The 55,850-nt window shown below is 66.8% G+C and carries 54 protein-coding genes, 4 tRNA genes and 2 pseudogenes (1 of these 60 running past the window's edge); 41 read left to right on the top strand and 19 right to left on the bottom strand.

Going from position 1 to position 55,850, the window contains the following annotated elements:
• The 3 genes in view from E3O46_RS12200 to pip are tightly spaced (at most 18 nt apart) and all read left to right on the top strand, a layout consistent with a single transcriptional unit that may run on beyond the window.
• A protein-coding gene (locus E3O46_RS12200) for a sensor histidine kinase (RefSeq protein ID WP_134559212.1) crosses the window boundary here: on the top strand, positions 1–970 show its 3' portion. It extends 380 nt beyond the left edge of the window; the window shows 970 of its 1,350 coding nt (coding positions 381–1,350); the start codon falls outside the window, past its left edge; the stop codon is at positions 968–970.
• Entirely contained in the window at positions 967–1,695 is a 729-nt protein-coding gene (locus tag E3O46_RS12195) for a response regulator (RefSeq protein WP_134446274.1), read from the top strand. The genes E3O46_RS12200 and E3O46_RS12195 overlap by 4 nt, the downstream gene beginning before the upstream one ends.
• 18 nt (positions 1,696–1,713) lie before the next feature.
• A complete protein-coding gene (pip, locus tag E3O46_RS12190) occupies positions 1,714–2,670 on the top strand; it encodes a prolyl aminopeptidase (RefSeq protein ID WP_134561778.1) in 957 nt (318 codons plus the stop codon).
• Positions 2,671–2,685: 15 nt separating this feature from the next.
• Here pip and E3O46_RS12185 read toward each other — a convergent pair whose 3' ends face one another.
• Both E3O46_RS12185 and E3O46_RS12180 read right to left on the bottom strand, forming a co-directional pair.
• A complete protein-coding gene (locus E3O46_RS12185) occupies positions 2,686–3,270 on the bottom strand; it encodes an acyltransferase (RefSeq protein ID WP_134559218.1) in 585 nt (194 codons plus the stop codon).
• Between the two features lie 299 nt (positions 3,271–3,569).
• Entirely contained in the window at positions 3,570–4,556 is a 987-nt protein-coding gene (locus E3O46_RS12180) for a DUF389 domain-containing protein (RefSeq protein ID WP_134561777.1), read from the bottom strand.
• A gap of 143 nt (positions 4,557–4,699) precedes the next feature.
• Between E3O46_RS12180 and E3O46_RS12175 the strand changes: the two genes are divergently transcribed.
• The gene (locus tag E3O46_RS12175; RefSeq protein ID WP_134446277.1) at positions 4,700–5,380 is read left to right on the top strand and encodes an NUDIX domain-containing protein; all 681 of its coding nucleotides are present in this window, start codon (positions 4,700–4,702) and stop codon (positions 5,378–5,380) included.
• A gap of 139 nt (positions 5,381–5,519) precedes the next feature.
• Here the strand turns inward: E3O46_RS12175 and E3O46_RS12170 are convergent, their stop codons facing one another.
• The 3 genes from E3O46_RS12170 to E3O46_RS12160 all read right to left on the bottom strand — a co-directional run bounded on the left by E3O46_RS12170 (position 5,520) and on the right by E3O46_RS12160 (position 7,672).
• Entirely contained in the window at positions 5,520–5,756 is a 237-nt protein-coding gene (locus tag E3O46_RS12170; protein WP_134559224.1) for a hypothetical protein, read from the bottom strand.
• A 105-nt stretch (positions 5,757–5,861) separates the two neighbouring features.
• Positions 5,862–6,704, bottom strand: coding sequence for a sigma-70 family RNA polymerase sigma factor (locus tag E3O46_RS12165; protein WP_134561788.1), 843 nt, complete (start codon positions 6,702–6,704; stop codon positions 5,862–5,864).
• 65 nt (positions 6,705–6,769) lie between these two features.
• Positions 6,770–7,672, bottom strand: coding sequence for a LysR family transcriptional regulator (locus E3O46_RS12160; protein ID WP_134561776.1), 903 nt, complete (start codon positions 7,670–7,672; stop codon positions 6,770–6,772).
• Positions 7,673–7,684: 12 nt separating this feature from the next.
• On the opposite strand from E3O46_RS12160, the pseudogene E3O46_RS12155 reads away from it, so the two are divergent.
• Positions 7,685–8,590 (top strand): annotated as a pseudogene (locus E3O46_RS12155) (DMT family transporter); the annotation flags it as partial.
• 70 nt (positions 8,591–8,660) lie between these two features.
• Here E3O46_RS12155 and E3O46_RS19025 read toward each other — a convergent pair.
• Entirely contained in the window at positions 8,661–9,191 is a 531-nt protein-coding gene (locus tag E3O46_RS19025; RefSeq protein ID WP_134446281.1) for a GNAT family N-acetyltransferase, read from the bottom strand.
• Between the two features lie 63 nt (positions 9,192–9,254).
• Entirely contained in the window at positions 9,255–9,683 is a 429-nt protein-coding gene (locus E3O46_RS12145; protein WP_134561774.1) for a GNAT family N-acetyltransferase, read from the bottom strand.
• Between the two features lie 513 nt (positions 9,684–10,196).
• Here E3O46_RS12145 and E3O46_RS12140 point away from each other — a divergent pair.
• The 4 genes from E3O46_RS12140 to E3O46_RS12125 all read left to right on the top strand — a co-directional run bounded on the left by E3O46_RS12140 (position 10,197) and on the right by E3O46_RS12125 (position 15,165).
• Positions 10,197–10,772 (top strand): helix-turn-helix domain-containing protein, encoded by a 576-nt coding sequence (locus tag E3O46_RS12140; protein ID WP_134561773.1) that lies wholly within the window; start codon positions 10,197–10,199, stop codon positions 10,770–10,772.
• A gap of 1,422 nt (positions 10,773–12,194) precedes the next feature.
• Positions 12,195–13,103 carry a nuclease-related domain-containing protein gene (locus tag E3O46_RS12135; protein ID WP_241987407.1) on the top strand — a complete coding sequence of 303 codons (909 nt, stop codon included), beginning with the start codon at positions 12,195–12,197 and terminating at the stop codon, positions 13,101–13,103.
• Between the two features lie 89 nt (positions 13,104–13,192).
• Positions 13,193–14,326 carry a site-specific integrase gene (locus E3O46_RS12130; protein ID WP_134561772.1) on the top strand — a complete coding sequence of 378 codons (1,134 nt, stop codon included), beginning with the start codon at positions 13,193–13,195 and terminating at the stop codon, positions 14,324–14,326.
• 98 nt (positions 14,327–14,424) lie between these two features.
• Positions 14,425–15,165: a hypothetical protein gene (locus E3O46_RS12125; RefSeq protein ID WP_134561771.1), complete on the top strand. Its 741-nt coding sequence runs from the start codon at positions 14,425–14,427 to the stop codon at positions 15,163–15,165.
• 209 nt (positions 15,166–15,374) lie between these two features.
• Here the strand turns inward: E3O46_RS12125 and E3O46_RS12120 are convergent.
• The 3 genes from E3O46_RS12120 to E3O46_RS12110 form a co-directional block, all read right to left on the bottom strand.
• Positions 15,375–15,447, bottom strand: a tRNA-Phe gene (locus tag E3O46_RS12120).
• 68 nt (positions 15,448–15,515) lie between these two features.
• Positions 15,516–15,589, bottom strand: a tRNA-Asp gene (locus E3O46_RS12115).
• A gap of 97 nt (positions 15,590–15,686) precedes the next feature.
• Positions 15,687–15,759, bottom strand: a tRNA-Glu gene (locus E3O46_RS12110).
• 365 nt (positions 15,760–16,124) lie between these two features.
• Here E3O46_RS12110 and E3O46_RS12105 point away from each other — a divergent pair.
• Positions 16,125–17,408: a M23 family metallopeptidase gene (locus E3O46_RS12105; RefSeq protein WP_134561770.1), complete on the top strand. Its 1,284-nt coding sequence runs from the start codon at positions 16,125–16,127 to the stop codon at positions 17,406–17,408.
• On the top strand, positions 17,401–18,816 hold the full coding sequence (locus tag E3O46_RS12100; RefSeq protein ID WP_134561769.1) for a C40 family peptidase: 1,416 nt from the start codon (positions 17,401–17,403) through the stop codon (positions 18,814–18,816). Before E3O46_RS12105 ends, E3O46_RS12100 begins: the two co-directional genes overlap by 8 nt.
• Positions 18,817–19,038: 222 nt before the next feature.
• Here the strand turns inward: E3O46_RS12100 and E3O46_RS12095 are convergent, their stop codons facing one another.
• Positions 19,039–19,530 carry an inorganic diphosphatase gene (locus E3O46_RS12095; RefSeq protein ID WP_134446288.1) on the bottom strand — a complete coding sequence of 164 codons (492 nt, stop codon included), beginning with the start codon at positions 19,528–19,530 and terminating at the stop codon, positions 19,039–19,041.
• A 45-nt stretch (positions 19,531–19,575) separates the two neighbouring features.
• On the opposite strand from E3O46_RS12095, the gene tilS reads away from it, so the two are divergent.
• From tilS to cls, 16 genes are all read left to right on the top strand, one after another.
• Positions 19,576–20,814, top strand: coding sequence for a tRNA lysidine(34) synthetase TilS (tilS, locus tag E3O46_RS12090; RefSeq protein ID WP_134560050.1), 1,239 nt, complete (start codon positions 19,576–19,578; stop codon positions 20,812–20,814).
• The gene (gene hpt, locus E3O46_RS12085; RefSeq protein ID WP_134446290.1) at positions 20,795–21,346 is read left to right on the top strand and encodes a hypoxanthine phosphoribosyltransferase; all 552 of its coding nucleotides are present in this window, start codon (positions 20,795–20,797) and stop codon (positions 21,344–21,346) included. Before tilS ends, hpt begins: the two co-directional genes overlap by 20 nt.
• Before the next feature lie 87 nt (positions 21,347–21,433).
• Positions 21,434–23,446, top strand: coding sequence for an ATP-dependent zinc metalloprotease FtsH (gene ftsH, locus E3O46_RS12080; RefSeq protein WP_134446291.1), 2,013 nt, complete (start codon positions 21,434–21,436; stop codon positions 23,444–23,446).
• Between the two features lie 7 nt (positions 23,447–23,453).
• A complete protein-coding gene (folE, locus tag E3O46_RS12075; protein ID WP_134561768.1) occupies positions 23,454–24,023 on the top strand; it encodes a GTP cyclohydrolase I FolE in 570 nt (189 codons plus the stop codon).
• On the top strand, positions 24,020–24,826 hold the full coding sequence (gene folP, locus E3O46_RS12070) for a dihydropteroate synthase (protein ID WP_134446293.1): 807 nt from the start codon (positions 24,020–24,022) through the stop codon (positions 24,824–24,826). Before folE ends, folP begins: the two co-directional genes overlap by 4 nt.
• Entirely contained in the window at positions 24,823–25,188 is a 366-nt protein-coding gene (gene folB / locus E3O46_RS12065) for a dihydroneopterin aldolase (protein ID WP_134446294.1), read from the top strand. Before folP ends, folB begins: the two co-directional genes overlap by 4 nt.
• Positions 25,185–25,787 carry a 2-amino-4-hydroxy-6-hydroxymethyldihydropteridine diphosphokinase gene (folK, locus tag E3O46_RS12060; protein WP_241975450.1) on the top strand — a complete coding sequence of 201 codons (603 nt, stop codon included), beginning with the start codon at positions 25,185–25,187 and terminating at the stop codon, positions 25,785–25,787. Before folB ends, folK begins: the two co-directional genes overlap by 4 nt.
• The gene (locus tag E3O46_RS12055) at positions 25,784–26,269 is read left to right on the top strand and encodes a DUF3180 domain-containing protein (RefSeq protein WP_134446295.1); all 486 of its coding nucleotides are present in this window, start codon (positions 25,784–25,786) and stop codon (positions 26,267–26,269) included. Before folK ends, E3O46_RS12055 begins: the two co-directional genes overlap by 4 nt.
• A gap of 115 nt (positions 26,270–26,384) precedes the next feature.
• Positions 26,385–26,855 (top strand): PH domain-containing protein, encoded by a 471-nt coding sequence (locus E3O46_RS12050; RefSeq protein WP_174774641.1) that lies wholly within the window; start codon positions 26,385–26,387, stop codon positions 26,853–26,855.
• Positions 26,852–28,555 (top strand): PH domain-containing protein, encoded by a 1,704-nt coding sequence (locus tag E3O46_RS12045; protein ID WP_134446296.1) that lies wholly within the window; start codon positions 26,852–26,854, stop codon positions 28,553–28,555. Before E3O46_RS12050 ends, E3O46_RS12045 begins: the two co-directional genes overlap by 4 nt.
• Positions 28,552–29,355 (top strand): Rossmann-like and DUF2520 domain-containing protein, encoded by an 804-nt coding sequence (locus E3O46_RS12040; protein ID WP_134560058.1) that lies wholly within the window; start codon positions 28,552–28,554, stop codon positions 29,353–29,355. Before E3O46_RS12045 ends, E3O46_RS12040 begins: the two co-directional genes overlap by 4 nt.
• Positions 29,352–30,242, top strand: a complete 891-nt coding sequence (panC, locus tag E3O46_RS12035) for a pantoate--beta-alanine ligase (protein WP_241987406.1) — start codon at positions 29,352–29,354, stop codon at positions 30,240–30,242. The genes E3O46_RS12040 and panC overlap by 4 nt, the downstream gene beginning before the upstream one ends.
• 107 nt (positions 30,243–30,349) lie before the next feature.
• A complete protein-coding gene (gene lysS, locus E3O46_RS12030) occupies positions 30,350–31,915 on the top strand; it encodes a lysine--tRNA ligase (protein ID WP_134446298.1) in 1,566 nt (521 codons plus the stop codon).
• Positions 31,916–31,920: 5 nt separating this feature from the next.
• Complete coding sequence (locus tag E3O46_RS12025; protein WP_134446299.1) at positions 31,921–32,133, top strand: hypothetical protein; 213 nt, start codon at positions 31,921–31,923, stop codon at positions 32,131–32,133.
• A gap of 12 nt (positions 32,134–32,145) precedes the next feature.
• Entirely contained in the window at positions 32,146–32,319 is a 174-nt protein-coding gene (locus E3O46_RS18295; RefSeq protein WP_166791070.1) for a hypothetical protein, read from the top strand.
• Positions 32,320–32,325: 6 nt separating this feature from the next.
• Complete coding sequence (gene cls, locus E3O46_RS12020; RefSeq protein ID WP_134446300.1) at positions 32,326–33,789, top strand: cardiolipin synthase; 1,464 nt, start codon at positions 32,326–32,328, stop codon at positions 33,787–33,789.
• Positions 33,790–33,830: 41 nt separating this feature from the next.
• On the opposite strand, the gene E3O46_RS12015 is transcribed toward cls, so the two are convergent.
• A complete protein-coding gene (locus tag E3O46_RS12015; RefSeq protein WP_338145026.1) occupies positions 33,831–34,985 on the bottom strand; it encodes a pirin family protein in 1,155 nt (384 codons plus the stop codon).
• Positions 34,986–35,055: 70 nt separating this feature from the next.
• Here E3O46_RS12015 and E3O46_RS12010 point away from each other — a divergent pair, with 70 nt between their 5' ends.
• Positions 35,056–36,435, top strand: a complete 1,380-nt coding sequence (locus E3O46_RS12010; RefSeq protein WP_134561767.1) for an amidohydrolase — start codon at positions 35,056–35,058, stop codon at positions 36,433–36,435.
• Positions 36,436–36,457: 22 nt separating this feature from the next.
• Here E3O46_RS12010 and E3O46_RS12005 read toward each other — a convergent pair whose 3' ends face one another.
• Positions 36,458–37,669: an AI-2E family transporter gene (locus E3O46_RS12005; protein WP_166791069.1), complete on the bottom strand. Its 1,212-nt coding sequence runs from the start codon at positions 37,667–37,669 to the stop codon at positions 36,458–36,460.
• A gap of 216 nt (positions 37,670–37,885) precedes the next feature.
• Between E3O46_RS12005 and E3O46_RS12000 the strand changes: the two genes are divergently transcribed.
• The 5 genes from E3O46_RS12000 to E3O46_RS11980 all read left to right on the top strand — a co-directional run bounded on the left by E3O46_RS12000 (position 37,886) and on the right by E3O46_RS11980 (position 44,058).
• Positions 37,886–40,411 (top strand): ATP-dependent Clp protease ATP-binding subunit, encoded by a 2,526-nt coding sequence (locus E3O46_RS12000; protein ID WP_134446303.1) that lies wholly within the window; start codon positions 37,886–37,888, stop codon positions 40,409–40,411.
• Positions 40,412–40,528: 117 nt separating this feature from the next.
• Positions 40,529–41,041, top strand: coding sequence for an amino-acid N-acetyltransferase (locus tag E3O46_RS11995; protein ID WP_134446389.1), 513 nt, complete (start codon positions 40,529–40,531; stop codon positions 41,039–41,041).
• Positions 41,042–41,110: 69 nt separating this feature from the next.
• On the top strand, positions 41,111–41,740 hold the full coding sequence (locus E3O46_RS11990) for a hypothetical protein (protein ID WP_134561765.1): 630 nt from the start codon (positions 41,111–41,113) through the stop codon (positions 41,738–41,740).
• Between the two features lie 87 nt (positions 41,741–41,827).
• A complete protein-coding gene (locus tag E3O46_RS11985) occupies positions 41,828–42,268 on the top strand; it encodes a dehydrogenase (protein ID WP_241987405.1) in 441 nt (146 codons plus the stop codon).
• Positions 42,269–42,426: 158 nt separating this feature from the next.
• Positions 42,427–44,058, top strand: a complete 1,632-nt coding sequence (locus tag E3O46_RS11980) for a GGDEF domain-containing protein (RefSeq protein ID WP_134561764.1) — start codon at positions 42,427–42,429, stop codon at positions 44,056–44,058.
• Positions 44,059–44,076: 18 nt separating this feature from the next.
• Here the strand turns inward: E3O46_RS11980 and radA are convergent, their stop codons facing one another.
• Both radA and E3O46_RS11970 read right to left on the bottom strand, forming a co-directional pair.
• Positions 44,077–45,444: a DNA repair protein RadA gene (gene radA / locus E3O46_RS11975; protein ID WP_134446306.1), complete on the bottom strand. Its 1,368-nt coding sequence runs from the start codon at positions 45,442–45,444 to the stop codon at positions 44,077–44,079.
• A 120-nt stretch (positions 45,445–45,564) separates the two neighbouring features.
• The gene (locus tag E3O46_RS11970) at positions 45,565–46,365 is read right to left on the bottom strand and encodes an SGNH/GDSL hydrolase family protein (protein ID WP_241984969.1); all 801 of its coding nucleotides are present in this window, start codon (positions 46,363–46,365) and stop codon (positions 45,565–45,567) included.
• A gap of 148 nt (positions 46,366–46,513) precedes the next feature.
• Between E3O46_RS11970 and E3O46_RS11965 the strand changes: the two genes are divergently transcribed.
• Positions 46,514–46,603: transfer RNA gene (locus E3O46_RS11965), tRNA-Ser, on the top strand.
• A 155-nt stretch (positions 46,604–46,758) separates the two neighbouring features.
• Here the strand turns inward: E3O46_RS11965 and E3O46_RS11960 are convergent.
• Together E3O46_RS11960 and E3O46_RS11955 are read right to left on the bottom strand one after the other, a co-directional pair.
• Entirely contained in the window at positions 46,759–47,298 is a 540-nt protein-coding gene (locus E3O46_RS11960) for a GNAT family N-acetyltransferase (protein ID WP_134561763.1), read from the bottom strand.
• A gap of 41 nt (positions 47,299–47,339) precedes the next feature.
• Positions 47,340–47,543, bottom strand: a pseudogene (locus E3O46_RS11955) (tyrosine-type recombinase/integrase); the annotation flags it as partial.
• Between the two features lie 258 nt (positions 47,544–47,801).
• Between E3O46_RS11955 and E3O46_RS11950 the strand changes: the two are divergent.
• Positions 47,802–48,782, top strand: a complete 981-nt coding sequence (locus E3O46_RS11950; protein ID WP_134561762.1) for a hypothetical protein — start codon at positions 47,802–47,804, stop codon at positions 48,780–48,782.
• Positions 48,783–49,127: 345 nt separating this feature from the next.
• Here the strand turns inward: E3O46_RS11950 and E3O46_RS11945 are convergent, their stop codons facing one another.
• Positions 49,128–50,231, bottom strand: a complete 1,104-nt coding sequence (locus E3O46_RS11945) for a site-specific integrase (protein WP_134561761.1) — start codon at positions 50,229–50,231, stop codon at positions 49,128–49,130.
• A 306-nt stretch (positions 50,232–50,537) separates the two neighbouring features.
• Here E3O46_RS11945 and E3O46_RS11940 point away from each other — a divergent pair, with 306 nt between their 5' ends.
• The 5 genes from E3O46_RS11940 to E3O46_RS11920 all read left to right on the top strand — a co-directional run bounded on the left by E3O46_RS11940 (position 50,538) and on the right by E3O46_RS11920 (position 53,046).
• A complete protein-coding gene (locus tag E3O46_RS11940; RefSeq protein ID WP_134561760.1) occupies positions 50,538–50,783 on the top strand; it encodes a hypothetical protein in 246 nt (81 codons plus the stop codon).
• Positions 50,784–50,936: 153 nt separating this feature from the next.
• Positions 50,937–51,185, top strand: coding sequence for a hypothetical protein (locus E3O46_RS11935; RefSeq protein ID WP_134561759.1), 249 nt, complete (start codon positions 50,937–50,939; stop codon positions 51,183–51,185).
• Positions 51,186–51,423: 238 nt separating this feature from the next.
• Entirely contained in the window at positions 51,424–52,074 is a 651-nt protein-coding gene (locus tag E3O46_RS11930; RefSeq protein ID WP_134561758.1) for a hypothetical protein, read from the top strand.
• Between the two features lie 149 nt (positions 52,075–52,223).
• Positions 52,224–52,538: a type II toxin-antitoxin system TacA family antitoxin gene (locus tag E3O46_RS11925; protein ID WP_338145025.1), complete on the top strand. Its 315-nt coding sequence runs from the start codon at positions 52,224–52,226 to the stop codon at positions 52,536–52,538.
• Between the two features lie 31 nt (positions 52,539–52,569).
• Entirely contained in the window at positions 52,570–53,046 is a 477-nt protein-coding gene (locus E3O46_RS11920) for a GNAT family protein (protein ID WP_198413717.1), read from the top strand.
• On the opposite strand, the gene E3O46_RS11915 is transcribed toward E3O46_RS11920, so the two are convergent.
• Entirely contained in the window at positions 53,043–54,284 is a 1,242-nt protein-coding gene (locus E3O46_RS11915; RefSeq protein ID WP_134561756.1) for a hypothetical protein, read from the bottom strand. The genes E3O46_RS11920 and E3O46_RS11915 overlap by 4 nt on opposite strands.
• Before the next feature lie 520 nt (positions 54,285–54,804).
• Here E3O46_RS11915 and E3O46_RS11910 point away from each other — a divergent pair.
• Positions 54,805–55,566: an integrase core domain-containing protein gene (locus E3O46_RS11910; RefSeq protein WP_420897736.1), complete on the top strand. Its 762-nt coding sequence runs from the start codon at positions 54,805–54,807 to the stop codon at positions 55,564–55,566.
• The last annotated feature ends 284 nt before the right edge of the window (positions 55,567–55,850 follow it).

Genomic DNA, 55,850 nt, shown 5'->3' with positions numbered 1-55,850 from the left:
GTACCGCAACGTGCGCAGCGCCTGGATCGGCCTCGCGGCCGCGGTCGGCATCTCCACCCTCGGTGCCTATTTCGGCTCGGGCAACCCCTTCATCTCCTGGGTGAGCGTCGCCTCGCAGGACGCGGTCCTGCTCATCGTGGCGACCGTGATCGGCGTGAGCGTGGGCGACCGGATGCGCTACGTCGCCTCCCTCGTCAGCCTCGCCGCCCAGCTCGCCCACGACCGCGACCGGCAGGCCCAGCTCGCCCGCAGCTCCGAACGCGCCCGGATCGCCCGCGAACTGCACGACATCGTCGCCCACAGCCTCTCGGTCATGGTCGCGCTCGCCGACGGCGCGGACGCCCTCGCGGTCCGCGACCCCGAACGCTCCCGCGCCGCGATGCGTGAGGTCGCCTCCACCGGCCGCGGCTCGATGGCCGAGATGCGCAGGCTCCTCGGCGTGCTCGGCGACGACGACGAGACGGCGGATGCCGCGGCATCCGCCCCCGGGCAGGCCGCACCAGGGCCAGGGGCCGGCACCACGACGGCCACGGCAACGACCACCGCGACCACCGCCCCGCTCGCCCCGCAGCCCGGCGCCGACCAGCTCGTCGACCTCGTGGACTCCTTCCGTTCCGCGGGGCTCCCGGCCCGGCTCGAGCTGAGCGGGCGCGTGCCCGGCAGCCCCGGCGTGCAGCTCACGATCTACCGGGTCGTGCAGGAATCCCTGACCAATGCCCTGCGCTACGCGTCGCAACCGAGCATCGTCTCGGTGCGGCTCTCCTCGTCGCCCGACCGGGTCGAGGTCGTCATCGACGACGACGGCCACGCGCGGGCCCCCCAGCCGAGCGTGGGCGGCCGGCGCGGCATCATCGGCCTCGGCGAGCGGGTCGCGCTCTACGGCGGCACCCTCGAGGCCGGCCCGATCCGCGGCGGCGGCTGGCGGGTGCGCGCGACGATGAGTCTCGACGAGGGGCAGGCCTCCGCATGACCGGTCTCCACGACCCGGCTCCCCACGACCACACGCCGGCTCCGACCCGGATCATGCTCGTCGACGACCAGGCCCTGCTCCGGATGGGGTTCCGGATGGTGCTCGAGGCCGAGGATGACTTCACCGTCGTCGCCGAGGCCGGCGACGGCGCCGCGGCAGTGCGGCTCGCCGCGAGCATGCTGCCCGACGTCATCCTTATGGACGTGCGGATGCCCGGCGTCGACGGGATCGAGGCTACCCGGCTGATCACCGCGGCGCACCCCGGGATCCGGATCATCATCCTCACGACGTTCGACCTCGACGAGTATGCGTTCGGCGGTCTCAAGGCCGGCGCCCGCGGCTTCCTGCTCAAAGACGCCCAACCGAGCGAACTGACCGCCGCGATCCGGGCGGTCGCGTCGGGGGAGGCATCCGTGTCGCCCCGGGTCACGCGCCGGATGCTCGAGTTGTTCGGGTCCAGGCTCCCCGCCGAGGGGACGGGCGGCTCCGAGACCGGCGAGGACCCCGAAGCGGATGCCGCGCGCATCGACGTGCTGACCGACCGGGAACGAGAGGTCTTCTTCGCCATCGCCGAGGGCCTCTCCAACACCGAGCTCGCCGAGCGGTTCTTCCTCTCCGAGTCCACGGTGAAGACCCACGTCGGCCGGATTCTGCAGAAACTCGGCCTCCGCGACCGGGTGCACATCGTCATCCTCGCCTACGAGCAGGGCCTGACCCGTCCCTGAACGCCGTAGGCTCGGGAGATGCGCACCTTCTACCCCGACCTGGAACCCTACGAAACCGGGATGCTCGAGGTCGGTGACGGCCAGTCCATCTACTGGGAGGCATCCGGCAACCCGGACGGCAAGCCAGCGGTCTACCTGCACGGCGGTCCCGGCGGCGGGTCGAGCCCCCAGCAGCGCCGCGTGTTCGACCCGGAGAAGTACCGCATCATCCTCTTCGACCAGCGCGGCTGCGGCAAGAGCACCCCGCACGCGAGCGCAGCGGATGCCGACCTCAGCACGAACACGACGTGGCACCTGGTCGCCGACATCGAACGACTGCGCGAGCACCTCGGCATCGACCGCTGGCAGGTCTGCGGTGGATCCTGGGGCAGTTCCCTCGGCCTCGCCTACGCCGAAACCCACCCGGAGCGGGTGACCGAGCTCATCCTGCGCGGCATCTTCACCCTGCGGCCCGTCGAGCTCGACTGGTTCTACGAGGGCGGTGCCGCGGCGATCTACCCCGACCTGTGGGAGGGTTTCCTCGCGCCGGTCCCCGTCGACGAGCGCGGCAAGCTCATCGAGGCCTACGGCCGCCTGCTGCACGACCCCGACCGCTACGTGCGGGAGCGCGCCGGCGTTGCCTGGTCGACGTGGGAATCGTCGACGATCACGCTGCTGCAGCAGCCCGCGACGATCGCCCGGTTCACCGAGCCCGACTTCGCGGTCGCGTTCGCGCGCATCGAGAACCACTACTTCCGCAACCTCGGCTGGTTCGAGCCCGGGCAGCTGATCCGTGACGCCGGCCGGCTGAGCGAGATCCCCGGCGTCATCGTGCAGGGCCGCTACGACATGTGCACTCCGGCGTTCACCGCCTGGGAACTGCACAAGAACTGGCCGGAGGCCGACTTCCGCATGATCCCCGACGCCGGGCACTCCTTCGAGGAACCCGGCAACCTCGACGCGATCATCGAGGCGACCGACCGCTTCGCCGCCTGAACCGCGCGGGGCGGCTCACTCGAGCGTGAGCTGCCCGTCGTGCTGCCGGTAGCGCTCACCGGTGACGGGGCAAACCCATACGCCGTCGCCGACATGCTCGAGGGTAGCGCCGCTGCGGCCGACCCAGCCCACCCTCTCGGCGGGGACCCCGACCATGAGCGCGAAGTCAGGCACATTCGCGGTCACGATCGCGCCGGCGGCCACCATCGCCCAGCGCCCGATCGTCAGCGGGGCGAGGCACACAGCGTGTGCCCCGACAGAGGCCCCTGTTCGCACGGTGACGCCCAGCGTCGACCGCTCACTGACCGGCCTGGCCGAGCCGTCGGCATTGATCGCACGGGGGTGCGGGTCGTTCGTGAACACGGCCGCCGCCCCGACGAAGACCCCGTCCTCGAGTAGCGCGGGTTCGTAGACGACCGCGTATTCCTGCACGATGCAGTTGCGGCCCACCACAACGCCGGGTCCGACGTACGCGCCGCGGCCGAGAATGCTGCCCGGCCCGATCCGGGCGTACTCGCGCACCCGCACCAGGTCGGCGATAAGTGCGCCCGCGCCGATGACCGCGCTCGGGTCGACTTCAGCGGGATCGGTGACGTTCATCGCGGGCCCGTCGTCACTGCGGTGGCGCCCGGAGCGGTGGCGCCCGGTGTGCCGCGACGCGAATCGCGTGCGCTGGTCGTGCCGCGCGGGCGCATGGCCGCGTGTGAGGCGGTGGATCGGGGTCGACGGGGTAGTCGATGCGATGAGGTCGTATTCACGGCAGTCCCTGTGCTCGGGTGTACAGGAGGAAGCGGACGGTACGAGGAACGGATGCGTCGTGGCCGCCGTTCCCGGCGGTCACGAACGGAACGTACCCCGCAACTGCCGCGACACGCTAGTACCCCTCGGGGGGACATCCGTTAATTTGCGAGCTTCACCGAGTAAATGGGGACGAGGTTGACCGTGACCTTCCTCGTGTCCACGCCCGCGGCATCCAGCAGCGCCTTGAGGGTCGCCGTGTCGGGCACCGGGAGCGGGCCTTCGAGGCGGATGTAGACGTCGGCGTCCCGTGTGCTCACGGTGTCGACCTCCCAGCCGACCGACTGCGCCCAGGACTCCGCGACCCGATGGACGCCCTGCTCGACGATGGCGCGCGCACTGATGCCGATGCTGGTGATCGCGAGCGGCACGCCGATCACGAGGAACATGACGGTGAGCAGGGCGATGGTGCGGCCCATTCCCCGGTGCGGTTCACCCGCCAGGGGGTCGCGCGCGAGCCGGGTCACCCCGTAGACCGACATCACGACAACGCCCGTCCCGATGATGGCCACGACATTGGTCACGAAGAGCAGCAGGGCGCCGAGCGACTGGGCGACGGAGCCGGACTCGAGGGCGAGGCCCGCAACGGTGAGCGGCGGGACGAGCGAGATCGCGATCGCAACGCCGGGCAGGGTATCTGAGATGTCCTTGCGCACGAGTGCGACCGACCCGACAACGCCGGTGCCGAGCGCCGCGAGCAGGTCGATGAGGCCGGGCGTGACCCGGGCGGAGACCTGTGCGTTCGTCTCCGCGAGCACGTCGTTGACGACGAGGAAGCCGACCAGGTACCCGATCGCGACCGCCGTCGCGGCGCCTGTGACGACCAGGAGCAGCGATCGGAGCAGGTTCGTCCGGTCTCCGATCACCGTCGCGAGCATGGTGCCCATGATCGGCGTCATCAGTGGGGCGACGATCATCGCCCCGATCACGGTCGCCGTGGAGTCGCCGACGATCCCGGCCGAGGCAATGACCGCGGACAGCACGAGCAGCATCCAGAAGCGGCTGTAGCGGCTGCGCACGTCCGGGCCGTCGAAGAACACCGACGCGCGCATGTTCGCGACGGTGTTGAAGCGGGCCTCATCCAGCACGGTGCCGCCCTCCCGCTGTCGCGAGGCCTGGCATGCGGGACGTCGGTGGGGGCATGCAGTGATCCTAGGGAGAATCCCGGGTTAGCGGCAGGGGCACTTCGCTCGATGGTGTCGCCTGGGCGCATCACCGTACGTTTGTAGTCATGACTTCTCTTCCGACCCTTCCCCTGCCCGGCCGGCCCGGCGAGGACACTCCGGACGGCCGGGGCAGAACCGGCCTGGATCGGGTCGGAGCCGACCTGCACGGGAACCCTGACGTCACCGTGGACCGCGTGGAGGTGACCTCCGACGGCTGGCACGTTCTGCGCCGCACCACCTTCCGGTACCGCGGACGCAACGGGAAGCAGACCAGCCAGCAGCGCGAAACCTACGATCGCGGCAACGGTGCCACGATCCTGCTCTACGACCCGGATCGCAGGACGGTCCTGCTGACGCGCCAGTTCCGGTATCCCGCCTACGTCAACGATCACCCCGACGGCATGCTCATCGAAACCGCGGCCGGCCTTCTCGACGAGGACTCGCCCGAGGTCGCGATCCGGAGGGAGACGAGCGAGGAGCTCGGCGTGACGGTCGGGGAGCTGCGGCACGTGTTCGATCTCTACATGAGCCCGGGTTCGGTCACCGAGCGCGTGCACTTCTACGTCGCCGCCTACGGCCCTTCCGACCGGGTGTCGGCAGGAGGCGGCCTCCCCGAGGAGGGCGAGGAGATCGAAGTCCTCGAGATCCCCTCCGGTGAAGCCCTGGCCATGGTCGCCGACGGCCGCATCGTCGACGGCAAGACCGTGCTCCTCCTGCAGTGGGCCGCCCTGGCCGGCCTTCTCTGACTCGCTCGGCGACTCTGGGCGGATGCCGGTTGCAGCAGGGGCGCATGCCGCCGAGCGTCGTCCGTTCATCATCCGCGGGCGTTTGTTCCAGCAGTCCGTCGTCCGCGTTCTGGAGTCAGGTTCGAACGCTATCCAACGGTCACGCCCCTGGGATTTCGGCAAACTCCTTCTTCGCTGAGGTGTACCAATCCATCGACTGCTTCGGATGCCTCCAACGAGCTTTCATCTCATTGTGGGCTTGCTCATGAGTGGCGTCTCCGGCTTTGACCGCGTCCTTGAGATGGCGGTTCTGGGCCTTGATGACGTCATCGGCGGTCTCGCCGTGCAGCGGTTGATCGCACGGTCCACCCAGCTGGCGGCAGGTCATGGTCTTCATCGATTCGGGTCCTCACTGTAAAGGCGGTCCCCGTTTGAGGCCCGCTATCTATATGACGATCGATCGGCTCCAAGTGTGACCGCTGCCGTGGTGGACGGTCGCAGGTCAATCTCGGCTCGCTCCCGCTTCACGCCGGATGATGTGTTCCAGGACCTCCGGGTCTGCGCGGAAGTCGATTCGAGACACGACGCCGTCGAGGACCGTGAAGTCAAACGCAACACGGGGGGAACCGCGATGAAACCATGCGGCCCCGGCGCGCCCGTCAACAAAGACGGGGAGAGCGGCCTTGGCTGCGCCGTTGAACATCGTTGCCACCGCTGTCCGCCCTTCGATCCGCGACGGGGTCCCCGCCGCTATGGCCGCGTCATCGCCGACGACCACTACGTTCGGTGCCAGCAGCTTGAGGAGTTGCTCGAAATCGCCTTGCCGCGAGGCGGCGAGGAATGCGTCCACGACTTTCCAGTCGGCGCGGCCGTGCTCCTGGCCCTGCGGGCGGATCTTGCTTCGCGCCCTCGAAGCGAGCTTGCGTGCAGCGGCTGGAGTGCTCCCGAGGATTGCGGCGATCGTGGGAAAGTCAATGCTGAAGCTGTCGTGAAGGACGAACGCGACACGCTCCGTAGGCGTGAGGCGGTCCAACACCACCTGGAGGGCGATCCCGACCGTGTCGGCGAGGGCGAGCTCATCCGCTGGATCGGCGGTTCGCGACGGGGACTCGAGGTCGTCAACGAGAATGGGTTTCTCGACGCGCAGTCTGTCCAGGCACAGCCGTGTCGTGACCGTGGTCAGCCAGGCCGGCAGATTATCGATCACGGCCTCTGTGGCGTGAAGCCGCAGCCAGGCCTGCTGGACGATGTCTTCGGCCTCCACGCCATCGCGCAGGATGCGTCCGGCAATACGCAACAGCCGGGGACGCTCTCGCTCGAAAACTGCTGTCTCGTCCAAGATCATCACGCTTTCAGTGGAGGTCTCATGTTATGGCTGACCTGTGGGCGTCGGGCCGTGAAACGGAAAGGTCACCGGGTGAGAGTCTCGGTTATCGCCTTGATCTGCGCCAGTACCGCCTGCGCGTTGGCGCGCTCGAGGGTCTCCGGCCGGGCAAGGCAATCGATGTGCCGTCCGAGTCCGGGGTAGGCCAGCGGACGAAGGACCAACCCCGGGTGGTCGCGCAGGTCGGTTGTGTACCGAGGCATCAGGGCGACGCATCCGCTCGCGTCGACGATGGACGCGGCTACCGAGAATTCGTTGATCCGGTGCAGGATCCGCGCCTCGTTCCCTCCGATTCCCGCGATCAGGGCGAGAGCCTGCGTGAGCGGAAAGCCTTCGTGCACCGCGACCCATTCCTCGTCGCGAAGATCCGCCGGCTCGATTGCGGCTTTCGCTGCGAGTCGGTGATCGTGTCGGACCGCGATATCCAGGGGCTCGTACAGGAGGGGTTCCACCCGAACCGACCCCGGCCATGCGGGGCTGCCGACCAGCCGATGGGCGAGCACAAGATCATGATCGATGGTGAGGAGGGGGAAGTCCTCCTGGGCCACATCAAAATCGCTCAGCCGAACGCCGGGCAGGTCGGGCCTCCGGCAGGCCGCGATCAACGATCCAAAGACGGCCAGGCCCACGCTATGGAAGGCGGTCACGGAAACGGTGCCCAGGTGATCGCCCTGGAAACGCGCCACCGCCTGCGCGGCGCGTTCGAGTGCCACCTCGACGTCGATCGCCGCCAGCGCGAGGGCGCGCCCGGCATCCGTGAGTGCCGTCCTTCTGCCGTCCCTGAAGGTCAAGGGAGCGGGCGACTGACGTTGCAGGGCACTGATCTGCTGGGACACCGACGACGGCGTGACGTGCATCGCCGCCGCGACGGCAGCAATGCTGCCCCGGTCACCCAGCTCTCGCAACGCGCGAAGCTGACCGAGTTCCATAAGTTGAAACTAATGCATTCGACACTAAAGTGCTCTCTTGTATTACGTGAAGTCAGGCCGGACGATGGAGGAATGCCCGCCCTCCTCAGTCGATTCCGCGTCGACCTGCTCCTGCTCCTGGTGGCCGCCGCGTGGGGATCCACGTACCTCGTCGCCAAAGAACTGGTCACGCCCCAATCCGTCGTCGCCCTGCTCGCAACACGGAAGCTGCTCGCTGCGGTCATCATGGCGGCCCTCGTCGCCGCACGGCGGCACCGGATCACGCAAGCGGAATTGCGATCCGGGATACTGCTCGGGATTGTGCTGACTGCCGTGTTCGCCTTCGAAACCTTCGGGATCGCCCACACATCGGCCACGAATGCCGGAGTCATCATCAGCCTGACGATCGTATTCACGCCGATTCTGGATTCCGCCGTCTCGGGTCGCCGGCTGCCCGGCAGGTTCTTCCTGGCCGCGCTGATCGCCATCGGTGGAGTCGCCCTGCTCGCCAGCGGCGGTGTCTTCCAGGCGCCGAGCCTCGGCGACCTGCTCGTGCTCGCCGCGGCCATCATCCGTGCCATCCACGTCACGTCGATGTCCAGGCTCACGGGCAACACTCCGATGAACTCGCTCCACCTCACCACGGTGCAACTCTCGACCTGCGCGATGATCTTCTCGGCGGCGTCACTGTTCTACGGCGACTCGATCCCGCACTTTCTGGCTCGTCTCGACCCCGGACGTACGGTCCTGTTCCTCTACCTCGTCGTCGCGTGCACCGTCTTCGCGTTCCTGATCCAAACCTGGGCCGTCCGACGCACCTCGCCCTCCAGAGTGAGCCTCCTCCTCGGAACTGAGCCGGTCTGGGCTGCACTTGTCGGAATCGCCGTCGCCCATGACCCGGTGGCCGTCGCCGGATACGTCGGTATCGCCCTCATCCTCGCCGGAACCGCCTGGGGCCGGTCCGTCGAGCAACGGCACCGCCTGGCGTCATCGTTCTCGCGTCAACGGATCAGCCCTTCGCGCGTGAATCCAGGTCGAGCGCATAGGTTTGCGCAGGCCTCTTCAGAAGTGAGTGTTGGAACGGCTCTCCCAACGGCCGCCATCCCTCATGCCGATAGAGATCGACAGCAGGGTGGTTGTCCGTGAGGACGTGCAGGACAGCGTGCTTGTGACCGTGGTGCTTGAGTTCCTCGGCAACACTGACCAGAAGCGCTCTCCCGAGCCCACGTCCCTGCGCGTCTGGTGCAACGGCGAGCAGGCTCACCACCGCAGCGTCGGGTGGATCGGTCGGTAGCCCTCTCTTCGGCGTTGTTGCGAGAACGAAGCCCCGGATTCCGGCACCGGTTTCCTCAGCCACGATCCAACTCTCGGCGTGGTCGAACTTCGGTCGAGCCCGTTCGGCCACTCCTGCGACGGCCGCCCCATCGCGCGTGGCGCATGCCCGGACCCACAGCGCGACGCACTCCGCGGTGTCAGCAGCACTACCGGTGCGGAACGCGGGGGACTGGCGGGCGCTCGCCCCTCGAAGCCGGATACTCATGACGCGAGCCTAGCGACGGCCCGCCCTGCCATCCCGTGATCATCGCCCGACGGCGCATGTGGATCAGGAGTGTGGCTGGTCGGGACGTTCCATCCAGGTCTCAGGTGCCACCACGCGGGTGAATCCGAATTTGGCGTACAGGCCGTGAGCGTCAGTGGTCGCGAGAGCGATGCGGCGCAGTCCGAGGGGTCGGAAGTCTTCGACGATGCCTGCGATGAGCATTTCCCCGAGGCCCTGGCCGCGAACCTCCGGGTCGACGAACACGTCGCACAGCCAGGCAAATGTCACTCCGTCGGTGACCATTCGGCCGTACGCGACCTGCCGGCCCGATGCACTGTCGTAGACGCCGAAGTTGCGAGAACCGTCGATCGCCGCGTCCTGTCGTGAACGGGAGCGCCCAGGGGCCCAATATGACTGCTCGCTGATCCAACGATGGACCTTGTCCCGGTCGATCTCAGTTGAATCTGCGGAAAACCGATAGTGAGCAGTCATGACATCATCTAACCGGTCACAAGCGCCGAGAATCGGCCCTATTGTCGAGCTCCTGTGCGTAGGCGATTCTCAGAACGAACGGAGATTCTCGACGGAGAACGTCGAGGCATCCACTTCCGCTGAACCGGGAGGCCGGAGAAAAGACATCCGTTAATGAGAAAAACCCCGGATAACCAGGGATTTCAGCGGGTGGCCCCGACGGGCGTCGATCCCGTGACCTCTCGATTTTCAGTCGGATACAGGCCCCTGTGACCATGCGGAAGGGGGTCAAGATCCGCGTAAAATCAACGAAGTTGCCGTCAAAGTGATCACCGAAATCACCTCGTTTTTCCCCAGTTGTGGGCAAAATGTGGGCAAGAATGCGGGTACCGAAGGCCCGTAGAGAGCCCGTTCAGCCGCGGTATTCGTCACAGTCTGACGAGATCCATATTCTGAAATCTTGGTTCGATCGACCGGTGACTTCACGCAGCTACGGTGCTAGATTTTTACTAACTAGTAAAAGGTGGTGGGGTCATGAGTGCAGGAATCCTGGCTCGTTCTGCCCGTGCAGCGAGCGGACTGAGTCAGAGTGAGCTGGCCGTTCGATCCGGGATCGCCGGCTCCTCGCTGTCGCTGATCGAGAACGGCAAGCGTGAGCCCACAGTTGCGACGCTCGAGGCGCTCCTCCTCGCTACGCTGCACACCGTGGTCACGCTACCGACAGTGCGCAGCGACGCGGCGCGGATCGCCTCGGAGATCAGTGCCGCGCTCGCCGCATCCGACGAACCTCTGGCATTCCGGCGCTTCCTGCAACTCGCCGACAACCTGGCTGCCGAGAGAGGCGCGACACGAGTCGGCCTGACCCTGACCGAGCCGCTCCCGACCGGTTCCGAGCATTGGGACATCGCCATCGCCGCGCTGTGCGAGTACCGACTGAACGCGGATGCGCTGCCAATTCCGGACTGGATCCTCGGCATGGAGGGGAACCCCGACAACCCGTGGTCACCTCGGACTAGCGACTACGAGATTCCTGCAGACGTGGACCGGGTGCCTCGCGAGTTCCGTGACCGCGGCATCCTGATTGAGGCCGCCACGCTGGAGAGCGTTTGAAGCCGGGCGATCAGCTTGACCGCGACGACCTCATTCGCCGCTTCAACGTCGCTATTCTGACCGGGGGTGGCGCAGCGCTTGTCTGGCAGCGATTCGAATGACTTCACGCACCGACGGATGGACGAACATGAGCAGGATTAGGGCGCAGTTGAATGCAGGCGGGGTGCGGCTATACGACGAGATAGCTGCACTTGATGCCCTTCCTTTGCTCGATCCGCTTGGCCGATATGGGACTTTGTTGTTCTCAGATCGAGCGGAAGACCTGAAGTTCAGGAGCTTCATCCATGAAGCTGCACGACGGGCGGGGTTGCCCGTAGGTTTTCCCGGGTGGAGCTGATGGTCGCAACGCCAGGCCGTGGCGGCAGCTAACGATCAAGCGATACAAGAGCGCGCGTCCGAGCTGGTCGCCTTATGGGCCGCCCCTGAACCGGGACGCAATGAAGCACGCCGATTCGCGTATGAGCAAGTCCGCCGCACAAATTGGAAATCTATGTGCTTCGGAGCGATTCTGGCGGGCATCTTCCTCTGCGTTGCATCGTTCATAATTGGACCGAACTCTGAACTAATGTTCCGAATCGTCGGGTTGGTCGCCACCGTGGTTGGTTGCCTTCCGTTTGGTGTGATGGCCATAGCTCGTCGTAGTCAACGATCCGCCGGGTGACTCTTCTCCCGTCCGCAGGCACTGGATGGTATCCATTCCTGCGGTCACGACGGCCGGCATTCAGCTGAGGAGTCTGGCTACGTTCGGCTCGAGCAACGGAGGGGGCGTTGTGTGCGACCGGTGGTTGCCCCCGGCCGTCACGTCAATGCGCATCCGTTGGCGGGAGTGAGACGATCCCGGTCACCGCGTGCGGAGCGTTGATGTGCAGCCGTCAGGACTCAGCTTCTGTCGCGTGAATCCGTCACCGAAGCGAGCCCCACGGAGGGGGCGTGAGACGGCTGCCTATGCGTTTGGCTATTCGTTTAGAGCGAATACCCAAACGAATAGGTAAGGGGCCTCTTTCCCTGTCCCACCGCGACCCCCTCGCTGCGCTCGCTTCCCAACCCCCCACACCCAACGGCATTGTGTGGGGGGTTGGGAAGTAAAGGGGTAGCGGTGGGACAGGGAAAGAGAAAGAAGTGTGAGGGAGAGAGAAGAAGAAGAAAAAGAGAAAAGAGAAATACATAGACAAGTACAAAGAACAGAGGGAGCAACGGTAATAGCAGGGCGAACAGAGTCAGGAAATCAGGAGCTTCAAGGTGGGCCGAGATTGCGAAGTGGCGGACCAGGGGAGTGCGATTGGCGACTGACTGGGAGGAATGCGTCCGAGCAGATGGATGCAATCGGAAGCGCAGGCATCCTCGGAGTCGTGGCCCCCAGTCGTGGTCACACTGGCCCGCTGTGGTCTGATTTCTCGCCAGGGCCGCCGTAGCGTTTCAAGAATGAGCAGTGAAGCGGCGTTGACGCCGAAGAGAATGCGACTGCGGTACTCCGGGCCATGCCGCATATGCGACGTCGAAATCCTTGCGGGGACCATGGCACTCTACGAACGCGAAACCAAGACGGTCGCCTGCCTGACGTGCGCTCAGGATTCGGCGGTGGCCACTCCATCCGTCCCCGGCCCGATTGAACGCAGCCCTGTCGACACAGACGCGGTCACGAGCCCGGAGCCAGCAACCGAGGACCTCGAGGTGTTTGGGGGTACAGCCGGCGCATCGGCCCAGCGAGAGCACGACCGCCGCAAAGACAAGCGTGAGACAAGGATCCGTGAGAAACACCCGCATATTGGTGGGCTCATCCTGGCGCTGAGCGACGAGCCGCAGAGCACCCGGGCGTGGGCCGTCGGGGCGCAGGGCGAGGTGGCCCTGGGCCAACGGCTCGACAAGCTCAGCGGGAGTGGCGTTCACGTTTTGCACGACCGTCGCATTCCTCCGACGCGAGCCAATATCGATCACATTGCGGTCTGCCCCTCGGGAGTCTTCGTCATCGACGCGAAGAAGTACCAAGGTCGCCCTCGGCTGCAGATCGAAGGAGGTCTGTTCCGGCCCCGAACCGAAACGCTCATGGTAGGGTCGCGCAAACAAGACGGGCTGGTTGCTGGTGCGCTCAAGCAGGTCGCGCTAGTTAGGGCCGCGCTCGACGACGCAGGCATCGACGGCATCCCCGTGCATGGGATGCTCTGTTTCGTCGGAGCGGACTGGCCGCTTCTCGGTGGCGACTTCATCATTGCTGGGGTTCACGTTCTGTGGCCCAAGAAAGCTGTGGAGCACCTGCAGAAGACGGGGCCTCTCAACGAGCCGGTAATGCTGCAGATCCGCCGAGCCCTCGCGTCGGCCTTCCCGCCGGCGTGACGTAACAAATCGCAATCGCCTTGACCTCGATTGTCTGCGGTCCCTGGTAGATCAGGGTAGGACAGAGTCGAGCTACAACGGGAGGAAGCATGGGCTCCGTGACGTCCTACGAAACGGCGAGGGGCAAGCGCTACCGGGTGCGGTACCGCACTCCTGATCGGCACCAGACCGACAAGCGCGGATTTCGCACCAAGCGGGAGGCCGAAGACTTCTTAGCCTCCGTCGAGGTCTCGAAGATGCGCGGCGAGTGGGTCGATCCAACCCGGTCGAAGGTCAACGTCGGTGAGTGGGCCGAGGCCTGGTACTCGGCGCAGCTGCAGATCAAGCCGACGACGCGGGCCGGGTACCGCCTGTACCTGGACAAGCACGTGCTGCCGAAGTGGGGGACAGTCCCATTGCGCAGCGTGCAGCACGCCGATGTGCAGCGCTGGGTGAGCAGTCTGGCGGCGACGCTCGCGCCGTCGACCGTGCGGCAGATTCACTTGGTCCTGGCCGGCACGCTGAATTACGCCGTCAGGGACGGGCGCCTCGTGAAGAGCCCGAGCGACGACATCCGCTTGCCGCGGATCGTTCGCACGCCGCGTGGGTACCTCACGCACGACCAGGTCGCCCGGCTGGCCCGCGACTGTGGAGAGTTCGGCGACGTCGTGCGGTTCCTGGCGTACACCGGGCTGCGCTGGGGCGAGATGGCCGCGTTGAAGGTGGGGCGGGTTGATCTCAGCAGGCGGCGGATCGAAGTCGCCGAAGCGGTCTCGGAGGTCGGCGGGGCCGCTGTCTGGGGGACACCGAAGGGTCACGGCCGCCGATCCGTGCCGTTCCCGGCGTTGCTGGCCACCGAGCTTGCGCAAAGGTGCCAGGGCAAGCGCCAGAAAGACCTCGTCTTCACGAGCGCGTCGGGTGCGTGGCTGCGCAACGGCAATTTCCGGCACCGGCACTTCGACCCCGCGCTGACGCTCATCCGCGAGGGACGCAGCACCCCGGACGATCCCACCCTGAACGTGGAGGCCGACCCAAACTTCCCCGTCGTGACCCCGCACGACCTGAGGCACACGGCTGCGTGGCTGGCGGTGTCGGCGGGGGCAAGCGTGAAGAGCGTGCAACGGATGCTCGGCCACGCCTCGGCTGCGATGACGCTCGACGTCTACGCCGACCTGTTCGACGACGACCTTGATGCCGTCGCCTGCGCACTCGATGACCAAGCGAATGCTTCAGGGCGCGGATAAGACGGCTGAGCTCTGGGACCTCCGCTGTCGCTGTGCGCTCGTAGGGGAGAGTGCGCGCGGATTTGAGCTGATCGACCGATATGTTTGGCGGAAGGACCATGCGTGCGCGTATCGAGTTCTCGATCGCGGGTTCATGCTCGGTGGTGGAAGCCCGCTTGCCTGTGAGCGATGTGGCCGTGGGAGGACATGTGATGGAGATCGATTCGGGTCAGGCAGTCGACAGCAAACGCTTAGGGACTGGCGGGCGCCAGCGGGGTATCGTAGCGATCCTGCTCATTCTGGTCGCCATTGACGCTGTATTGATGATGGTTGGGCCGTTCCGTGGACGAGGGTATGTCGTGTCGGTGATCGCTGCGGCAGTGCTGGTCGTGGCTGGCATGCTTTACCAGCGGCGCGTCATGAACGAGCTGCGGGCTGCCATGCTCCGAGCTGATCCCGGCGCGAGGGTGATCCTCGGGCAGCTGACGCGCACGTCCCCAACTCCGGCCGCGATCGCTGGTTTTCACCAAAGCTCCTCTATCAACCGGAGCAGCTGGCAGGTGGGAATCTCGATTCGGGCGAACTCACTGGAGACCTGGGCCTGGGACAGCCGCACTCCCCGTCGCGCCGGCCGGATTGCGCGTTCCTTGATCGCGGCGGTGACTATCGACTCTGGCTATGTGATAAACCGGCCTCGCGATTGTCTGCGGATCGAGTGGATGGATCGCGGAACGACGCAATGGATCGAGCTTGCGCCCATCGACTTGGATCGGATAATTCCGAGATTCATGAACAGCGCTGCGATTGAACGAGCCACCGTCGGGCTGCGCATTGAAGCCACGGGATCGCTGATCGAATGACCCTCTTCTTTTGGCCACTGAACATTAACGGCCTAAAAGTGCACCGGTACGTCTCCGCGAAATCGCAGTCTGAAAGGCGTTGCAACCGCCCTCGATGACCACGCAACTATTTCAACTGTGGGCAAAATGTGGGCAAAAGCCGTATTCGAGGCCGGAGTAAACACATCCGTTAACGAGAAAAACCCCGGATAACCGGGGATTTCAGCGGGTGGCCCCGACGGGCGTCGATCCCGTGACCTCTCGATTTTCAGTCGAACGCTCTACCAACTGAGCTACAGGGCCAGAAAGTAACTCGAGAAGTCGCTTTCCAAGGAAAAAACCCTCTCTCGCGAAAGGGCGTTTTACCTTTGCGACCCTGACCGGACTTGAACCGGCGACCTCCGCCGTGACAGGGCGGCGCGCTAACCAACTGCGCTACAGGGCCTCACAATGAGAACCAAACGTACGTTTTCATTTATTCGGTGTTACTTGTACTGATTTACTACCTGCTTATTGTTGCACATTCAGTTAGGCAGGTTGCGTAGCCCCAACGGGATTCGAACCCGTGTTAACGCCGTGAAAGGGCGCCGTCCTAGGCCTCTAAACGATGGGGCCGAGACGCCATAAACATCATGGCTACCGACGAGTAAGCATACGGTCTCTTGGGTGAAAACCCCAAATCGGCACGTGGACCGATGCCCGCGGCGTGTCGCCCGCGCCCCGGCGCGCCCGCGAATGGCGGCCGATCCGCCCGGTTGGGGGTTAGATTCGGGTCCGATAGCGGGCGATACTGGCGCGAACTTGTTACTGTGAAAAGAGTGGCATCGTGACCAGTGTGTTCACGCGGTGCCCAATCAGGGAGTTCTATGCGCAAGGCAGTGACGAGTGACCGCGGGGCCAGCGAACAGTCGGGTCCACTGCGGCCGGCCGGCGGACGCCGCGTTCACGGTCATCGGGGCCTGTTCAGAGGCACCGCCGCAATGGCCCTCGCCACGGCTCTCGCCCTCATCGTGACGCTCGTGATTCCCGCCGGCGGCGCCCAGGCGGTCGACTACCCGAGCTGGCAGGACGTGCAGAACGCGAAGTCGAACACGGCCGCCGCGTCCGCCAAGGTCACCGAAATCCAGAATCTGATCTCGAATCTTCAGACCCAGGTCGCCCAGACCCAGGCCGAGTCCGAAAAGCGCGGCGCCGAACTCCGGGTCGCCCAGCAGAACTACGACGACGCCGCCCGCCGCGCATCCGACCTCCAGGCCCAGGCCGACGCGAGCAAGGCGACAGCGGATGCCGCGACGAAGCAGGCCGGTCAGCTCGCGGCCCAGCTCTATCGCACGGGAGGCACCGACCTCACCGTCAACCTCCTCCTCGACGGCGAGGCGAGCGGCACAGGCGCCGACGCCCTGCTCTCCAAGCTCGGCAGCATGAGCAAGATGGTCGAACGCAGCACGGGCGTCTACGAGGAGGCCCAGGCCGCCACGAACTCGGCTCAGGCGCTCGGAGACCAGGCCAAGATCGCCCAGACCGAACGCGAGACACTCAACATTGCGGCGCAGGCCGCGATGGTCGCCGCGCAGGCCGCCGCGGAGGCCGCCGCGAACGCTCTCGCCGAGTCAGAGTCCAAGAGTGTCGAACTCGCCGCCCAGCTCGCCTTCATGCAGGACGCCCAGGCGTCCACGACGGCCGGCTATGAGGCCGGCGTGGCCGAGCGAGCGCGCCTCGCTGCCATCGAGGCTGCCCGGGTCGCCGCAGCGGCCGCCGCCGCAGCGGCCGCCAACCGTGCCAGTTCGGGAAGCAGTGGTGGCGGAAGCGCCGGTGCCGGACTCGGCGGCGGGTACATCAGCTCCCAGGGCTGGGCCGTTCCGGCCAGCGGGCGAATCACCGACGGGTTCGGCCCGCGAGCAGTGATCTGCGGTTCCACTGGTTGCAGTAAGGGCTACCACAGCGGCACGGACATCGGCGCCGGCTGCGGCGCCCCGATCTATGCGGCCCACGATGGCGTGGTCACCTACGCCGGCCCCAACGGGACCTACGGCAATTACATTCAGATCGACAATGGCGGCGGGGTATCGACCGGATACGCGCACATCCGCGCTGGCGGAATCTTCGTCTCGAACGGCCAGAGCGTGAGCGCCGGGCAGAACATAGCCAGCGTCGGGATGACCGGCGCAGCCGACGGATGCCACCTGCACTTTGAAGTGCGCGTCAACGGCCCCCAAATCAATCCACAGCCCTTCATGGCGAGCAGGGGAGCAACACTTGGCTAACGACGGCACGTCCTTCACGAAACGGAAGCCCGTGCGCCTCTTCGCCGCGGCCGTCGCGATCGGCGCGGTCTCGGCATCCGTCGGCATCATCGCTCCCGCCGCCTACGGCGACCAGGGTTACCCCAGCTGGGACGACGTACAGAACGCGAAAGCCAATGAGGCGACGAAGCAGGCCGAGATCGAGAAGATCACGGCGCTGCTGACCGGCCTGCAAACGGCGGCGGATGCCGCGTCCAAGGCCTCGCAGGTCGCCGCGGAGGCGTACCGGGTCTCCCAGGACGAGCTCGACGCCGCCACCCTGCGTGAGACGAGCCTGACCGAACAGGCCGCGACCGCGTCGAAGAAGGCGGACACCTCGAAGATGCGGGCCGGCCTGATCGCCGCGCACCTGGCCAAGACCGGCGCGCAGGACCTCTCGCTCAACCTGTTCCTCAACGGCAGCAGCGCCGACGACCTCCTCGAGCAGCTCGGAACCGCGAGCAAGCTCAGCGAGCAGTCCGAGACCATCTACCGGGAGGCCGTCCAGGACAAGAACTCGGCAGAGTCCCTCGGCGGGCAGGCCGCCGCGGCGACCGTCGAGCGCACCCGGCTCACGGGCGAGTCCATGACGAAGTTCGATGCGGCAAGTGGCGCGGCCCAGGCCGCGGAAGCCGCCCTCGAGGCCGAGCAGCAGAAGTCGAACGATCTCTACGGGCAGCTCGCCCTCCTCAAGGACACCACGGCAGACACCGAGCGTTCCTACCAGGCCGGTGTGGATGCCGCGGCTGCGGCGGCCGCGCTCGCTGCGGCGCAGTCCGCGGCAGCGGCCAGGGCTGCCGCAGACCAGGCGGCGTCGGCCGCGCGGGCCGCAGCCGCGTCTGCTGCTGCTGCGGCTCAAGCCCAGGCTCCGGCCGCGGGCGGCGGGAGCAATTCGGGATCCGGCAGCTCCGGGTCCGGCAGTTCGGGATCCGGCAGCAGCTCCGGCTCCGGCAGCTCGGGATCCGGCTCGTCCTCGGGCGGCGGCGCGGCGACCGCGCCCGCTCCGAACGCGAGCGCCGTGCAGACCGCAATCGCCTTCGCCCGCGCTCAGCTCGGCGACCGCTACCTCCTCGGCGGCTCGGGCCCCGACGCGTGGGACTGCTCCGGTCTGACCAAGGCCGCCTATGCCGCGGCCGGGGTCTACATCGGCACCCATTCCGCCACGAACCAGTACAACACCATGGCCAGCCAGGGCCGGCTCGTCTCCTTCAGTAACGTGCAGGTCGGGGACCTCGTCTTCTGGGGCAGCGGCGGCGACTACTACCACGTGGCCATCTACGTCGGCGGTGGCCAGGTTCTCGAGGCCCCCGACGTCGGCAAGCCCGTGCGCATCCACTCAATCTGGTCGCCCGGCGACGTCGCGTCCTACGTGGGCCGCCCCACCGGCTGACCCGACCGCCCCTCGCCCGTCCCGTCCCGTCCCGCAGCGCTCGCACCCTCCCGCGCGCCATTTCCGCCGCTACGCTGCCGGCATGCCTGGCGCGCAGTGGCGCACGTGGCGCGCGAGAGCGGATGCCGGGGGGTCCGCGACGCAGAAAGGCCCCCCGGAGCGATCCGGGAGGCCTTCGTGGTGCGGCAGCGCGCGAGCGCGACGCACGAAGCGCGCTAGAGGTCAGTGGCCCTCGGCGGCGAGCTTCTTGATGCCGTCTTCGACGATCTGGTTGGCTTCGGCGGCGTCGCCCCAGCCCTCCGTCTTGACCCACTTGTTCGGTTCGAGGTCCTTGTAGTGCTCGAAGAAGTGCTCGATCTCCTTGCGGGTGTACTCCGGGATGTCGAGGACGTCCTGGATGTGGTCCCAGCGGGGGTCGCCCGCGGGAACGGCGATGACCTTGGCGTCAGAGCCGCCGTCATCCGTCATGTTGAAGACACCGACCGGACGCACCGAGACGCCGACGCCGGGGAACAGCGGGAAGTCGAGCAGCACGAGAACGTCGACGGGATCGCCGTCGAGGCCGAGGGTGTTCTCGAAGAACCCGTAGTCCGTCGGGTACACGAAGCTCGTGTAGAGCACACGGTCGAGGTAGACCCGTCCGGTCTCGTGGTCGACCTCGTACTTGTTGCGGCTTCCCCGGGGAATTTCGATTACTGCGTCATATGCGGCCATGGCCTGGTCTCTCCCTTGTTCACAGTCTCCGGATAACGTTACTGGATGGAGTCAACGCGCCGCCCGAGACTGACACCGGAGATCGCCGACATCCGCCGGGCGATCCGCGCCGTGCTGGCGGACGCCGGGCTCGGCTCCTCAGTGACGCCGCAGGCTTCCGGGTCCGAACCCTCCGCCCCGGGCGCCTCCGTCCCCGGCGCCTCCGCACCAGACGCCGAAACGCGCGGCCTCGTCCTCGTCGGCCTCAGCGGCGGCCCGGATTCGCTCGCGCTCGCGGCCGGGACTGCCTTCGAGGCAGCGCGGGCGGGACTCCGCGCCGGGGCCGTGATCGTCGACCACGCCCTGCAGCCCGGGTCCGCGGACGTCGCCGCCGAGGCCGCCCGGCAGGCAGCGGCCCTCGGCCTCGACCCCGTGCTCGTCGTGCGCATCACCGTCGACCACGGCGAGAACCACCGGGGGAGTGCCGCAGACACCGACCCCGCCGAGACCTACAGCGGCCCGGAGGCCGCGGCCCGCACCGGCCGCTATGCCGCGTTCGTCCGTGCACTCGCCGACACCGGCGCGAGCCACGTGCTGCTCGGTCACACGCTCGACGACCAGGCCGAAACCGTGCTGCTCGGCCTCGCCCGCGGCTCCGGCCCGGTCAGCCTGCACGGCATGCTGCGGGTCAGCGGCGCGTACCTCCGCCCCCTGCTCGGGATCCGCCGCGCCCAGACCGTCGCCGCCTGCACGGATGCCGGCCTCACCCCCTGGACGGACCCGCACAACGCGGAACACCGGTTCGCCCGCGTCAGGGTGCGCGACACGGTCCTGCCGGCGCTCGAGCGCGAGCTCGGACCCGGTGTCGCCGAAGCACTCGCCCGCACCGCGGACCTGTTACGGGAAGACGCCGCAGCCCTCGACGAACGCGCGGCGGAGCTCGCCGGCGGATCCTTCGAGATCGTCGCAGGCGGCATCCGTGTGCCCGTCGAGGTGCTCGCCGAACAGCCCGCCGCGCTCCGGAACCGGCTGATCCGGCTCGCGGCGGCACGCACAGTCCTGCGCGCCGCCGGTGCCGGCGCTGGCACCGTCGTGATGGCCCTGCCCCGCGGGGCGACCCTGGCCGTCGGCCGGCTCGTGACCGATTGGCACGGCCAGGGCCCGCTCGACCTGCCAGGCGTTAGAGTTGTACGGCACGATGGCTGGCTCGTCTTCACCGGGCCCGGCCTCGCACGGCACGCACGGCCAACTGAATACGCACAAAGCAAAGGACCCTCCCTCCCCCATGGAACCCCGCGACATTGATGGCGACCTCACCGAAATCCTGATCGAAGAAGAGCAGATCCACGGCCGCCTCGCCGAACTCTGCCGCCGGATCGAAGCCGACTACGCGGGCAAGGATCTCCTGCTCGTCGGTGTCCTCAAAGGCGCAGTGATGGTGATGGCCGACCTGGCCCGCGAACTCAAGCATCCGATCGCGATGGACTGGATGGCGGTGAGCTCATACGGCTCCGGAACCCAGTCGAGCGGCGTCGTCCGGATCCTCAAGGACCTCGACACCGACCTGCACGGCCGCAACGTGCTCATCGTCGAGGACATCATCGACTCCGGCCTGACCCTTTCCTGGCTGATCGCGAACCTCAAGTCCCGCCAGCCGGAATCCGTCGAGATCTGCGCGCTGCTCCGCAAGCCGGACGCCGCCCGGGTCGACATCGACGTCAAGTACCTCGGCTTCGACATCCCGAACCAGTTCGTCGTCGGTTACGGCCTCGATTATGCCGAGAAGTACCGCAACCTGCGTTCCGTTGCCGTGCTCGCCCCGCACATCTACTCCTGAGAAGCGGATGCCTGCCTCGGCCTCGCATCGCGCTCAGGGCGAACACACGGTGACCGCTCAGTGCGGGCACGGTAGCCTGACAACACGATGAACGTCAAGAAGCTACTCCGCGGGCCACTCCTCTACATCATTCTGGCGATTATCGCCGTCTGGATAGGGTCGAGTCTGATCACCATGTCCGGGTTCCGAGAGATTCCGACCGCACAGGGACTCCAGTTCCTCAAGGACGGAAAGGTCTCGGAGGCCAAGATCGTCGACGGCGAGCAGCGCGTCGACCTCACACTGTCCCAGGCCGACGACAAGCTCGGCACCAAGGTGCAGTTCTACTACGTCGCTCCGCGCGGCACCGAGGTCGTCAACGCCGTCACGAGCGCCGACCTGTCCGGCGGCTTCACCGATGAGGTGCCGCAGACCAACTGGTTCGTGACCCTGCTCGGCTACCTGCTCCCCGTGATCCTGATCGGCGGGTTCGCCTGGCTGATGCTTTCGGGCATGCAGGGCGGCGGCAACAAGGTCATGCAGTTCGGCAAGTCGAAGGCCAAGCTCGTCTCGAAGGAGAGCCCGCAGGTCACCTTCGCGGACGTCGCCGGCGCAGACGAGGCCATCGAAGAGCTCGAAGAAATCAAGGACTTCCTCAAGGAGCCCGCGAAGTTCCAGGCCGTCGGAGCGCGCATCCCCAAGGGTGTGCTGCTCTACGGCCCTCCCGGAACCGGTAAGACCCTGCTCGCCCGCGCCGTCGCAGGCGAGGCCGGGGTGCCGTTCTACTCGATCTCCGGCTCCGACTTCGTCGAGATGTTCGTCGGCGTCGGCGCGAGCCGCGTCCGCGACCTGTTCCAGCAGGCCAAGGAGAACGCCCCCGCGATCATCTTCATCGACGAGATCGACGCCGTCGGCCGCCACCGCGGCGCCGGCATGGGCGGCGGGCACGACGAACGCGAGCAGACCCTCAACCAGTTGCTCGTCGAGATGGACGGCTTCGACGTCAAGGCGAACGTCATCCTGATCGCCGCGACCAACCGCCCAGACATCCTCGACCCCGCGCTGCTCCGACCCGGCCGCTTCGACCGCCAGATCGGCGTCGACGCCCCCGACATGCTCGGCCGCAAGAAGATCCTCGAGGTGCACGCCAAGGGCAAGCCGATGGCGCAGGGAGTCGACCTCGAGGTCCTCGCCCGCAAGACCCCCGGCTTCACCGGCGCTGACCTCGCCAACGTCCTCAACGAGGCCGCCCTGCTGACCGCACGCTCGAACGCGCAGTTGATCGACAACCGCGCCCTCGATGAGGCCGTCGACCGGGTGATGGCCGGTCCGCAGCGCCGCACCCGCATCATGCGCGACAAGGAAAAGCTGATCACCGCCTATCACGAGGGCGGCCACGCCCTCGTCGCGAGCGCAATGAACAACACGGACCCTGTCACGAAAATCACCATCCTTCCCCGCGGCCGTGCCCTCGGTTACACGATGGTCATGCCGCTCGAAGACCGTTACTCCGTCTCCCGCAACGAACTCCTCGACCAGCTCGCCTACGCGATGGGCGGCCGTGTCGCGGAAGAGATGATCTTCCACGACCCGACCACCGGCGCGAGCAACGACATCGAGAAGGCCACGGCGACCGCCCGCAAGATGGTCACCGAGTTCGGCATGAGCGCCGCCGTCGGCCCGCTCAAGCTGGGCCAGGCGTCCGGTGAGATGTTCCTGGGTCGCGACATGGGCCACCAGCGCGACTACTCCGAGCGCCTCGCCGAGAGCGTCGACACCGAGGTGCGCCTGCTGCTCGAGGCCGCCCACGACGAGGCATACGAGGTGCTCGGCAAGAACCGCGCCATTCTCGACACGCTCGCCGCGGAACTGCTCGAGCACGAGACCCTCGGCCAGACCGAACTCGCGCCGATCTTCGCCGGCATCGAAAAGCTCCCGCCGCGCCCGCAGTGGCTCTCGAGCGACAAGCGCCCGGTCTCGGACGTTCCCCCCATCGAGATGCCGCTGCCCAAGGCGCCCATCGAAGAGGGCATCGTTGACGGCGGAGTGTCCAGTGGAGACGCCGCAGAGACCAAGCCCAAGCGCGCGCCCGCCCGCACCCCGCGGCCCGCCACCGCCTAGGCCCCGGGTGGCAGTCGACAGGGCCCGAATCGAGGGTCTCGTCTCGGAGCTCCTCGCGGCGATCGGCGACGATCCGAACCGGCCGGGACTCGCCGACACGCCGCGCCGCGTCGCCGAGTCCTATGGGGAGTTCTTCGCCGGGCTCGGAACGGACCCGCTCGACCTGCTGCGCGACACCATCCCGGTCGGCCCGACGACGGGCGAGCTCGTGCTCGTGCGCGACCTCGACTTCCGGTCGGTCTGCGAGCATCACCTGCTCCCGTTCCTCGGCCGCGCCCACATCGCCTACCTGCCCGGCGAGAAGGTCGTCGGCCTCGGCCGGCTGCCCGCCCTTGTCGATTGCCTCGCCGCCCGCCCCCAGGTACAGGAACGCCTGACCGAGGAGATCGCGGAGGCGCTCCAGACCGGTCTGGAGCCCCGCGGCATCCTCGTTGTGCTCGACGCCGTGCACGGGTGCGTCACGACGCGCGGCGCCCGCCAGGTCAACAGCTCGACCGTCACACTCGCCGTACGCGGCGAACTCGCCGAACCGGCCCGCCGCGCCGAAGTGATGGCCCTGATCGGCGCAGGCTCATGACCCGCATCATGGGCGTGCTCAATGTCACGCCCGATTCCTTTAGCGACGGCGGCAAGTGGGCGTCGACGGATGCCGCGATCCGGCACGGTCTCCTGCTCCGGTCCGAAGGCGCGGACGTCATCGACGTCGGCGGCGAATCGACGAGGCCGGGCGCCGGCCGCGTCGCCCCCGCCGTCGAACAGGCCCGGGTTATCCCCGTGATCACCGAGCTCGCCCGGCAGGGCCTCGTGCTGAGCGTCGACACCCTCAACGCCTCGACCGCCCGCGCGGCCGCGGCCGCGGGGGCGAGCATCATCAACGACGTCTCCGGTGGCCTCGCCGACCCGCTGATGGCCAGCGTCGCCGCCGAGAGCGGCCTCACCTTCATCGCGATGCACTGGCGCGGCCACGCCCGCACCATGGACGACCTCGCGGTCTACGGCGACGTCGTCGCCGACGTCCGGGCCGAACTCGCCTGGCGCGTCGAGGCCCTCGTCGCCGCAGGGGTGCCACGGGAGCGGATCGTGCTCGACCCCGGCCTGGGGTTCTCCAAGCTCCCCGCCCACAACTGGGCCCTGCTCGCCAACCTCGCGGCCTTCGACATGCTCGGCCTTCCCGTCATGATCGGCGCCTCCCGCAAACGCTTCCTCGCGACCGCGCTCCCGGACGACGCCCCGATCGCCGCCCGTGACCTGCCGAGCGCCGTGGTGAGCGTGCTCGCCGCCCAGGCCGGCGCCTGGGCCGTGCGCGTGCATGACGTGGCGGCAACCCGCGCGGCCCTGAAGGTGCTTGCGCTCGTGGAGTCGGCCAGAATAGAGCCATGATCCGCGATTGCATCACTCTCACCGGGCTGCGGGTCACCGCTCACCACGGCGTCTACGACTTCGAGCGTGAGAACGGCCAGGATTTCGTGATCGACGTCACAGTCTGGCTCGACCTGCACGCCGCGGCGTCGAGCGACGACGTCAGCCGCACCATCCACTACGGCGAACTCGCGATCGAGGTGACGGAGGCGGCGGCGGTCAACCCGGTCGACCTGATCGAGACGGTCGCGGAGCGGATCGCGGGCGTCGTGCTCGCCCACCCCGCCGCCGAGACCGTGCAGGTCACCGTGCACAAGCCGCAGGCCCCGATCAGTGTCCCCTTCACCGATGTCTCCGTGCAGATCACGAGGTCCCGGCCGTGAACCCCGCCCCCGTGACGCCGAACCCCGCCCCTGAGGTGTCGCAAATCGACGTTCACGAGGCTCGCGAAGGTCGATTTGCGACACCTCACGAGGCTGTGGACGCGGTGTTGTCGCTCGGGAGCAACCTGGGTGACCGGGAGGCGACCCTCGAAGCCGCCGTCCGAGACCTCGGGAAGGTGCCCGGGCTCTCCGTCACCGGGGTATCTCCGCTCTACGAGTCCGCTGCCGTGAAACCGGACGGGGTCGACGAGGACGCTCCCCGGTACTTGAACCTGGCCGTCGGCATCCGCTTCACCGGAGACGCCCTCACCCTGCTCGACGCGGTCAACACCATCGAAAACGAGCACGGCCGGGTGCGCTCCGAGCGCTGGGGCGACCGCACCCTCGATATCGACGTCGTCGTCTTCGGGGCGCTCGAACAGGCGGATGCACGGCTCACCCTCCCGCACCCGCGTGCGGCAGACCGCGACTTCGTCCTCGCCCCCTGGCTCGACCTCGACCCGGACGCGGTGCTGCCGGGCCGCGGACCCGTGTCCGGTCTCCTCGCCGCGATCGGTTCGACCGTGCGCCGCTATCCGGCCCAGGAGGCGAGCCGATGAAGCGCACGCGTGCTTCCGTGATCGTCGCCTGGGTGCTCGGCGCCCTCGTCGGCGGGCTGCTGCTCGAGCTTGCGCTCGCGGCCGCCGGCCGTTCGATCCTGCTGCCGCCGGCGAGCCTCGCCCTCGCCCTCGTGCTCTGCGCGATCGTGGTCTTCGGCCTGGCCTGGCCGATCCGGAAGTCAACGAGAGGCGCCCTGGACGGCAAGCCGCGCAAGCCGGTCAACCCGTTCATGGCGGTTCGCGTCGCCGCGCTCGCAAAGGCATCCGCGTACAGCGGGGCCTTGCTGCTCGGAGCCGCCGGCGGCCTCGGCCTCTATCTGCTGACCCGTTCGGTGACTCCGGCGGTAGCATCGGTATGGCTCACCATTGGGATGGCGTTCGGCGCAGCGGTCCTTCTGGTGAGTGGTTTGGTTGCCGAGCATTTCTGTACTCTCCCTCCGGACGACGACGAGAACAGCAAACGAGGAGAAGTGCGTGCCTGACACCACTGAGGGATTCGCCGCCCCGGTACCCCCTGCCCCCGCACCCGTTGCCGTGTCGGTTTCCGAACCGGCACCCGAACTCGCCCAGACCCTCGACCCGGCCGGTCGCCTCGAACTGCCCGTCGCCGGCGAGTGGAAACGGGTCTCTCCGCGTTACGTCGTCGTCGAAATCGTCGGGACGGTGATCTTCGGACTCGTCCTCTGCGCCGGTGCGACCGCCCTCTGGCTCCTCGCCGAGGTCTCCTGGGCGCCGATCGTGCTCGCCCTGATCGTCGTCGTGACCCTGGTCGTCGTCTTGTTCGAGCCCCGCCGGGTGCGCTCGATCGGCTACCAGCTCCGGCAGGACGACCTCCTCTTCCGCCGCGGCATCATGTTCCAGCGTTTCGTCTCGGTGCCGTACGGCCGGATGCAGCTCATCGATGTCACCCGCGGCCCGGTCGCCCGCTGGCTCGGCCTTGCCGACCTCAAGTTCGTCACCGCCGCCGCATCCTCCGGTGTGCTCGTTCCCGGCCTTGCCTTCGACGACGCCGAGGCGCTCCGTGACCGGCTCATCGAACTCGCCGAGAGTCGCCGGGCGGGACTGTGACCACCCTCGCCGACGGGGAGTGGCACCGGCTGCACCCGGCGAGCCCGCTGCTGCGCGGCGGACTCTTCATCGTGGCTATCCTCGGTTTCATCATCAGCAACCTCCGTGAGCGCCTGATCGACTTCTTCTTCCACGTGCCGACCTACGGCGACGACCCGATCGACGAGCTCTTCCGCCGTGGCGCGGTCGGCTGGGCGCTGCTCGGGGTCGTCGTTATCCTCGTCGTGATCCTGGTCGCCTTCTACCTGTCGTGGCGGATGCACACCTTCCGCGTCAGCGGCGAGGTCGTCGAGGTGCGCAGCGGGCTCGTCTTCCGCAGCAACCGCCGCGCCCGCCTCGACCGCATCCAGGGCGTCAACATCGTGCGCCCTTTCATCCCGCGGCTCTTCGGTGCAGCGAAACTCGAAGTCAGCGTCGCCGGCCAGGACGCCAACGTGCACCTCGCCTACCTCGGCTCCGCGGCAGCGGATGCCCTCCGCCGCGACATCCTGCACCTCGCCTCCGGAGCCCGCGCGGCCGCGGCACTTCCCTCCGATGCCGCGCCCGACGCCGCGGCGGAGGGCGAGGACTGGGTCGAGCACGCGGGCACCCGGGCGGCGGGCAGTGCCCTCGGCCCGTCCCTCGGCAGTGCCATCGGCACCGCGGCCGGCGGCATCGCCGGCGGGATCGGCGGCTTCGCGACCGACCGGGCCCACGAGTTCTTCGCCCCCGAGCTCGACCCGGACGCCGCGCCGCCCGAATCCGTTGTGCGGATCCCCCCGGGTCGCCTGATCGGCTCCGTGATCTTCAGCGGCTTCACCGTGTTCGTGCTGATCGCGATCGCGGTGCTGATCTGGAGCGTCTCCGCCGGCGGCAGCGGCTGGCTGCTCATCGCGATCTTCCCCGGACTGATCGGGAGCCTCAGCTTCTACGTCAACCGCTTCACGAAGTCCCTGCGCTACAGCATCGCGGGCACGCCGGACGGGGTGCGCGTGGGCTTCGGCCTGCTCTCGGTGAGCAACGAGACGCTCCCGCCCGGCCGCATCCATGCCGTGCGGGTCTCGCAGCCGTTGATCTGGCGCCCGTTCGGCTGGTGGCAGGTGCGCATCAACACCGCTGGCCACTCCACGAACAAGGGCGCCGCCGGCGAGGCGCACACCACCACCCTCCCGGTCGGCACACTCGCCGACGTCGCCAGGGTGCTCGAACTGATCCTGCCCGGTTTCGACAGCGACTCCGGCTCCGAGAACGGCCGGGAGAAGCTGCTCGTCGACCACGGCGTGCGCTCACCCGGCGGTGACGACGGCTACACCAACGCGCCGCGCCGGGCCGCGTGGCTCCGTCCGTTCTCCTGGCGGCGCACGGGCTTCACCGTCGCAGCCGACACGGTGCTCCTGCGCCGGGGTTTCGTCAGCCGGGAACTCACGCTCGTGCCGCTCGCCCGGCTGCAGAGCATCGCGATCGAACAGGGCCCGATCCAGCGGATGCTGCGCCTCGCGAAGCTCCGGGTGCACACCGTCGCCGGCCCGGTCGTCGCCACCCTCCCGGTCATCGACGTCCGAGAGGGGGAGCGCCTGTTCGAGCGCCTCTCCGCGGGAGCGATCTCGTCCGCTCGCGCCGACACCAGTCATCACTGGGCCGACCCCGGGCATCCGCTGAACCGGGCGATGCCAGACCGGCCGGCGCAGACCCTCGCACCGGCAGCGGAGGCGGCGCTGTGAGCGCCCGCCCCGGGCGTCTCGGCATCGGCATCGTCGGTGCCGGCAGGGTCGGCCCGATCCTCGGAGCCGCCCTCGCCGGAGCCGGCCACGCGATCGTCGGCATCTCGGCGATCTCGCAGTCCAGCCGCGACCGGGCGGAGGCGATCCTGCCGTTCGTGCCGATCCTGACCGTGCCCGAGATCGTCGAACGCAGCGAACTCGTGATCCTCGCCGTGCCGGACGCCCAGCTCGCGAGCCTCGTCGCCGGGCTCGCCGCGACGAACACGTGGCAGGCCGGGCAGCTCGTGCTGCACACCTCGGCGAGGTTCGGCATCGGGGTGCTCGCGCCGGCGCTCGCCCAGGGCGCGATCCCGCTCGCCATCCACCCCGCGATGAGCTTCACCGGCACGAGCATCGACCTCGCCCGCCTCGCCGACAGCTATTTCGCCGTCACCGCGCCGACCCCCGTGCTCCCGATCGGGCAGGCGCTCGTCGTCGAGATGGGCGGGGAGCCCGTCGTCGTCGCCGAGGGGGATCGGGCCCGCTACGCCGAGGCCGTCGAGATCGCCACCGCGTTCTCGACGTCCATCGTCGACCAGGCCGCAGCCCTGCTGACCTCGATCGGCATCGACCGGCCGGGCGGCGTGATCGGCCCGCTGATGCGCTCCGCGATGGAGAACGCCCTCTCCCGCACCGCGCCGGACCGCCTCGACCTGTCGGCACTCGACGACGACCTCGACGACCTCGACGATGCCGTCGACCCCGAAGACCCCACCGGCCAGAACGACCGCACCGACCGCACCACAACGGAGGACGAGTGAACGTGCTCATCAAACCAGAAGTCATCGGCACCATCGACGGGCTGCGCGAGCGCATCGCCGCCGCGAAGAGGCGTGCAGAGCCCGGCCCGGCAGCGCGGGTCGTCCTCGTCCCCACCATGGGAGCCCTGCACGCGGGGCACCTGTCGCTCGTGCGTCGCGCCCACGCCCGCGGCGGCATCGTCGTGGTCTCGATCTTCGTCAACCCGCTCCAGTTCGGGCCCACCGAGGACCTCGCGTCCTACCCGCGCACCCTCGACGCCGACGTCGCGGCGCTCGCCGCTGAGGGTGTCGCGTTCGTGTTCGCGCCCGAGGTGTCCACGATGTACCCGGACGGCGCCGCGGACACCCGCGTCACCGCCGGCCCGGTCGCCGCCCTCCTCGAGGGCGCTGTGCGCCCTGGCCACTTCGACGGCATGCTCACGGTCGTGACCAAGCTGATCAACATCGTCGGCCCCGACGTCGTCGTCTTCGGACAGAAGGACGCCCAGCAGGTCTTCCTCGTGCAGCAGGCGTTCGCCGACCTCAACGTGCGCACCGAGATCGATGTCGTCCCGATCGTGCGCGAGGCAAGCGGGCTGGCCCTCTCCAGCCGCAACCGCCGGCTCGAACCCGCGGACAAAGAGGCGGCCCTGGCCCTGTCCGCGGCGCTCACGGCCGCGGTCGCAGCCGCCCCCGACGGGCTGCAGGCGGCCCAGGTCGCCGCGCACACGATCCTCGCCGCCCAGCCACTGGTTAAGCTGGACTATCTCGTGGTCGTGAGCCCGCAAGACTTCCAGCCGGTCGCGGCGGGCTTCACCGGCCCGGCACGGATGCTCGTCGCCGCGCATGTCGGCAGCATTCGGCTGATCGACAACGAGGCCATCGACCTCGGAAGCGCAACCGCCTGAAGCGCTCGCCCGAAGCATCGGCACGACTCGCATGACCGCACGACGCGCACGACCGCACGAGCACGACCTCGCACCTGCACGAACCTGAATCGCCAACGGAGATCCGCATGAGCCAGCACACCGAAACGACCGAGCCGACCGAGCCGACCGCCGAGCAGGCGGTGCAGGCCGAGCAGGCCGAGCAGGTCAGGGTCGAGCAGGAGAACAGCGAGCAGAAGCTCGTGCGCCTCGCCAAGCGCGACCGCCTCATCCAGGCGGCAACCACGCCCGGCGGTGGGGCATACCCGGTCGGCGTTCCCGTCACCGACACGATCCCCGCCGTTCGTGCCCGCTTCGGCGACCTCGAAGCGGATGCCGTCACGGGCGTCACCGTCGGCGTCGCCGGCCGCGTGGTGTTCCTCCGCAACACCGGCAAGCTGTGCTTCGCGAGTCTCCAGGCCGGCGACGGCAGCCGGATCCAGGCCATGGTCTCCCTCGCCGCCGTCGGCGTCGACTCCCTCGCCGCCTGGAAGGACCTCGTCGACCTCGGCGACCACCTCTTCGTCGCCGGAGAGGTCATCTCCTCCCGCCGTGGCGAGCTCTCCATCATGGTCACCGAATGGCAGGTCGCCGCGAAGGCCTTGCTGCCGCTGCCGAACCTGCACTCCGAGCTGAGCGAGGAGACCCGGGTGCGGAGCCGCTACCTCGACCTGATCAGTCGCGAGCAGGCCCGCCGCAGCGTCATCCAGCGCTCGCAGACCGTCGCGAGCCTGCGGAAGACCTTCACGGACCGGAACTTCCTGGAGATCGAGACGCCGATGCTCCAGGTCATGCACGGCGGAGCATCCGCTCGCCCGTTCTCGACCCACAGCAACGCCTTCGACACCGAACTCTTCCTGCGCATCGCGCCGGAGCTGTTCCTCAAGCGCGCGGTCGTCGGCGGCATCGACCGGGTCTACGAGATCAACCGCAACTTCCGCAACGAGGGTGCAGACTCGACGCACTCTCCCGAATTCGCGATGCTCGAGGCCTACGAGGCATACGGAGACTACAACTCGATCGCCGACCTCACCCAGACGCTGATCCAGAACGCGGCGACGGCGGTCTCGGGCTCGCACGTCGTGACCTGGGCGGACGGCACCGAGTTCGACCTCGGCGGCGACTGGGACCGGATCGGCATGTACGACAGCCTGTCCGCCGCGGTCGGCCGCACGATCTCCCCGGAGACCCCCCTCGCCGAGCTGCAGGAGCTCGCGGCCAGGGAGGACGTCGCAGTCGAGCACCCCATCCACGGCAAGTACGTCGAGGAACTCTGGGAGCACTTCGTCAAGGGCGGCCTCACCCGGCCCACCTTCGTGATGGACTTCCCCGTCGACACGAGCCCGCTCGTGCGCGGGCACCGTTCGGTGGCCGGCGTCGTCGAGAAGTGGGACCTTTACGTGCGCGGCTTCGAACTCGCGACCGGGTACTCCGAGCTCGTCGACCCGGTCATCCAGCGGGAGCGTTTCGTCGAGCAGGCCCGCCTCGCGGCCGGCGGCGACCCGGAGGCGATGCGCCTCGACGAAGAGTTCCTGCGCGCCCTCGAGTACGGCATGCCGCCGACCGGTGGCATGGGCATGGGCATCGACCGGCTGCTGATGGCCCTCTCCGGCCTCGGCATCCGCGAGACCATCCTCTTCCCGTTGGTAAAGTGAAGGCCATGAACACCCAGCCGCAGGACGACACCACCCCGGACGAGCCTTCCCAGGCAGCGGATGCCATCGACAAGGCTCCGACGGACTCGGCCTCCGAGCCCAAAGCGCCCAAGGAGCGCCAGCCGATCACGACCAACCGCATCGTGCTGTGGGTGATCGTCGCCGCGATCGGGATCTACTTTGTCGGCACCGGCCTCTACGGCATCCTCGTCAAGTAGTCTGAGGGAACTATGGACTTCTTCTGGGGTGCGTTCTTCTCGATCCTGCCGACGGTCGCGCTCGGATTGATCTTCTGGGTCATCATGCGCTCGATCCTCAGGGCCGACCGCACCGAGCGGAAGGTGTATTCGGAGATCGAGGCCGAAGAGCGCGCGAAGCTCGGGCTCGACAAGCCCGTCACCTAACCTCGCATGTTCGGCATCGACATCTCGACCTTCATCCTCATTGTGGCCTTGGTCGTCGATTTCACCATCCGCGTCGTCGCCATCATCGTCGTACCCCGCAACCGTCGCCCGACGTCGGGTATGGCCTGGTTGCTCGCGATCTTCTTCATTCCCTACATCGGTGCCCTCCTCTTCCTGATGATCGGCTACCGCACCCTGCCGAAGAAGCGGCTGGAGATGCAGGAGGAGATCAACCAGTTCATCCTCGAGAGCACCGACGGGATCGAGCAGGTGCGTCGCGACCACCCGTGGCCCGGCTGGCTCGAATCCGTGGTCGAGCTCAACCGCAACCTCGGGGCGATGCCGCTCGTCGGCGGCAACACCGCGCGCCTGCTCGGCGACTACGAGGCGACCTTCGCCGAGATGATCGTCGACATCGACAAGGCCGAGAGATGGGTGCACGTCGAGTTCTACATCCTCTCCCTCGACAAGACCACCGCACCGTTCTTCGACGCGATGGAGCGCGCGGTGCAGCGCGGCGTGACCGTGCGGGTGCTGATGGACCACATCCAGTCGATGCGTAAGCCCGGCTACCGCAAGACCCTCCGCCGGCTCACCGAATCCGGGGTCAAGTGGGAGCTCATGCTCCCGTTGCAGCCGTTCAAGGGCAAGTGGCAACGGCCGGACCTCCGCAACCATCGCAAGCTCGTGACCGTCGACGGCGTCGTCGGCTACATGGGCTCGCAGAACATCATCGACCGCACCTACAACATGAAGTCGAACATCCGGCGCGGGCTCAAGTGGAAAGACCTGATGACCCGGCTCGAGGGCCCGATCGTCGCCGGGCTCAACGCGATCTTCATCACCGACTGGTACGGCGAGACGAACGAGCTCCTCACCCGCGACATCCAGGCGGTGCAGCCCACGACGGCGCCGCACACCCTGGACTGCCAGGTCGTGCCGAGCGGGCCGGGGTTCGAGGGCGAGAACAACCTGCGGCTCTTCCTCGCGCTGCTCTACTACGCGCAGGAACGCATCGTGATCACGAGCCCGTACTTCGTGCCCGACGAGTCGATCATGTACGCGATCACGACCGCGACCCAGCGCGGGCTGCACGTCGAGCTCTTCGTCTCCGAGATCGGCGACCAGGCCCTCGTCTACCACGCCCAGCGGTCGTACTACGAGGAACTGCTCCGGGCCGGTGTGATCATCTACATGTATAAGGCCCCGTACGTGCTGCACGCCAAGCACTTCACGATCGACGACGAGGTCGCGGTGATCGGGTCGAGCAATATGGACATGCGCTCGTTCAGCCTCAACTTCGAGGTGTCCCTGATGGTGCGCGGCCGCAGCTTCGTGCGCGACCTGCGCGCGGTCGAGGACGGCTACCGGGCCGACAGCAAGTTGCTCACCCTCGATGACTGGATGAAGCAGCCGCTGCGCTCCACCATCCTCGACAACCTCGCCCGCCTCACCTCCGCCGTCCAGTAGCCCCCGCCCCCGCTTTCGCGAGCTGAGTTGCTGGGCGCGGCTCAGGCGCGGGGCTTGAGGCGCACCGTCGGGCGCTCGGGGGCGGGGAGTGCGGGCCCCGGGTAGCCGGCGACCGTGCCGAAACGACCGACGGCATCCGCCCCCTCGATGACCTCGGACTGCCACTCGGCCCGCCACCCGGCGATCTCCTCGTGGCTGCGGCCGATGAAGTTCCACCACATCACGAGCTGCTCCTGGAACGGTTCGCCGCCGAGCAACAGCACCCTGGCCGGGTGCCTGGCGTGATTCTCCAGGCGGATGCCGCCGCGCCCTGCCCCGAGGTGGCCCAGCTCGCTGCGCGCGAGCGTGACGCCCTCGAGGAGCACCGGGCCGCGATCGACGAGCACCCCGTGTTCGAACGCGGGGTCGAGGTTCAGGTCGAGCGTCGCGCCGGAGGGGAGGTCGACCTGGGCGCCGAGCACCGGGCTGTAGACCCGGGCCGCCGAGACGACGGGGCCGAGCGTGCCGATGAACACCCGCGCGGTCGCCCCGCCGCCGAGGGGCGTCTGCGGAACCTCGTGGTGTTCGAAGTGCGGTGCCTGGTGCCGGTGCTCCTCGGGCAGTGCGAGCCAGAGCTGAACGCCGTGCAGTACGCGGGTCTCCGGCGTCGACACCTCGGAGTGGCTGATGCCGCGCCCTGCGGTCATCAGGTTGAGCTCGCCGGGGAGCACCGGCGCGTGGCTGCCGGCGCTGTCGCGGTGCTCGATCTCCCCTTCGAAGAGCCAGCTGACGGTCTGCAGACCGGTGTGCGGATGCGGCGGCACGACCATGCCGCGACGGGCGCCGTCCGCGACGTCTCCCGATGCCTCCTCGCGAGCGCCGGTGCCGGTTGTGGTCGCCTGTGCAGTTTCGAGGGCGATCGGGGGTGCGATCTCGTCTGGCCCGTAGTGGTCGATGAAACACCAGGCCCCGATCGTGGACCGACCGCGTTGGGGCAGGGTGCGGCGCACGTTCATGGCGCGGGGGCCGCCGAGCGGCACGTCCCGCGGGAGCAGCAGGAGCACCGGGCCGCCGGCATCCGCCGTGTGGCCGGGGGCGGTTCGCGCACCAGCGGGGCCAGTGCTGGCATCCACCGAACCGGAGGGAGCCGTGGTCGCCACGGGTCCCTCGGCGCCGGCGATCACGAGCTCGGAGGGGTCACGTTCGAGGTTGCTCACGCTCGCAGCCTAGGCGCAACTGCGGCGCCGGCGCACGAAGCACTGGCGCCACACCCCCCGAACGGTCACGATGGACCTGTCGAGTCATCGTCGCGTCCGTAAACGCCTCTCTCCAGGAGCCGCAATATCTGATCAGACCCCAGCCGCGCCCGCCCACGCTTCGCCCGCCCCCGCTCCCGCGACGGCCCCTCCGGCAGCGCCCGGCACGGGGGAGACGCCTGCCGCCGTCGAGGACCTGCTCCCCGGGCTCGGCGCGCTCTACGAGGACCTGCACCGGAACCCCGAGCTCTCCTTCGCCGAGCACCGCACCGCTGCCCTGCTCGCCGGGCGGTTACGCTCCCTCGGCTACGCGGTGACCGAAGGCGTCGGCCGTACCGGCGTTGTCGGTATCCTGCGCAACGGCGCCGGGCCGACCGTGCTGCTGCGCGCCGACATCGACGCCCTGCCCGTCGCTGAGGCCACCGGGCTGCGCTATGCGAGCACGATCACCCAGGTCGGCGTCGACGGCGTGGAGTCGCCGGTCATGCACGCCTGCGGCCACGACATGCACGCCACCTGGCTGATCGGCGCCGCCGCCATCCTCGCCGGGCAGCGCGCCGACTGGTCCGGCACCCTCCAGCTCGTGTTCCAGCCCGCCGAGGAGCTCGGCGCCGGCGCCGCCGCGATGATCGACGATGGCTTCTTCGACCGCTTCGGAACGCCCGACATCACCCTCGGCCAGCACGTCACCCCGTGGCCGGCCGGCGAGCTGCTCTACCGGGCAGGGAGCGTCATGACCGCGGCCGATTCGATCCGCATCGTGCTGCACGGCACGGGGTCACACGGATCCACCCCCGAGCAGTCCGTCGATCCCGTCGTGCTCGCGGCATCCGTCGTCTTGCACCTGCAGACGATCGTGTCGCGCGAGATCGCCGCCGCCGACTTCGGCGTGCTCACGATCGGCACCCTGCACGCCGGCACCAAGCAGAACATCATCCCCGACTCTGCCGAGCTCGGCATCAGCATGCGCACCTACGAACCGCTCGTGCGTGAGCGGATGCTCGCCGCCATCACCCGGATCGTCACCGGCGAGTGCGAGGCGGCCGGTTCGCCGCGCCCGCCGGAGATCGAGGTCACCTTCTCGGTGCAGGCCCTGGTCAACGAGCCGGCCGTGACGGCCGAGTTCGCTGCACTGTTCACCGAACGCTTCGGCGCCGGCCGGGTGGGCGTCGGCCCGCAGGCGGCGCCGAGCGAGGACTTCGGCCTCTGGGGCACCCGCGCAGGCTGCCCGTCCTTCTTCTGGTTCACCGGTGGCGGCGACCCCGCCGCGTTCCGTGCCGCGATCGCCGCCGGCCGCATGCAGGACGTGCACTTCAACCACTCGCCGTTCTACGCTCCGGTACAGGACCCCACGATCCAGACCGGCGTCGAGGCCATAGTGGCCGCGGCCCGCCATGCCCTCGCCCGCTGACCGTCAGGGTCGGTCGGGAGGGTCAGCGGGCGCGGTCCTGCCGGGGCACGACGACGGTCTTGATGATCAGCAGGATCGAGGCCGTGACCGGGATCGCGATGAGCGCCCCGAGCATCCCGAGCAGTGCCCCGCCGGCGATCGCCCCGATCACCACGAGTGAGCCGGGCACGGCGATCGCCTTGTTCATCACCCGCGGGGTGAGCACGTAGGCCTCGATCTGCAGGTACACGAGGTAGTAGAGGCCGATCCAGAGTGCCGTCGCGGGGGAGGCGAGCAGGGCGACCGCGACCACGATCGCCGCGGCGAACACCGAGCCGATCAGCGGCACGAGCGCGAGCGCGAAGACCACGACCGCGAGCACCCCCGCGAACGGCACGCCGATGATCAGCATCGCCACGAGGCCGAGCCCCGAGTTCAGGCACGAGAGCAGCAGCATCCCGTTCACATAGCCGCCGATCGAGCCGGTGATCTGCTCGGAGATGTCGATGAAGCCCGGCCGGCGCGGGCGTGGCACGAGCGCGTACAACGCCTTCTTCATCGGGTCGAGCGACGCGAGGAAGTACAGGCTCAGGATGAGCACGATCATCCCGCCGGTGATCCCGTTGATGAGGCCGACGCCGACCTTGACCAGGCCGGAGCCCACGAACAACCAGCTCGCCGGGTCGGTCGCGAGGGCGATGAGTCCCTCGAAGAGAGCGGGCAGGTCGATGATCCCGAGCTGGTCCGACAACAGGATGAACCAGCCCTGGTGCTCCAGGCCGACCAGGTAGCCGGGCGCCAGTTGGGCGAAGGTCACGACCTGCCGCGCGACCACGGGAACGACGAGCAGCACGAGCAGCACGGCGATGACGGTGAGGGCCACGAACACGAGCCCGATGGCGAGCGGGCGGCGCAGGCCCCTGCCGACGAGCAGCCTCACCACGGGATCGAGGCCGAGCGCGATGAACAGGGCGGCGCCGATCGAGATCAGGATCGTCGAGAGCGACGCAAGCGCGACCCCGAGCACCACGGCAGAGAGCACCCCGAGCGCCCCGACGAATCCGGCGATGAAGGGCGATCGCAGCGTCGTGGCGACCGCGAGCGGCTCGTCCTGCCGAGCGGATGCCGCCACGCGGCCCCAGCGCACCCCCGGCGTCACGCGCGGCCGGGACGCCCGGCCGCGGGCATCCGCCTCATGCGGCCGGTTCTTCGTGAGACCGTTTTTCGCCCGGGCCGTGACCTGCGGATTGTCCACGCCGTCCATGCTGCTGCCTCTCGCCGCCGTCGACCCGGTGCGGCTGCCGCACGGACCCGATGATGAGGGTATTACCCACTCAAGCGACGCCGCAAGGATTGCCGGGCGCAGACATCCGTCACGCCTGCGGCGAACAGAGGCGCGCTTTGGTTGCTTCCCTCGTTACTCTCGATGTATCGGCGCCACACCTGCCCCTGGTGCCAAGGGAGTGATCACATGTTTGAGAGATTTACCGACCGAGCTCGTCGTGTCGTCGTTTTGGCCCAGGAAGAGGCCAAGATGCTCAACCACAACTACATCGGCACCGAGCACATCCTGCTCGGGCTGATCCACGAGGGTGAAGGCGTCGCCGCCAAGGCCCTCGAGAGCCTGGGCATTTCGCTCGACGCCGTGCGCGAGCAGGTCCAGGACATCATCGGCCAGGGCCAGCAGCAGCCGACCGGGCACATCCCGTTCACGCCGCGCGCCAAGAAGGTGCTCGAGCTGAGCCTCCGAGAGGCCCTGCAGCTCGGCCACAACTACATCGGCACCGAGCACATCCTGCTCGGCCTCATCCGCGAGGGTGAAGGCGTCGCCGCCCAGGTGCTCGTCAAGCTCGGCGCTGACCTCAACCGGGTGCGCCAGCAGGTCATCCAGCTCCTGTCCGGCTACCAGGGCAAGGAGCAGGTCCAGGTCGGTGCCAACGAGACGGCGAGCGGACCGGCGGGCAGCCAGATTCTCGACCAGTTCGGCCGTAACCTCACCCAGGCCGCGCGCGAGAACAAGCTCGACCCCGTGATCGGTCGTGAGAAAGAGATCGAACGGGTCATGCAGATCCTGTCCCGGCGATCGAAGAACAACCCGGTCCTGATCGGTGAGCCCGGCGTCGGCAAGACCGCTGTCGTCGAGGGCCTCGCCCAGGCCATCGTCAAGGGTGATGTGCCCGAGACGCTCAAGGACAAGCAGCTCTACTCGCTCGACCTCGGCTCGCTCATCGCCGGAAGCCGCTACCGCGGTGACTTCGAGGAGCGCCTGAAGAAGGTCACCAAGGAGATCCGCACCCGCGGCGACATCATCATCTTCATCGACGAGATCCACACCCTCGTCGGTGCCGGTGCCGCTGAGGGCGCCATCGACGCGGCGTCGATCCTCAAGCCGCTCCTCGCCCGCGGTGAGCTGCAGACGATCGGTGCGACGACGATCGACGAGTACCGCAAGCACTTCGAGAAGGATGCCGCGCTCGAGCGCCGCTTCCAGCCGATCCAGGTCGCGGAACCGTCCCTTCCCCACACCATCAACATCCTCAAGGGACTGCGCGACCGGTACGAGGCGCACCACAAGGTGTCCATCACCGACGGCGCCCTCGTGGCCGCGGCGAACCTCGCCGACCGCTACGTGTCCGACCGGTTCCTCCCGGACAAGGCCATCGACCTGATCGACGAGGCCGGCGCGCGCCTCCGCCTCTCGATCCTGTCGAGCCCGCCCGAGCTGCGCGAATTCGACGAGAAGATCGCCGTCGTCCGCGCCGCGAAGGAGACCGCGATCGAGGACCAGGACTTCGAGAAGGCCGCCGGCCTGCGCGACGAGGAGAAGAACCTCCTCGGCGAGCGACTGCGCCTCGAGAAGAAGTGGAAGTCCGGCGACGTCAAGACGACCGCCGTCGTCGACGAGGGCCTGATCGCCGAGGTACTCGCCCAGGCGACCGGCATCCCGGTGTTCAAGCTCACCGAGGAGGAGTCCTCGCGGCTCGTCTTCATGGAGAAGGCCCTGCACCAGCGTGTCATCGGCCAGGAAGAGGCCATCTCGGCGCTCGCCAAGACAATTCGACGCACCCGTGCCGGACTCAAGGACCCGAAGCGCCCGAGCGGTTCGTTCATCTTCGCCGGCCCCACCGGCGTCGGCAAGACCGAGCTCGCCAAGGCGCTCGCCGAGTTCCTCTTCGACGACGAGGCCGCCATGATCTCGCTCGACATGAGCGAGTACGGCGAGAAGCACACCGTGTCGCGCCTGTTCGGTGCGCCTCCCGGGTTCGTCGGCTTCGAAGAGGGCGGCCAGCTCACCGAGAAGGTGCGCCGCAAGCCGTTCTCCGTTGTGCTGTTCGACGAGATCGAGAAGGCCCACCCGGACATCTTCAACTCCCTCCTCCAGATTCTGGAAGAGGGCCGGTTGACGGATGGCCAGGGTCGCGTGATCGACTTCAAGAACACCGTGATCATCATGACCACAAACCTCGGCACCAAGGACATCAGCAGCTCGCCCGTCGGCTTCCAGCTCTCGGGCGACACGACGACCGGCTACGAGCGGATGAGCGGCAAGGTGAAGGAGGAGCTCAAGAAGCACTTCAAGCCCGAGTTCCTCAACCGCGTCGACGAGGTCATCGTCTTCCCGCAGCTGACCAAGCCGGAACTGCTCCAGATCGTGGACCTGTTCATCAAGCGCCTCAGCGACCGCCTGCTCGACCGCGACATGACCGTCGAACTGACGATCCCCGCGAAGGAGCACCTGATCGAGGTCGGCTTCGACCCCGCTCTCGGCGCCCGGCCGCTGCGCCGTGCGATCCAGCGCGAGGTGGAGGACCGTCTCTCCGAGAAGATCCTGCAGGGCGAGCTCAACGCGGGTGACCACGTGCACGTCGACTTCCTCGCCGGCGAGTACGTGTTCACCACGACGGCGCGTGCCACGCCCGTGTCCATCGGCGTGAACGCCTCGGCCGCGCTCGGCACCGGGTCGGGCACGCCCGACCTCGCGGTCGCAACGGACTAAGCACCCGACGCACGACAACCTGGAGGGGCCAGGCGGAGACATCCGCCTGGCCCCTCCTGCGTGCCCGTGCTCAATAGACTGGGTGTGACGCACACGAGCACGGGCGAAAGGGCTGGCATGCAGGAGCAGGAGTATTCGGTACGCCGGGCGCGCACGAGCGACGTCCCGCGCATCCAGACCCTGGTGGCGCCGCTCGTCCAGGAGCGCATCCTGCTCGGCAAGGAAAGCGTCGTCTTCTACGAGGCCGTCCAGGAGTTCCGCGTGGTCGAAGACACCGCAGGCGAACTCATCGGCGTCGGTGCCCTGCATGTGATGTGGGAGGACCTCGGCGAGGTGCGCACCCTCGCTGTGACTGCCGACTGGCTCGGCCGCGGCGTCGGCCACGCCCTGCTCGCCCGCCTCGAAGCGGATGCCCGCGAGCTCGGCCTCTCCCGACTGTTCTGCCTCACGTTCGAGGTGCCCTTCTTCACCCGGCACGGATTCACCGACATGGGCTCGGAGACCGTCGACCCGCTCGTCTACGCCGAACTCGTCCGCTCCCACGATGAGGGCGTCGCCGAATTCCTCGACCTGGCCAGGGTGAAGCCCAACACGCTCGGCAACACCAGAATGGTGAAGCGGCTCGGCTGAGGCCGGGAATCCGCGCCGACACGCAGCGCCTTCCCGCGACTGCCGGGCAAAGCTCGTTAGCCTTGGGGCATGTCGACGATCAAACATCCGGTCGGCCCCCAGTCAAGCAAGGTCTACTGGCGCCGCCGCCTCATCGTGGGTCTTGGCCTGCTCTTCGTGATAGTCATCATCGTGCTGATCGTGGTGCGCCCGGGATCCGGCGGTGGCCAGCCGGCCCCGACCCCCACGCCGAGCACGTCCGCCGGCGCTGACGCCGCCGCTCCCGCCGCCGCTGCTGCGGACGCCGCCCCCGCCGCCTGCGACCCGGCCGCCGTCACCGTCGAAGCGCTGACCGACGCCGTCACGTACCAGCCCGGCCAGAAGCCCGAACTCTCCCTCAGCATCACGAACACGGGCACCGTCCCCTGCGTGATCAACGCCGGCACCTCGAAGCAGGTCTTCACGATCTCGAGCGGCCAGGACATCTACTGGACCTCGACGGACTGCCAGAGTGCGGCCGCCGACGCCGACGTCACCCTGCAACCGGGCGTTCCGGTGAGCTCGACGACACCGATCGCCTGGGACCGGGTCCGCTCCAACGCCGCCACCTGCGACGAGTCCACCCGCACCGCCGCGCCGGCCGGGGGAGCCTCCTATCATCTCGCCGTCTCCGTCGACGGCATCGCATCGGCGACACCCAAGCAGTTCATCCTCGACTGAACGATTGCCCGTACCGCACGTCAGCCCAGAGCGGAATAGTCCGCTCCGGTGCCAAGCCGGTGCGGACGGAATGATTGAATGGGTGGCGTGACTGACCCGACTGACCCGACTGACATGACGCCGCCGACCCCGCCGACCCGCTCCGTGGCCCTTGCTACCGCCCTCGCCGCCCAGGACGTAGCAGCCGTCGCATACGCCCTCCGCAACGACGTCGTGATCGTGCCGCAGCTCGTCGTCAACGGGCAGGGCGAGCAGGTTCGCGTCTTCGGCCGCGAAGGCACCGACAAGCGGATGCTGCTGCTCTTCTCCTCCGCCGAGAATTACGTCCGCATGGTGCCCGATGAAGTGGACCCCCAGGTCATGGTCGGCGACGCCCAGTGGCTGCGCGACTTCCTCACCGTGCATCGGAACGTGCTTGAGATGGTCTTCTTCGACATCGCCGGCCCGCACGTGATGCAGGCGGCCCCTGACGACCTGATGGCGGCGCTCGGCACCCTCCCGGAAACCGATTCCAGCGACGACGCCTGAGTCGGCACCCCCATCGGTGGCATCCTGCGGCGTCCATTCGCCGGTGTCCGGGCTGGGCGCTAGGCTGAGCCTCGACAGTGTTCCTCCCTCTCTCGGAGAGGGTTCCCGGTGGGGAGATTGAAGGCCGGGAACACACGCCTGTCGGGGAGCAGGCCACGATGAACGCACCGCCGAATGAATCGATCGAGGCGAGACTCGCGCGCGTCGAGCGCCTCTTCTGGATCGACCGCGACGAGGCCAACCAGGCCGCCAGGGACTGGCTGATCGAGCTGCGCGTCGTCGACATCGATGGCGCGAACGGTGAGTTCGTCGACTACAGCAGCGTCGAGACCGGCCTCGGCAGGGGAGCCGTCGCGCGGCGCCTCCGCGTGCTCCTGGCCAACATCAGCCGCACCCGCGGAGATCCGAGCCGCAGCGCGGCCGAGGTGCAACAGATCCTTGCCTGGGCCGAGCGGCACGGCGAAGTCGCTCTGCAGTCCCGCTGTCACGACGTGCTCGGCTCGGTGTTCGAGATGGTCGGTGACCCCGCCCTCGCCCTCGAGCACGCCGTTCTCGTCAACGATCTGATCGACGAGAGCGAGGTGCCGCTGATGCGGGCCGCAGCCCGACTCTGCCTGGCCGACGCCCTTGGCTCGGCCGGATCCTTCGACGAGTCGCGGCGTCGCTACAACGAGGCCCTGCGGCTCGTCATCGACGACACCGACACCAACATCCGCTACATGATCCTGAACAACCTCGCGTACACCGAGTATCTCGCCCACAACCACGTGGCCGCGCTCGAGACCGTCGAGCAGCTGCTCGCACTGTCCACGGCGAACTCCCGCCCGATCGGCATGTACGCGCGCGACACGATCGCCAGGGTCTACCTGACCGCGGGGCGGCTCGACGAAGCCGAGCGGATGCTGCTTCCGGCCATCGAAACCGCGAACGACGACCCCAACCCCGATGCGGTCTCGGCAGCACTGGTCACCCTCGCCGAGGTTTACCGGATCCAGGGACGGCTCGACGCGGCGCAGCGGGTGATCGACCAGTGCGCCACCCTCGCCGCCGGTCACGGCCTCGTCCGCTGGCTCACCGAAGTCGCCCGCGAACAGGCCGAGGCCTACGCCGCGAACCTCGACTACCGCCGGGCCTTCGAGGCCTACCGGAGCTATCACGCCCAGTCGGTCGCGCTCGGCGCGAGCGAGAACGAATCCCGCGGGCGGATCCTCGAGGCCATGTTCCAGACCGCGGAATCGCGGCGCGAGAGCGAACGCTACCGGGAACTCGCCGAGCGCGACCCGCTCACGAGCCTGCACAATCGCCGCTTCGTGGACGAACACCTGAGCGTCGCGGCGATCCGGTCCGGCGAGGGCGGGCCGTGCTTCGCCATCGCGATGATCGACATCGACCACTTCAAGCGCATCAACGACGCCCTGTCCCACGCGGTCGGCGACGAGGTGTTGCGCATGCTCGGCGAGATCCTGAAGCGCGCAGCCAACCGGGTCGCCGGCGGGATCGCCGCCCGCCTCGGCGGAGAGGAATTCCTGCTGATCCTGCCCGGCGCTGACGCGGCAGAGGCCCGGGAACGCTTCGAGGAGGCCCGCAGCGACATCTCCGACTACGACTGGACCCCGATCACCGCCGGGCTGCCCGTCACCGCGAGCATCGGGGTTGCTCTCGCCCCCGAGGACGGCGTCCAGGCTTCCGACCTCCTCCGAGCCGCGGACGTGCGGCTGTACGTCGCCAAACGCGACGGCCGCAACCGGGTCGTGCACACCGCAACCGTTCAGGCCTCGGTGTCGCGCTAGCCCGCCCGGCGCCCGTGCCTACCGGAACGCCGCGTCGAGCTCCGCGTCCCGTGCCGAGACAGGCTCCCGCAGCGCGAGGATGATCGCAGAGTCGAGCCGCCCGGCACCGGAGTCGATCCGGGTCACGAACCCGAGCCGAGCCGCCTCACTCGCACGCTGTTTGGCCGACGACACCGGCCGCACCTCGCCGGCGAGGCTGATCTCGCCGAACGCCACGACGTCATGCCCGATCGGCTTGTTCCGCGACGCGGAGGCGATCGCGAGCGCGATGGCGAGATCGGCGCCGGGTTCGGTCAGACGGATGCCGCCTACGGTCGACACGTAGACATCCGACGCCCCGAGGCCCTTCACCTCAGCCCTCTGCTCGAGCACGGCGATGATCATGGCGACACGCGATGAGTCCACGCCGTTGGTCACCCGGCGCGGGTTAGGGGCCGAGCTCGGCATGACGAGTGCCTGCACCTCGACCGGCATCGCCCTCCGTCCCTCGAGGGCGACCGTGACGCAGGTGCCGGGCACCAGGACGCCGCCGCGGGTGAGGAACAGGCCGCTCGGATCGGGAACCTCGGAGATGCCCTCGCCGGTCATCTCGAAGCAGCCGACCTCGTCGGTCGGCCCGAAACGGTTCTTGAGCGCTCGCACGAAGCGCAACGCGGTCTGCCGATCGCCCTCGAACTGGCAGACGACGTCCACGAGGTGCTCGAGCAGGCGGGGGCCGGCGATCGACCCGTCCTTGGTGACGTGCCCGACCAGGAGGATCGGCAGGTTGCGGTCCTTGGCGACCCGGATGAGAGTGGATGCGACCTCGCGCACCTGGCTCGGCTGGCCGGGAAGCCCGTCGGAGAGACCGCTCGCGACGGTCTGCACGGAGTCGATGATGACGAGGCTCGGCTGCACCGCGTCGATCTGGCCGAGGATGGTCGCGAGGTCGGTTTCGGCGGCGATGAACAGCTCGCGCTGCAAGGCCCCGGTGCGCTCGGCGCGCAGGCGCACCTGGCTCACCGATTCCTCGGCGCTCACGTAGAGCACCCGGGACTTGGCTGCCGCTGCCTTCGAGGCGACCTCGAGCAGCAGCGTTGACTTACCCACGCCGGGCTCGCCGCTCAGCAGGATGACCGAACCGGGAACGATGCCGCCGCCGAGCACCCGGTCGAACTCGCCGATGCCGGTCGGCCAGTGCGAGACCGCGGTGGTGTCCACGTGCGTGATCGGACGCGCAATGCCGGACCCGATCACGGCGACAGGCTTGACGGCGCGGGTGAGGCTCGCCTTCTCCGTCATGTCGACCACGGTGCCCCACTGCTGGCACTCGCCGCAGCGCCCGGCCCACTTCAGGGTGGTCCAGCCACACTCGGTGCAGCGGAAGGAGGAAACGGGTCTGGCCATGCTTGCGAGCCTAGCTTCGGCCACCGACACCCGGGCAATCGGCCGCGTGCCCACGCCGGTTGAAGCTCGAGCGCACGCCCTGGCCGAAGTCCGCGCGCCCACCCGGCCGGTCGGGCGCGCCTACCCCTCGCGCAGGTCGGCGAACTCCTCGGCGTCCTCGGGAACGAGCAGAGCGATGTCCTCGCTCAACGCCGGGAGGAATGCTTCGGCCCAGACCCGGTAGCCGCGGTCGTTCGGGTGGAACAGGTCGTTGGCCACGTGGGTGGCGACGCTGCGCAGCCCCGGCCGCTTCGTCGTCGCGTGCAGGGGCACAACGGTGAGCCCGTACTCGGTGGCGACCGTCCGCAGTATCCGGTTCCCGACGGCCACGATCCGTTCGTTGTGCGGCAGGTGGAAGCACGGCAGGTCGGCCACGAGGGCGTGTGGTGGTAACGCAGCGAAGATCGCGCGGATCCCTGATTCGAACACCGCAGCATCCCACACCGCCACGTTGTTCGCACCGATCGCGACCGTGACGATGTCGGGGGAGAGTTCCGAGAGGAGCGGCAGCTGGTCGCGAACGGCAAGCTCGACGGTCGCTCCCGAGACGCTCAGGTTGGCGACGCGCACCGTGCGACCGGTGGCCAGGCGGATGTGATCGGCGAGCAACCCGACGTAGCTGCGCCGCGGTTCGCTTGCCCCGATCCCCTGCGCGGCGCTGTCGCCGATGGCCACGTAGAGCAGCTCGCCCGGCTCCCGGCCATGCTCCCGCCACCACTGGGCGTGCGCGGGGAGGGTCTCGTTGAGTACCCGGGCGTTGCCTTGGCGCCATTCCCGGAATCCGCGCGCCCGAACGACGGCGGCAGCGGTCATTCCGGTAGCTGTGGTGACGGCGCCGAGGGCGACCAGGAGCGCGCGAAGGTTCGGTTTGACGTTAGACACGGGGGGAGCGTACCGCCGGTTTCTGGGTGCCGGCTTTCTGCTTCCTGTGTTCGCGTGTCGCGGTTTCCAGTGAAGCGGATGCCGCCCGCGAGCCCCGAATATCGGCTTGATTCGCGCAGACCCCTGTTTCTCACGTACAATCTCCCTCGGTACCGTGTCCGAGCGGCCGAAGGTGCAACTCTCGAAAAGTTGTGTGGGGGAGACTCCACCGTGGGTTCAAATCCCACCGGTACCGCCACGAATCACCCCCTGCATCCCTTGTAAAAAATGGGATGTGGGGGTTTTCTTTTTGTCGAGAACCCCTTTTGGCAACATTTTGGCAACAACCGTCAGAGGCGCGACGTGGTTCCAGTGGACCAAGGAGATCACAACGGCGCTGACTCGGGGGAGTATCTATGAGTCGTCGTCGGCAACTTCTCGGAGTCTCCATGATGGCCGAGCCAACCTGATTTGCCCGATGCCCGTGTCGGGATCGATTTCGCGGGCTCCATCGGGCTCAAAACCGAATTTCGTGTAGAACCGGTGGGCTCGTGCGTTGTCTTCGAATACCCATAGGAAGGCGGATGACTCGCCGACGGCCGTTTCTAGCAACAATTGGCTCAAACCCGTTCCGCGACTAGCGGAGTCGACATAGAGGCTCGCCAGTTCCAATGGCTCGGAGTCGCCAGCGCTGCTCACAACACCCCGCAATACTGGTCCGTCGTGTGCGACCCAGACTGCGCGAAGCGCAAGCGCAATACGCTGCTTCCAGCGAATGGCGCGGGCAGCAGGATCAACCCGTTGAAGATACTCAGCTGGAACCAAATCGACGTACGCCTCCCGCCAACAATCAGTCTGGAAAACCGCAATGGCTGAAACATCATCGAGGCCGGCCCGGCGGATCACAGGTCCCTGAACGAATTCAGTCGCTGATGGGAGGGCCAGTTCTGTCATCTATCCATTATCGAGTACCCCAGAAGTCGCTGATCAGGCGGTCAGTCGATGCTGAGGGCGCGGTCGTCGTCGCGGGCGTTAGCCACGAGGTCGAGGTCGTCGTCGAAGAGGTCGGCGTAGGTGTCGAGGGTCATCGCTGCTGAGGCGTGGCCGAGCATCCTCTGGATGGCTTTGACGTTGGCGCCGGCCGAGATGGTAAGGCTCGCTGCTGTGTGCCGCAGGTCGTGCAGCGTGAGGCTCGGGAATGCCGCGTCGGCTGCCTGTGACTTGCCCACCGCGGATGCGCACCAATGGCTCTCCGGCGACGGATGGCCTCGCAGCCCAAACTGCGCCCGTGAAGGTTTCGGTTGCGGGTTCCAGCGTGATGCATCGGCCCGGCGCGCCGTTCAGTCGCATGGTGCCCGGGGATCTATGTCACTGGACGTTTCGATGGGACACGACAAGGAGATCTGGGTTCGCGGGGCAGCGATGCAGGAAGCGCGACGAACGGTAGTGTGAAACGCATGGCACGCACGAGGACGTGGGCGGATATTCGCGCGACATTAGCGGCGGACGCGCGCCGGAATCGGACAGCCTTTGTGATGACTGCCTGGGGCGGCCTGCTGTCGATACCCATGTTGATCGGCCTTGCCGTCATGCTGATCGGTGGTCTTCATCAGTGGTTAGGCAACACGCTGGCAGTGTTGGTCGTGCTCTATATTCCGCCGGGGCTTTACTTCAGTCTAAGAGACAGGCCAAACCGCGGTATCAAGAAGCGCCCGTATCGCCCTGTGTCGGTTGCTGACCATGAAGGGGCGAATGGTGTACTCCGAACCATCTCGTGGCGCTGGGCCGTAGTCGCAGGAACTGCGGGAGCGATGGCGGCATGGGTCGCTCTGACTTCCTCACTCATCGTCGCCGTACCGAACACCTATCTGTGGTGGATGGGCATTGGTCTTCTGGGCGCTCCAGTTGCGGCGGTCTTCCTCATTGCCGTCGTGCAACACCCGATGATGGACAGAGCCCTGCTCAGGTTGCAGGCGGGTTTGGAGTTCGAGCATCCGAACGCCACATTCGCAATATTCAAGTCTGCTCAGGTTTGCTCCGAAATTGCCTGCGCCGATCCGACCTCCGCCCCGACCGCGTGGAACGACAACACATCCCGCGCAGTTGTCACTTTCGACGGGGACGGGATCAGGGTGTGGGATCAGTCCTGGGGAAATCGTATGAACGCGGCGACCATTCCGTGGTCACGTGTCGAGAGCCTCAAGCCGGCCATTGCCCGGGTGAGATGGCGTTACATTCGTGGTGTCGAGCTCCGTCTGATTTCTCAGCCGGGTGAGCCGGACGTCGGCGTCGTGCTCCCTCCCGCGAGATCCCAGCGGTGTTTCCGCCCGCTGGATGAGGTGGAATACGGTGCGCTGTGCGCGCAACTCGAAGAACATGTGAAGTACAGCAAGGCTCAAGAAGACTCCACCGTCGTGCCGGGTGAGCTTGGTCACTGAGCAGACCGTGGAGCGGATCGTCTCGGACCCGAATGGCCAGCTCACGTGTCGGTTCAGTCGAATTTGATCGCTTTCGGTTGGACTGGGTTTGGGGAGCTGGCGCGCTGGCCGAGAGGCTTCCACCTGCGCATTAGGGGTCCGGCTTACGGGCAGGGAGGGCGCGTTCTCACCAACCTGCCTTTTCCTGCACGATGGTTGCCGTCGCCACGGACGACCCCGCTGAGTTGTCCACGGTGAGGTGATTTACGGACGCAGCTCGAAGGATGGCTGGTCGAGATCCTGCGGTCAGCACCCGCTAGGGTGAACATTGCCACGGAGGAGAATGCCGAGCACTTCAGTCGATAGTCAGTCGATGCTGAGTACGCGTGCGTCGTCGAGGGCGTCGGCCACGAGGTCGAGGTCGTCATCGAAGAGGTCGGCGTAGGTGTCTAGGGTCATCGCTGCCGAGGCGTGGCCAAGCATCCGCTGGATGGCTTTGACGTTGGCGCCGGCCGAGATGGCCAGGCTCGCTGCTGTGTGGCGCAGGTCGTGCAGCGTGAGGTTTGGGAATGCCGCGTCGGCTGCCTGCGCCTTGCGTACCGCCGATACGAACCAGCCGCGCCGGGTGTCCGGGCTTCGCATGTGGTCGCGTCCGTTGCCGAACAGGAGTTCATCGCGGCCGCGTGCGGTCCCTGCCGAGGCTTGCATCAGCTCGGCGAACAGCGGGTTAAGAAAGCCGGGGTACGGGACGGCGCGGGCCTGATGGGTCTTGGGGGTGCCCACGTGAATCGTGCCGCCGACGTTCACAGCGTTTTCGTGCACGCGGATGCGCCGACGCACTGTGTCTACGTCGCGGATGCGTAGAGCGGTGGCTTCGCCCCAGCGCAGACCGGTGTAGGCCAGCAGGAGGATAAGCGTTGACTGCTGACGCGAGTTCTGGGCAAGCAGAGCGACTTGGCGATGCGACAGGCACGCGTGCTGGCCCTTCGTCTTTCGGGGGAGTGTGACACCTCGCGCCGGATTCGAGGGGATGCGTCGATCTTTGACGGCGACGTCGAGGATCGCGGCCAGAACCCCGTAGATCCTCAGGACCGTCGTAGCGCTCCGGCCAACGACGAGTCGAGAGATCCAGATCTGCACGTCGCTGTGGCGAATCTCACCGACCTGGCGCAGGCCCCAGGTCGGCAGGACGTAGCGGCGCCAGGCGATCTCAACTGGGTGCAGCGACGACGGCTTGAGGTGGGTCCGTGAGGCGAGCCAGTCCGCACCCAGCGTGGCGATGGTGGCTTTCGATGCAGTGGCGTCGATGTACTCGCCAGTGGCCTTCTTGATCTCGACCGCCGACAGGTAAAGCTCAGCATCCTTCTTCGTTCGGAAGCCGCGCTTCTGCGTCTGGCGGTGGTCGGGCCGCCGGTAAAGGACTCGGTAACGCTTGCCGCTCGCAGTGAAGTACGACTCGATACTGCCCATCGTCAGACACCTGCCCTGACGACTCCGTGCATCCCGATGGCGGCGGAATCGCAACTGTCCTGGAAACGTGTCATTGAAGTCCTTTCGCGATTCGACTGCGGAGTTCTTCGGATCCCATGGTGCTCTGGCACGTGGACCTCGGCCAGGGAGAGCCACGGTGAGGTCCAAGTGGTGCATTGAGCGGGATCAGCGACCGATCGATGCCGAGAATACCCAGCTGCACCGACACAGTGCCCCATAGGAGGCTCGAGGCCCTGGAGACCGAATAGCCGAGCCGTGGGACTGTGTATGCACGGGTGCAGCCGTGTGCACCCTGACGGAGACCGACGCCGTTACGCCGGCACGCAAATCGATCGTCGTCGCGACGTCTTGAATTTGCTCACGCTCGCTATCTGGCGCGTGGACGTGCTCTTCAAAGGCGACGACGTGCACGACTTGGGAGAGGGCATCGGCAGGGACCTCCGGGTTCAAAAGATGACGTCGGCACTGGACCGGACAGGCCTGCCGGAGGCGCTGCTTATTCGTTTGCCTATTCGTTTGGCTATTCGTTGAGAGCGAATACCCAAACGAATGGGTAAGGGCCCTCCTTCCCTGTCCCACAGCCACCCCCTCGCTGCGCTCGCTTCCCAACCCCCCACACTCAACGGCATTGTGTGGGGGGTTGGGAAGTAAAGGGGAGGCTGTGGGACAGGGAAGGAGATAGAGATGGAAAAGGGAAGGATGAAAGAAAAGAAAAAGGAGAAAAGAGAAAAGCAAAGAGGCCGAGTTGGGCGAACGGAAATGGGCAGCTGGGGTATTCAGACCGGACGGATTGCGACGCTTACGGAGCAGACGCGTCGTGGCAAGGTATTTTGGGTGCCGATCGTGAAGTCTCGTGCCTGGAGAAAATGGATGCAATCTGTGGACTACGGGAGGCATCGCAGGAGCGCGAATTTCGCCGCCGGAATGGTTTAATTCGGAAGTTTCCCACGCGCTCTGGAACATGGCGAAGGCTGGTCTCGACCTCCGCTTGACGGCGTCACCTAGGTCTGCCAGCCTGAACACACACCCTGGCTCGATGCCGGCTTCCATTGCATTCACGCGTGGTTTGGTGGCCGCAGCGGTGGGGGACCCGGATGAGCGAAAATTCTGAATCTGCACCTCGTATCCGCCAGTCGCTTTCCCTGTGCGTTGACGCATGGCCCCGCAGGTTATGAGCACTGCGAAGCTTCCGCCGGCACGCGCACGGCGATGGGGTGGCTCCCTGACCATCGTGCTCGTTGCACTTCTTTTCTCGGGTCCAGGCATCCTTGGCGCAGTAAACAGCGCAAGGTCGAGGGGGCTGCCGCCGGTTCTCTACGAGACCGCTGCCGGCCTCGTTCTGAGCGTCGTCTTCGCCTGGGGTTTTCTCTGGGTGTGTTACCGCCCGGGTCGCCGCCTCGTCCGGACCATGACGGAGGCGAATCCTGACCTCACCGTCGTGCCCTTCTACTCGTCTGACGACTTCATCACGAGCATCAAGGAACTCACGGGTATCGCTCTTGCATCAAGCGCGCTGCCCTCAGGCGCGTTCCTTGTTCTTGTCGATGCAGGCAAGAAATTCGAACTGTGGAGGTGGCACGGACACGGGCCGGAGCGTGTCGCTCGGCTCGCCTGGTCGGACGTCACGTCTGTCGATGTGGGCCAAATTGCGCACTTGGTGATCACCGATCGAGCCGTCATATTGACCCTGAAGGTCGGTGACAGCACATTGCCAATCCCGATCTCACCGCAGGCGCGCCGCCCCATGCGGCTCAGACCTCTCAACGACGAAGGCTTCATGACGGTCCTGGCTCACTGCCAAGAGCGGATGCGCGCCGCGTGAATCCCGGCGAAGTCGATGCCTTTCGCCAACCGCGAAAGCAGAATCGGATGACGGCCGATCGTGAGCAGCCACCTCGACTGGGCAATTTGTCCTTTGTTGACACCTGGACCTGCGCGTGTGTACAGTAGACGTACACGAAAGGTGCTGATATGCAACCGTCTGATTCCCAATCGCTGCATCCCATGTCCTTAGAGCGCGAAAGCAAGGACGCCCGTATTAACGTTCGGTTGGCGCCTTCGCAAGCCGCTCTGATTCGGCGTGCTGCTGAGGCGCAAGACAAGAGCTTGACCGATTTTGTTATCTCCAGCGCAGCGGAGGCTGCGGAACTAGTTCTAGCTGACCGAAGATGGTTTCGTTTGGACGAGGCTTCGTGGGAGACATTCGAAGCGCTCCTAGAGCGTCCGGCCATTTTCAAGCCTCGCTTGGCCGAACTCTTGGCAATGGAAGATCGATTCGTTGACTGAGGCTCCTGAATTCACTCGACCACGAAAGATCGTGACCAGCGACGAGGTCGACGGCTTCTCATGCGGTCAAGCGGATCTTGATGGCTGGCTTCACAAGTTTGCAGTACCGAATCAACTATCCGGCATGGCACGGGTCTTTGTGAGCATGAATTCGCAGACGGTTGCGGGCTATTACGCCTTATCGACCGGAGGAGTAGAACATGAGGATGCTCCCGGACGGATCAAGAAGGGAATTCCCCGGCACCCTATCCCGGTCGTCATCCTGACTCGACTTGCAACTGATCTTCGGTTCCAGGGATTTGGATTGGGCAGGATGCTGGTCAGAGATGCACTGATCAGGATCGACCGCGCGTCCGAAGAAGTCGGCGTTCGCTCTCTGCTTATCCACGCTAAGGACTTGGCCGCACGTGATTTCTACATGAAAATCGCCGAATTCGAACCGTCGCCAACAGACGAACTTCATCTCCACCTTCTGATGAAGGATCTAAGGAAGGCTCTCGTTTCCTAGGGCGCTGTGGCAGAAACCAGAGCTTGTCTGGTCAGCCAGAGCTCGAGAGAGGCGTTGTCGCCTCCTTGCGCTGCGGCCTGCAGCGCCAAGCTGCATATGTGAATGGCGGGATCAACCTTGACTGCGGAATTGTGCTCGCCCTCCTGAATGGACCAGAGCCAGGCCTCATCCCCGAGAGTCAAACCGATTTCGACGGCTGCATCACAGGCGCGAAGAGTATGCAACCAATCCCCGAGAAACAGGTGCGCCGTGGCCACGTTTGCTTCAAGAACGAGTGTTGCCGCTCCCAGCCGACGAGCCTCCGCCAAGACTGACAGTGCCTCAGCAGGATGGTCCGGGATAAGACAAAAAGCATGATTATTGGCGAGAACAGCATCGCTTGGGTCGAGCGTGCGAGCCGACGAAAAGATGGTGGCGGCAATCTCACGATTGCCGCTCTCAATCGCTTCGAGAGCTCGGGCAGTCAGAACAGCTATGGCGTCTGAGTCCCGCGAATTGCGGCCATGAACGAAGCGTCTGGCCAATTCGGCTCGAACCTTTTCGGGAGAAACCTGACGTTCGAGAAGAAGTTCGCTTGGTAGGTGAGCAGGCTTCCACCCCTCGATAACGTAGCGATACTCATATTCCAAGGAGACCTCAGCCCAATCGCTGAGAAACGTGTTGGTGAATCGATCTGTGAACCAGGAGTACTCCTCCATGGCAGGTTCTAGCGACTCGGCCATGTCAGACAGCAAGCCCCATTCGAGGGCATTGGGACTGATCCAATCGACTAAGTCGGGGATGCTCGCTTGTCGAGACCAGAGTCTGATCCGTGTTTGAAAGGCAGGTGACAACGCGAACTCGTCTCCCTCCGCGGCAGCACCTGCGACAGACGTTCTCAGGTCCAGCCACTCCCGATAGACCGGGTCTACTGTTTCGCCGGACTGAACCATAAGAGCCAGTGAAACATCGATGGTGAGCTGCAATTGTCGACCGAATCCATCGCGTACCAGGCGCGCGGGATCCAGCCCTCGCTGCGCAAGATAGGCCAATGCGGAGGTGCCATGCACACTGCGCTTCAGTTGAATCTGACCGTCGTGGAATGGCCGCGACCTAGCAACCTTGCCCACGACCGTCATCAGTGAGGTCGTGCTCCATTGTGCACAGGGGTCAGGGTGCGTGCCCTGATCGATCATGAATATGCGCGCGGCGTCGAAATCCTGATTAGCCCCAGCGGAGCCGGACGCAGGACGAATCATGTTGGCGACTATGGCCCGGCATTCTGTCTTGCACGCCCGGCGGCCTTGGCGTTCAACTGCGAACGGGCAGTCGGAATGAAGGGTCGGCGGGCACGCATCGGCGTAGCGGGATACTGCGACAACCAGGAGGTCATGAGACGACATAGGGCCGAGACTACCGTCGGATGGAGATAGGAGGTGGTCAACTCTCCCGACCAAAATAGAAAATTCCCCGGCTGGGTCCTTCTTTCCGCCTATCGGCATGACTGACGACGAGAGTGCAGACACCAAGCTATTTGCGGTGCGTCAGGAGCGGCGAGGATGCTCAGGTCGAAGTTGCTCCCGGAAGACCTTTTACGCAATCAGGAAACGAGCTCTTGAGGAGGGCCAGGCCGCGGTCGCTCGCCGCTCTGCGTCGTGCAGGCGCCCGCGTTGGAGGCATCAGGTTTAGATTATGGGCCGGTCAGCGTCCACTAGAAGATGCGGACGCTGGGGCTGGCCCTGGTCCCGTCGACGGCATCGCTGGCCTGGATCTTTCGCGATGCCGGAATCGCCCGCGTCGAGCCTCGGAACAACCCAGGGCTCATTCCGGCGGTTCGTATATCCCGCACCGAACGCGTGCTGGCAGCTGGACGCGACCGAATACGCCCTTACCGGTGGCCGGAAATGCGTGATCTTCCAACTCATCGATGACCACTCCCGCTTCGCGGTCGCCTCCCACGTCGCGTGGGGAGAAACCTCCGAGGGCACCCTGACCGTGGTGAAGAAAGGCATCACGGCCCACGGGGTCCCGCAGCGACTCCTCAGCGATAACGGGGCCGCACTGAACCACTCCCGGCGCGGCGTCATCGGACAGCTCGTCACCTACGTCACTTCGCTGGGCGTCGAGGCGATCACGAGCAAACCCTACAAACCCGCCACGAAGGGCAAGAATGAACGCTTCCACCAGACCCTGTTCCGCTGGCTCGACAAGCAACCCATCGCGGAGACCCTCGAGGAGCTCCAAGCCCAGGTCGACCGGTTCGACGAGATCTACAACACCGAGCGCCCGCATCAGGGCCTGCCCGGCAGGATCACACCCCGGCAAGCCTGGGAAGCCACACCGAAGACCGACCCGCCCCGGCCGAGGAACCAACAACGACCGGTCGGCTGGGACGGAATCCGCCGCACCACGGTCGCCCGGAACGGCATCGTCCAAGTCCGCCAAACCCGATTCCACATCAGCCGTGCCCTCGCCGGCCAGACCGACTATCTCGTCGAGACCACCGACCACCTTCTCATCTTCGACGACGAAGGCACCTAGATCATGAAATACCGCTGGCCCAAGCCCGGAACTGACTACGTCAGCTCCGGCAGACCCGCGGACGGCGACCGAAAACCATCTAACTGTCACCGATGTCCTGATACACGAAGTGTTACCGATGTCCTGATACAGAACTGTCACCCATGTCCCGATACATCATAGGAACCTGCTCCCCGTGTTATGTCTCAGGACATCGGTGACAGTTCTGCATCAATAGATCGGTGACCATTCGGGCGTGTTTGGTGGTGACACTTCTCCCGCGTACACATTTGAGGGATGACTCG

Origin of the sequence: Cryobacterium glucosi, assembly GCF_004402235.1 — a bacterium.
Classification (GTDB): Bacteria; Actinomycetota; Actinomycetes; order Actinomycetales; family Microbacteriaceae; genus Cryobacterium; species Cryobacterium glucosi.
The sequence above is the reverse complement of the archived record's forward strand: the minus strand, read 5'-3'. Positions and strand labels throughout refer to the sequence as shown.

What these genes read in the sequence shown, in the direction of transcription:
- E3O46_RS11990 (WP_134561765.1), top strand. Translation starts at nt 41,111, where the DNA reads ATGTCGACGATCAAACATCCGGTCGGCCCCCAGTCAAGCAAGGTCTAC.
- E3O46_RS12105 (WP_134561770.1), top strand. Translation starts at nt 16,125, where the DNA reads ATGGCCCTCGCCACGGCTCTCGCCCTCATCGTGACGCTCGTGATTCCC.
- E3O46_RS11950 (WP_134561762.1), top strand. Translation starts at nt 47,802, where the DNA reads ATGGCACGCACGAGGACGTGGGCGGATATTCGCGCGACATTAGCGGCG.
- E3O46_RS19025 (WP_134446281.1), bottom strand. Translation starts at nt 9,191, where the DNA reads ATGAGTATCCGGCTTCGAGGGGCGAGCGCCCGCCAGTCCCCCGCGTTC.
- E3O46_RS12195 (WP_134446274.1), top strand. Translation starts at nt 967, where the DNA reads ATGACCGGTCTCCACGACCCGGCTCCCCACGACCACACGCCGGCTCCG.
- E3O46_RS12125 (WP_134561771.1), top strand. Translation starts at nt 14,425, where the DNA reads ATGCGTGCGCGTATCGAGTTCTCGATCGCGGGTTCATGCTCGGTGGTG.
- E3O46_RS12010 (WP_134561767.1), top strand. Translation starts at nt 35,056, where the DNA reads ATGGACCTGTCGAGTCATCGTCGCGTCCGTAAACGCCTCTCTCCAGGA.
- E3O46_RS12145 (WP_134561774.1), bottom strand. Translation starts at nt 9,683, where the DNA reads ATGACTGCTCACTATCGGTTTTCCGCAGATTCAACTGAGATCGACCGG.
- E3O46_RS12095 (WP_134446288.1), bottom strand. Translation starts at nt 19,530, where the DNA reads ATGGCCGCATATGACGCAGTAATCGAAATTCCCCGGGGAAGCCGCAAC.
- E3O46_RS12170 (WP_134559224.1), bottom strand. Translation starts at nt 5,756, where the DNA reads ATGAAGACCATGACCTGCCGCCAGCTGGGTGGACCGTGCGATCAACCG.
- E3O46_RS12130 (WP_134561772.1), top strand. Translation starts at nt 13,193, where the DNA reads ATGGGCTCCGTGACGTCCTACGAAACGGCGAGGGGCAAGCGCTACCGG.
- ftsH (WP_134446291.1), top strand. Translation starts at nt 21,434, where the DNA reads ATGAACGTCAAGAAGCTACTCCGCGGGCCACTCCTCTACATCATTCTG.
- E3O46_RS11995 (WP_134446389.1), top strand. Translation starts at nt 40,529, where the DNA reads ATGCAGGAGCAGGAGTATTCGGTACGCCGGGCGCGCACGAGCGACGTC.
- lysS (WP_134446298.1), top strand. Translation starts at nt 30,350, where the DNA reads ATGAGCCAGCACACCGAAACGACCGAGCCGACCGAGCCGACCGCCGAG.
- radA (WP_134446306.1), bottom strand. Translation starts at nt 45,444, where the DNA reads ATGGCCAGACCCGTTTCCTCCTTCCGCTGCACCGAGTGTGGCTGGACC.
- E3O46_RS18295 (WP_166791070.1), top strand. Translation starts at nt 32,146, where the DNA reads ATGGACTTCTTCTGGGGTGCGTTCTTCTCGATCCTGCCGACGGTCGCG.
- E3O46_RS11910 (WP_420897736.1), top strand. Translation starts at nt 54,805, where the DNA reads ATGCCGGAATCGCCCGCGTCGAGCCTCGGAACAACCCAGGGCTCATTC.
- tilS (WP_134560050.1), top strand. Translation starts at nt 19,576, where the DNA reads ATGGAGTCAACGCGCCGCCCGAGACTGACACCGGAGATCGCCGACATC.
- E3O46_RS12000 (WP_134446303.1), top strand. Translation starts at nt 37,886, where the DNA reads ATGTTTGAGAGATTTACCGACCGAGCTCGTCGTGTCGTCGTTTTGGCC.
- E3O46_RS11945 (WP_134561761.1), bottom strand. Translation starts at nt 50,231, where the DNA reads ATGGGCAGTATCGAGTCGTACTTCACTGCGAGCGGCAAGCGTTACCGA.
- E3O46_RS12185 (WP_134559218.1), bottom strand. Translation starts at nt 3,270, where the DNA reads ATGAACGTCACCGATCCCGCTGAAGTCGACCCGAGCGCGGTCATCGGC.
- E3O46_RS12135 (WP_241987407.1), top strand. Translation starts at nt 12,195, where the DNA reads ATGAGCAGTGAAGCGGCGTTGACGCCGAAGAGAATGCGACTGCGGTAC.
- E3O46_RS11980 (WP_134561764.1), top strand. Translation starts at nt 42,427, where the DNA reads ATGAACGCACCGCCGAATGAATCGATCGAGGCGAGACTCGCGCGCGTC.
- E3O46_RS11915 (WP_134561756.1), bottom strand. Translation starts at nt 54,284, where the DNA reads ATGATTCGTCCTGCGTCCGGCTCCGCTGGGGCTAATCAGGATTTCGAC.
- E3O46_RS12165 (WP_134561788.1), bottom strand. Translation starts at nt 6,704, where the DNA reads ATGATCTTGGACGAGACAGCAGTTTTCGAGCGAGAGCGTCCCCGGCTG.
- E3O46_RS12140 (WP_134561773.1), top strand. Translation starts at nt 10,197, where the DNA reads ATGAGTGCAGGAATCCTGGCTCGTTCTGCCCGTGCAGCGAGCGGACTG.
- E3O46_RS11925 (WP_338145025.1), top strand. Translation starts at nt 52,224, where the DNA reads ATGCAACCGTCTGATTCCCAATCGCTGCATCCCATGTCCTTAGAGCGC.
- folP (WP_134446293.1), top strand. Translation starts at nt 24,020, where the DNA reads ATGACCCGCATCATGGGCGTGCTCAATGTCACGCCCGATTCCTTTAGC.
- E3O46_RS12055 (WP_134446295.1), top strand. Translation starts at nt 25,784, where the DNA reads ATGAAGCGCACGCGTGCTTCCGTGATCGTCGCCTGGGTGCTCGGCGCC.
- E3O46_RS11930 (WP_134561758.1), top strand. Translation starts at nt 51,424, where the DNA reads ATGAGCACTGCGAAGCTTCCGCCGGCACGCGCACGGCGATGGGGTGGC.
- hpt (WP_134446290.1), top strand. Translation starts at nt 20,795, where the DNA reads ATGGAACCCCGCGACATTGATGGCGACCTCACCGAAATCCTGATCGAA.
- pip (WP_134561778.1), top strand. Translation starts at nt 1,714, where the DNA reads ATGCGCACCTTCTACCCCGACCTGGAACCCTACGAAACCGGGATGCTC.
- E3O46_RS12160 (WP_134561776.1), bottom strand. Translation starts at nt 7,672, where the DNA reads ATGGAACTCGGTCAGCTTCGCGCGTTGCGAGAGCTGGGTGACCGGGGC.
- cls (WP_134446300.1), top strand. Translation starts at nt 32,326, where the DNA reads ATGTTCGGCATCGACATCTCGACCTTCATCCTCATTGTGGCCTTGGTC.
- E3O46_RS12025 (WP_134446299.1), top strand. Translation starts at nt 31,921, where the DNA reads ATGAACACCCAGCCGCAGGACGACACCACCCCGGACGAGCCTTCCCAG.
- E3O46_RS12175 (WP_134446277.1), top strand. Translation starts at nt 4,700, where the DNA reads ATGACTTCTCTTCCGACCCTTCCCCTGCCCGGCCGGCCCGGCGAGGAC.
- folB (WP_134446294.1), top strand. Translation starts at nt 24,823, where the DNA reads ATGATCCGCGATTGCATCACTCTCACCGGGCTGCGGGTCACCGCTCAC.
- E3O46_RS11960 (WP_134561763.1), bottom strand. Translation starts at nt 47,298, where the DNA reads ATGACAGAACTGGCCCTCCCATCAGCGACTGAATTCGTTCAGGGACCT.
- E3O46_RS11935 (WP_134561759.1), top strand. Translation starts at nt 50,937, where the DNA reads ATGGAAAAGGGAAGGATGAAAGAAAAGAAAAAGGAGAAAAGAGAAAAG.